Origin of the sequence: Streptomyces sp. NPDC059371 (genome assembly GCF_042751995.1) — a bacterium.
Taxonomy (GTDB): Bacteria; Actinomycetota; Actinomycetes; order Streptomycetales; family Streptomycetaceae; genus Streptomyces.
In genome coordinates, this window is record NZ_JBHYXD010000026.1 from 15,075 (window position 1) to 72,745 (window position 57,671).

The 57,671-nt window shown below is 71.5% G+C and carries 42 protein-coding genes and 1 pseudogene (1 of these 43 only partly in view); 30 read left to right on the top strand and 13 right to left on the bottom strand.

What is annotated here, in order from left to right; translation table 11 throughout:
* Positions 1 to 184 precede the first annotated feature (184 nt).
* Positions 185 to 676, top strand: a complete 492-nt coding sequence (locus tag ACFXGX_RS17265; RefSeq protein ID WP_384791391.1) for an RNA polymerase sigma factor — start codon at positions 185 to 187, stop codon at positions 674 to 676.
* Positions 677 to 760: 84 nt separating this feature from the next.
* Here the strand turns inward: ACFXGX_RS17265 and ACFXGX_RS17270 are convergent, their stop codons facing one another.
* Positions 761 to 1,258, bottom strand: a complete 498-nt coding sequence (locus tag ACFXGX_RS17270; protein WP_384791220.1) for a hypothetical protein — start codon at positions 1,256 to 1,258, stop codon at positions 761 to 763.
* A 132-nt stretch (positions 1,259 to 1,390) separates the two neighbouring features.
* Here ACFXGX_RS17270 and ACFXGX_RS17275 point away from each other — a divergent pair, with 132 nt between their 5' ends.
* The gene (locus tag ACFXGX_RS17275) at positions 1,391 to 2,755 is read left to right on the top strand and encodes an FAD-dependent oxidoreductase (RefSeq protein WP_384791224.1); all 1,365 of its coding nucleotides are present in this window, start codon (positions 1,391 to 1,393) and stop codon (positions 2,753 to 2,755) included.
* Between the two features lie 63 nt (positions 2,756 to 2,818).
* Positions 2,819 to 3,358: a hypothetical protein gene (locus ACFXGX_RS17280; RefSeq protein ID WP_384791227.1), complete on the top strand. Its 540-nt coding sequence runs from the start codon at positions 2,819 to 2,821 to the stop codon at positions 3,356 to 3,358.
* Positions 3,359 to 3,366: 8 nt separating this feature from the next.
* On the opposite strand, the gene ACFXGX_RS17285 is transcribed toward ACFXGX_RS17280, so the two are convergent.
* Together ACFXGX_RS17285 and ACFXGX_RS17290 are read right to left on the bottom strand one after the other, a co-directional pair.
* A complete protein-coding gene (locus ACFXGX_RS17285; protein ID WP_384791230.1) occupies positions 3,367 to 4,050 on the bottom strand; it encodes a glycerophosphodiester phosphodiesterase in 684 nt (227 codons plus the stop codon).
* Between the two features lie 18 nt (positions 4,051 to 4,068).
* A pseudogene (locus ACFXGX_RS17290) lies at positions 4,069 to 5,223 on the bottom strand (adenosine deaminase).
* Positions 5,224 to 5,717: 494 nt separating this feature from the next.
* Here ACFXGX_RS17290 and ACFXGX_RS17295 point away from each other — a divergent pair.
* Entirely contained in the window at positions 5,718 to 6,551 is an 834-nt protein-coding gene (locus ACFXGX_RS17295; protein WP_384791233.1) for a DUF4190 domain-containing protein, read from the top strand.
* A 46-nt stretch (positions 6,552 to 6,597) separates the two neighbouring features.
* Here ACFXGX_RS17295 and ACFXGX_RS17300 read toward each other — a convergent pair whose 3' ends face one another.
* Together ACFXGX_RS17300 and ACFXGX_RS17305 are read right to left on the bottom strand one after the other, a co-directional pair.
* Positions 6,598 to 8,235, bottom strand: coding sequence for an MFS transporter (locus tag ACFXGX_RS17300; RefSeq protein ID WP_384791394.1), 1,638 nt, complete (start codon positions 8,233 to 8,235; stop codon positions 6,598 to 6,600).
* Positions 8,236 to 8,360: 125 nt separating this feature from the next.
* Positions 8,361 to 8,942 carry an NADAR family protein gene (locus tag ACFXGX_RS17305; protein WP_384791236.1) on the bottom strand — a complete coding sequence of 194 codons (582 nt, stop codon included), beginning with the start codon at positions 8,940 to 8,942 and terminating at the stop codon, positions 8,361 to 8,363.
* Between the two features lie 208 nt (positions 8,943 to 9,150).
* On the opposite strand from ACFXGX_RS17305, the gene ACFXGX_RS17310 reads away from it, so the two are divergent.
* The 8 genes from ACFXGX_RS17310 (at position 9,151) to ACFXGX_RS17345 (ending at position 19,022) form a co-directional block, all read left to right on the top strand.
* Positions 9,151 to 10,677 carry a gamma-aminobutyraldehyde dehydrogenase gene (locus tag ACFXGX_RS17310; protein ID WP_384791239.1) on the top strand — a complete coding sequence of 509 codons (1,527 nt, stop codon included), beginning with the start codon at positions 9,151 to 9,153 and terminating at the stop codon, positions 10,675 to 10,677.
* Positions 10,678 to 10,753: 76 nt separating this feature from the next.
* Positions 10,754 to 12,001, top strand: a complete 1,248-nt coding sequence (locus ACFXGX_RS17315) for a spermidine/putrescine ABC transporter substrate-binding protein (protein WP_384791242.1) — start codon at positions 10,754 to 10,756, stop codon at positions 11,999 to 12,001.
* 5 nt (positions 12,002 to 12,006) lie between these two features.
* Positions 12,007 to 13,161, top strand: coding sequence for an ABC transporter ATP-binding protein (locus tag ACFXGX_RS17320; protein WP_384791245.1), 1,155 nt, complete (start codon positions 12,007 to 12,009; stop codon positions 13,159 to 13,161).
* A complete protein-coding gene (locus ACFXGX_RS17325; protein WP_384791248.1) occupies positions 13,161 to 14,090 on the top strand; it encodes an ABC transporter permease in 930 nt (309 codons plus the stop codon). The genes ACFXGX_RS17320 and ACFXGX_RS17325 overlap by 1 nt, the downstream gene beginning before the upstream one ends.
* Complete coding sequence (locus ACFXGX_RS17330) at positions 14,091 to 14,891, top strand: ABC transporter permease (protein WP_384791251.1); 801 nt, start codon at positions 14,091 to 14,093, stop codon at positions 14,889 to 14,891.
* A gap of 30 nt (positions 14,892 to 14,921) precedes the next feature.
* Positions 14,922 to 16,349, top strand: a complete 1,428-nt coding sequence (locus tag ACFXGX_RS17335; RefSeq protein WP_384791253.1) for an NAD(P)/FAD-dependent oxidoreductase — start codon at positions 14,922 to 14,924, stop codon at positions 16,347 to 16,349.
* Between the two features lie 161 nt (positions 16,350 to 16,510).
* On the top strand, positions 16,511 to 16,969 hold the full coding sequence (locus ACFXGX_RS17340; protein WP_355762678.1) for a hypothetical protein: 459 nt from the start codon (positions 16,511 to 16,513) through the stop codon (positions 16,967 to 16,969).
* Positions 16,970 to 17,186: 217 nt separating this feature from the next.
* On the top strand, positions 17,187 to 19,022 hold the full coding sequence (locus tag ACFXGX_RS17345) for a chitinase (RefSeq protein ID WP_384791256.1): 1,836 nt from the start codon (positions 17,187 to 17,189) through the stop codon (positions 19,020 to 19,022).
* Here ACFXGX_RS17345 and ACFXGX_RS17350 read toward each other — a convergent pair.
* A complete protein-coding gene (locus ACFXGX_RS17350) occupies positions 18,961 to 19,611 on the bottom strand; it encodes a phosphatase PAP2 family protein (RefSeq protein WP_384791259.1) in 651 nt (216 codons plus the stop codon). The two genes, ACFXGX_RS17345 and ACFXGX_RS17350, sit on opposite strands and share 62 nt — an antisense overlap.
* Before the next feature lie 532 nt (positions 19,612 to 20,143).
* Positions 20,144 to 21,478 carry a 4-aminobutyrate--2-oxoglutarate transaminase gene (gene gabT / locus ACFXGX_RS17355; RefSeq protein ID WP_384791262.1) on the bottom strand — a complete coding sequence of 445 codons (1,335 nt, stop codon included), beginning with the start codon at positions 21,476 to 21,478 and terminating at the stop codon, positions 20,144 to 20,146.
* Between the two features lie 302 nt (positions 21,479 to 21,780).
* Between gabT and ACFXGX_RS17360 the strand changes: the two genes are divergently transcribed.
* The 3 genes from ACFXGX_RS17360 (at position 21,781) to ACFXGX_RS17370 (ending at position 27,891) form a co-directional block, all read left to right on the top strand.
* On the top strand, positions 21,781 to 24,201 hold the full coding sequence (locus tag ACFXGX_RS17360; RefSeq protein WP_384791265.1) for an ATP/GTP-binding protein: 2,421 nt from the start codon (positions 21,781 to 21,783) through the stop codon (positions 24,199 to 24,201).
* A gap of 216 nt (positions 24,202 to 24,417) precedes the next feature.
* Entirely contained in the window at positions 24,418 to 26,085 is a 1,668-nt protein-coding gene (locus ACFXGX_RS17365; RefSeq protein ID WP_384791268.1) for a PucR family transcriptional regulator, read from the top strand.
* A gap of 360 nt (positions 26,086 to 26,445) precedes the next feature.
* Complete coding sequence (locus tag ACFXGX_RS17370; RefSeq protein ID WP_384791271.1) at positions 26,446 to 27,891, top strand: aldehyde dehydrogenase family protein; 1,446 nt, start codon at positions 26,446 to 26,448, stop codon at positions 27,889 to 27,891.
* Positions 27,892 to 28,181: 290 nt separating this feature from the next.
* Here the strand turns inward: ACFXGX_RS17370 and ACFXGX_RS17375 are convergent, their stop codons facing one another.
* Complete coding sequence (locus ACFXGX_RS17375; RefSeq protein ID WP_384791274.1) at positions 28,182 to 31,148, bottom strand: glycoside hydrolase family 3 C-terminal domain-containing protein; 2,967 nt, start codon at positions 31,146 to 31,148, stop codon at positions 28,182 to 28,184.
* Positions 31,149 to 31,511: 363 nt separating this feature from the next.
* On the opposite strand from ACFXGX_RS17375, the gene ACFXGX_RS17380 reads away from it, so the two are divergent.
* The 6 genes from ACFXGX_RS17380 to ACFXGX_RS17405 all read left to right on the top strand — a co-directional run bounded on the left by ACFXGX_RS17380 (position 31,512) and on the right by ACFXGX_RS17405 (position 40,399).
* Positions 31,512 to 33,191 (top strand): Tat pathway signal sequence domain protein, encoded by a 1,680-nt coding sequence (locus tag ACFXGX_RS17380; protein ID WP_384791277.1) that lies wholly within the window; start codon positions 31,512 to 31,514, stop codon positions 33,189 to 33,191.
* Positions 33,192 to 33,223: 32 nt separating this feature from the next.
* On the top strand, positions 33,224 to 34,276 hold the full coding sequence (locus tag ACFXGX_RS17385; protein ID WP_384791280.1) for an ABC transporter permease: 1,053 nt from the start codon (positions 33,224 to 33,226) through the stop codon (positions 34,274 to 34,276).
* Positions 34,273 to 35,208 (top strand): carbohydrate ABC transporter permease, encoded by a 936-nt coding sequence (locus ACFXGX_RS17390; RefSeq protein WP_384791283.1) that lies wholly within the window; start codon positions 34,273 to 34,275, stop codon positions 35,206 to 35,208. Before ACFXGX_RS17385 ends, ACFXGX_RS17390 begins: the two co-directional genes overlap by 4 nt.
* A 132-nt stretch (positions 35,209 to 35,340) precedes the next feature.
* Complete coding sequence (locus ACFXGX_RS17395; RefSeq protein WP_384791287.1) at positions 35,341 to 37,347, top strand: beta-galactosidase; 2,007 nt, start codon at positions 35,341 to 35,343, stop codon at positions 37,345 to 37,347.
* Entirely contained in the window at positions 37,344 to 39,644 is a 2,301-nt protein-coding gene (locus tag ACFXGX_RS17400) for a glycoside hydrolase N-terminal domain-containing protein (protein ID WP_384791290.1), read from the top strand. The genes ACFXGX_RS17395 and ACFXGX_RS17400 overlap by 4 nt, the downstream gene beginning before the upstream one ends.
* A 38-nt stretch (positions 39,645 to 39,682) precedes the next feature.
* On the top strand, positions 39,683 to 40,399 hold the full coding sequence (locus tag ACFXGX_RS17405) for a hypothetical protein (protein ID WP_384791293.1): 717 nt from the start codon (positions 39,683 to 39,685) through the stop codon (positions 40,397 to 40,399).
* Positions 40,400 to 40,458: 59 nt separating this feature from the next.
* Here the strand turns inward: ACFXGX_RS17405 and ACFXGX_RS17410 are convergent, their stop codons facing one another.
* Positions 40,459 to 42,501, bottom strand: coding sequence for a TIM-barrel domain-containing protein (locus tag ACFXGX_RS17410; protein ID WP_384791296.1), 2,043 nt, complete (start codon positions 42,499 to 42,501; stop codon positions 40,459 to 40,461).
* Between the two features lie 172 nt (positions 42,502 to 42,673).
* Positions 42,674 to 43,687: a LacI family DNA-binding transcriptional regulator gene (locus ACFXGX_RS17415; RefSeq protein ID WP_384791299.1), complete on the bottom strand. Its 1,014-nt coding sequence runs from the start codon at positions 43,685 to 43,687 to the stop codon at positions 42,674 to 42,676.
* Positions 43,688 to 44,176: 489 nt separating this feature from the next.
* Between ACFXGX_RS17415 and ACFXGX_RS17420 the strand changes: the two genes are divergently transcribed.
* The 8 genes from ACFXGX_RS17420 to ACFXGX_RS17455 all read left to right on the top strand — a co-directional run bounded on the left by ACFXGX_RS17420 (position 44,177) and on the right by ACFXGX_RS17455 (position 54,840).
* Positions 44,177 to 46,108: an acyl-CoA dehydrogenase family protein gene (locus tag ACFXGX_RS17420; protein ID WP_384791302.1), complete on the top strand. Its 1,932-nt coding sequence runs from the start codon at positions 44,177 to 44,179 to the stop codon at positions 46,106 to 46,108.
* 336 nt (positions 46,109 to 46,444) lie between these two features.
* Entirely contained in the window at positions 46,445 to 47,701 is a 1,257-nt protein-coding gene (gene dxr / locus ACFXGX_RS17425) for a 1-deoxy-D-xylulose-5-phosphate reductoisomerase (protein ID WP_384791306.1), read from the top strand.
* On the top strand, positions 47,698 to 49,002 hold the full coding sequence (locus ACFXGX_RS17430) for a M50 family metallopeptidase (protein WP_384791309.1): 1,305 nt from the start codon (positions 47,698 to 47,700) through the stop codon (positions 49,000 to 49,002). The genes dxr and ACFXGX_RS17430 overlap by 4 nt, the downstream gene beginning before the upstream one ends.
* 168 nt (positions 49,003 to 49,170) lie before the next feature.
* The gene (ispG, locus tag ACFXGX_RS17435) at positions 49,171 to 50,328 is read left to right on the top strand and encodes a flavodoxin-dependent (E)-4-hydroxy-3-methylbut-2-enyl-diphosphate synthase (protein ID WP_384791312.1); all 1,158 of its coding nucleotides are present in this window, start codon (positions 49,171 to 49,173) and stop codon (positions 50,326 to 50,328) included.
* Between the two features lie 385 nt (positions 50,329 to 50,713).
* A complete protein-coding gene (locus ACFXGX_RS17440) occupies positions 50,714 to 51,475 on the top strand; it encodes an SDR family oxidoreductase (protein ID WP_384791315.1) in 762 nt (253 codons plus the stop codon).
* Positions 51,476 to 51,600: 125 nt separating this feature from the next.
* Positions 51,601 to 52,449, top strand: coding sequence for a GNAT family N-acetyltransferase (locus tag ACFXGX_RS17445; RefSeq protein ID WP_384791318.1), 849 nt, complete (start codon positions 51,601 to 51,603; stop codon positions 52,447 to 52,449).
* Positions 52,450 to 52,510: 61 nt separating this feature from the next.
* Positions 52,511 to 53,077, top strand: a complete 567-nt coding sequence (locus tag ACFXGX_RS17450) for a GNAT family N-acetyltransferase (RefSeq protein ID WP_384791321.1) — start codon at positions 52,511 to 52,513, stop codon at positions 53,075 to 53,077.
* A gap of 71 nt (positions 53,078 to 53,148) precedes the next feature.
* On the top strand, positions 53,149 to 54,840 hold the full coding sequence (locus ACFXGX_RS17455; RefSeq protein WP_384791324.1) for a proline--tRNA ligase: 1,692 nt from the start codon (positions 53,149 to 53,151) through the stop codon (positions 54,838 to 54,840).
* A gap of 445 nt (positions 54,841 to 55,285) precedes the next feature.
* Here ACFXGX_RS17455 and ACFXGX_RS17460 read toward each other — a convergent pair whose 3' ends face one another.
* The 3 genes from ACFXGX_RS17460 to ACFXGX_RS17470 are packed head-to-tail and all read right to left on the bottom strand — an operon-like array spanning position 55,286 to position 57,383.
* Positions 55,286 to 56,242 (bottom strand): aminoglycoside phosphotransferase family protein, encoded by a 957-nt coding sequence (locus ACFXGX_RS17460; RefSeq protein ID WP_384791397.1) that lies wholly within the window; start codon positions 56,240 to 56,242, stop codon positions 55,286 to 55,288.
* Between the two features lie 38 nt (positions 56,243 to 56,280).
* Positions 56,281 to 56,754 (bottom strand): ferritin-like domain-containing protein, encoded by a 474-nt coding sequence (locus tag ACFXGX_RS17465; RefSeq protein WP_384791327.1) that lies wholly within the window; start codon positions 56,752 to 56,754, stop codon positions 56,281 to 56,283.
* Complete coding sequence (locus ACFXGX_RS17470) at positions 56,751 to 57,383, bottom strand: hypothetical protein (protein ID WP_384791330.1); 633 nt, start codon at positions 57,381 to 57,383, stop codon at positions 56,751 to 56,753. Before ACFXGX_RS17470 ends, ACFXGX_RS17465 begins: the two co-directional genes overlap by 4 nt.
* A gap of 251 nt (positions 57,384 to 57,634) precedes the next feature.
* On the opposite strand from ACFXGX_RS17470, the gene rimP reads away from it, so the two are divergent.
* On the top strand, positions 57,635 to 57,671 hold the 5' end (the start) of the coding sequence (gene rimP, locus ACFXGX_RS17475; RefSeq protein WP_384791333.1) for a ribosome maturation factor RimP. It continues 461 nt past the right edge of the window; the window shows 37 of its 498 coding nt (coding positions 1-37); the start codon lies at positions 57,635 to 57,637; its stop codon lies off the right edge, out of view.

Here is a 57,671-nt window from a genome sequence, read left to right on the forward strand (position 1 = left end):
TGCCAGAGCGTTTCCGGCTTTGCCAAGAATCTCTGTTTTCGCAGCTCAGAGCCGCGTTTTTTTTTGAAAACGGCGCCGGGGGGCCCCCCCCCCCGGGCGGGGGGGCGGGGCCCCGGGCCCGCGGGACCGTACCCCCGCGGCCCGGGATCGTCCGCTGCCGGCACCGTCACGACCATGGAGAATGTTGAAAGGGTCCCGCGAGAAGGCGGCGTCCGAGCTGTTCGCCGCCCTCTACCCGCGCCTCGCCGGCTGGTGCCGCCGTCTCGTCGACGACGACGGGACGGCCCACGAGATCGCCTCGGAGGCGTTCACCCGGCTCTGGTCCCGCTGGACCTCCGTGGCCGAGCCGCGGGGATTCCTCTACGTCACGGCGGCCAACCTCGTCCGGGACCACTGGCGCAAGCTGGAGCGCGAACGCAGGGCCGTGCACCGGGCCACCGCCGAGCTCGCCGTCGGCCCGCCGAACGAGCAGGCCGATCCGTCCGTACGCCTGCTCGTGCAGTCGCTGCCCGAACGGCTGCGCGTCCCGATCCTGCTGCACTACTACGCTGACATGCCGATCCGGGAGGTGGCCGCGCTGACCGGGCGCAAGGAAGGAACGATCAAGGCCGATCTCCACGCGGCCCGCGAAACGCTCCGCGCCCACCTGAGGAGAAGTCTTGATCACACACTCTGACGACGGTCCGGACTTCGGCCCCGACGACCCGCTCGCCGTCATCATGCGGGCCCCTTCCGAGTACCTCTCGCCACCGCCCGGCCGTTACGAGGCGATCCGCCGGGGCGCGGCCCGTCGCCGGCTGCTGCGCGCCGCGGCCGGGGCCGCCGTGGCGTGCGCCCTCGGCGCTCTCGTCGTGCTGCCGCTCCGGTCGGCCGCGCCCGAGGCGCCCGTGTCCCCGGTGGTCCCGCTGGCCCCGCCGCCCGCGAGCAGCCCGTCGGCCGAGCCCACTCCGTCGGTCTCGCCCGGGCCGGTCAGCCCCCGTCCCGGCGCGAGCGGCCCTTCGCGCCGGACACCGGCGCCCAGTACCGTGCCCACGGCCCGGACGACCGCCGTCCCCACGCTCACCCGCACTCCGTCGGCCACGCGGGCGTCCACGCAGGCGTCCTCGCCCGCGACCGCCCGGCCGTCCGCCGCCCGGACCGGGGCCGTTCCCACCCCGTTCAGCGGGGACCAGCGGTAACCGTCCAGGGGCCAGTGGTAGCCGTCCAGGGGGACCAGCGGTAACCGTCCCGGCGGCCGGCGGCAGGGGGATGCCGCCACCCATAAAGCAGTCCTTCAGCGGCCATAAGTCAGCCTTATGAGGTCATAGCCCGGACCCGCCTACTGACTTAGGTTTGCCTCAGTTTAGGCTTCCCGTCGAGTCCCCTGCCCCTGCTCGAAGGGAATCTGATCATGCCTCGCCCTCTGCGGGTAGCCATTGTCGGAGCCGGCCCCGCCGGAATCTACGCCGCCGACGCGCTGCTGAAATCCGCAGTGGCCGCCGAGCCCGGTGTCTCCATCGACCTGTTCGAGCGGATGCCGGCCCCGTTCGGTCTCATCCGTTACGGCGTCGCCCCCGATCACCCCCGGATCAAGGGCATCATCACCGCCCTGCACCAGGTGCTCGACAAGCCGCAGATCCGCCTCTTCGGCAACGTCGACTACCCGCGCGACATCAACCTCGACGATCTGCGCGCCTTCTACGACGCGGTGATCTTCTCCACCGGCGCGACGGCCGACCGTGCCCTCGACATTCCCGGCGTCGACCTCGACGGCTCGTACGGCGCGGCGGACTTCGTCTCCTGGTACGACGGTCACCCGGACGTCCCGCGCACCTGGCCGCTGGAGGCCGAGAAGGTCGCCGTCCTCGGCGTCGGCAACGTCGCGCTGGACGTGGCCCGCGTCCTGGCCAAGACCGCGGACGAACTGCTGCCCACCGAGATCCCGCCGAACGTGTACGACGGGCTCAAGGCCAACAAGGCCCTCGAGGTCCACGTCTTCGGCCGCCGCGGCCCGGCGCAGGCGAAGTTCAGCCCGATGGAGCTGCGCGAGCTGGACCACTCGCCGAACATCGAGGTCGTCGTCGACCCCGAGGACATCGACTACGACGAGGGCTCGATCGCCACCCGGCGCGGCAACAAGCAGGCCGACATGGTCGCCAAGACCCTGGAGAACTGGGCGATCCGCGACACCGGCGACCGCCCGCACAAGCTGTTCCTGCACTTCTTCGAGTCGCCGACCGAGATCCTCGGCGAGAACGGCGAGGTCGTGGGCCTGCGCACCGAGCGCACCGCCCTCGACGGCACCGGGAACGTCAAGGGCACCGGCGAGTTCAAGGACTGGGACGTCAGCGCGGTCTACCGTGCCGTGGGCTACCTCTCCGACAGCCTGCCCAAGCTGCCCTGGGACGTCGAGTCGGGCACGGTGCCGGACGCGGCCGGCCGCGTGCTGGAGGACTCGGGCGAGCACCTGGGGTCCACGTACGTCACCGGCTGGATCCGGCGCGGTCCCATCGGTCTCATCGGTCACACGAAGGGCGACGCCAACGAGACGGTCGCGAGCCTGCTCGACGACCACGCGAACGGCCGTCTGCTCACGCCCGCTTCGCCCGAGCCGGAGGCCGTCGACGCCTTCCTCGGTGAGCGGGACGTCCGTTTCACCACGTGGGAGGGCTGGTACCGGCTCGACGCCGCCGAGAAGGCGCTGGGCGAGCCGCAGGGCCGCGAGCGCGTGAAGCTCGTCGAGCGCGAGGACATGCTGCGGGAGAGCGGCGCCTGAGCCGCCGGTGCTCCGGACGGGGGCAGTTTTGAACACGTTCAAGTCGGGGCGTACGCTCCCGGTATGAGCGACAGAGCCGCCCTGCTCCGGGGCATTCGCGTTTGGCTTGCCTTTTTCGTCGTCAGTCTGGTGCTCAGCGGCGCCACGGCCTTCCCGCTGGTGCACGAACTGCACTGGACCGAGGACCTGTTCCGGGCCCTGTCCGTGCCGGAACACCTGCCCGTCCTGATGGACTGGATCGAACGCGTGAGCCGCGGCCTCGACACCGCCGACGCCCAATACCCCTTCCTGCTCTACGGAACGGACTGGCTGGCGTTCGCGCATCTCGTCATCGCGGTCGCGTTCTACGGTCCGTACCGCGATCCGGTCCGCAACATCTGGGTCGTCGAGTTCGGGATGATCGCCTGCGCCGGCATCGTCCCGCTGGCCCTGATCTGCGGACCGATCCGTGGAATTCCCTTCTGGTGGACGGTCGTCGACATGTCCTTCGGGATCTTCGGGGTGATCCCGCTGTACCTCGTACGGAAGAAGATCAAGCGCCTGGAAGCGCTCGGCGCCGGACCGAAAGCCGGACCGGTTGCCGTGCCGGCGCCCGCCGGCTGACCGTCGGCTCAGTCCCTGCGCAGGGCGGTCAGCGCGTCGATCCGGTTGGTCGTGATCGAGTCGACCCCCGCGTCGAGCAGGCGGCGCATGGAGCGGCGGGTGTCCGGCGTCCATACGGACAGCAGGTGCCCGTCGCGGTGGACACGCGCCGCGAGATCGCGACTCACCAGCGGGAAGCGGTAGTTGAGCCAGCGCGGGCGTACGACGTCGAGCAGGCCCGGGCGCGGCGGGGCCAGGGTCGTCCAGGTCAGCGCGATCTCCGCGGACGCGTCGGCCGCCCGCACCGCGAGCATGGCGGGGGCCGAGGCGCAGTAGTACACCCGCTCCCCGGCCCCGCACGCCCGCACCACGTCCACGATCTCGCGCGCGACCCGCACGTCCACCGCTCCCGGCAGATCGACCATGACCCTGCTGTCGCCGGTCGCCCCGAGGGCCTCCGCCAGCGTCGGCACACCGCCCGCCGTGAGTCCGCGTACCTCGTCGCCGGAGAGCGAGCCCAGCGGCCGGTCGTGTCCCCACAGCCGCTTGAGCGTCGCGTCGTGCAGCAGGACGGGTACACGGTCGCGCGTCAGGCGTACGTCGATCTCGACGGCGTCCGCGCCCTGGTGGAGCGCGGAACGCAGTGAGTCGATCGTGTTCTCACGGACGCGGTAGGGGTCGCCGCGGTGGGCGACTGCGGTCACGGTGCGCATGGGGTCATTGTGACCGGGTCAGAGCGCGAGCCAGGTCGCGGCGTACGTGTCGATCTCCGCGGCGAGTCCGGCCTTCTCCGTCGCGCCGAGGAACGACGCGTGCACCGCGTTCTTGGCGAGCTCCGCGATGCCCGGCTCGTCGAGACCGAGGAGGCGGGCGGTGACCGCGTACTCGGTGTTGAGGTCGGTGCCGAACATCGGCGGGTCGTCGGAGTTGACGGTGACCGTCACCCCGGCCGCCACGAACTCCTTGACGGGGTGTTCGTCGAGGGTACGGACGGCACGGGTGGCGATGTTCGAGGTCGGGCAGACCTCCAGCGCGATGCCGTGCTCGGCGAGATGGGCGAGCAGCCGCGGGTCCCGGGCGGAACTCGTGCCGTGGCCGATGCGCTCGGCGCCGAGGACGTTCAGCGCGTCCCAGACCGTCTCCGGGCCCGTCGTCTCACCGGCGTGCGGCACCGACCGCAGTCCGGCCGCGCGGGCACGGTCGAAGTAGGGCTTGAACTGGGGCCTGGGCACGCCGATCTCGGGGCCGCCGAGCCCGAAGGAGACGAGCCCCTCCGGCCGCAGCCGGTCGTCGGTCGCGAGCCGTACGGTCTCCTCGGCGGCCTCCAGACCGGCCTCGCCCGGGATGTCGAAGCACCAGCGCAGCACGACACCGAGATCGGCCTCGGCGGCCTTGCGGGCGTCCTCGATCGCGTCCATGAAGGCGCGTTCGTCGATTCCGCGCCGGGTGGACGACCACGGAGTGATCGTCAGTTCGGCGTAGCGCACCTGCTGACGGGCCATGTCGCGGGCGACCTCGTACGTCAGCAGCCGCACGTCCTCGGGGGTGCGGATGAGGTCGACGACGGACAGGTACACCTCGATGAAGTGCGCGAAGTCCGTGAACGTGAAGTAGTCCGCCAGCGCTTCGGGGTCGGTGGGCACCCGGGAGTCGGGGTGGCGGGCGGCGAGCTCGGACACGATGCGCGGGGAGGCGGAGCCGACGTGGTGGACGTGCAGTTCGGCCTTGGGCAGCCCGGCGATGAAGGTGCGCAGGTCGCGGGCGTCGTCGCGTGCGGTGATGTGCTCGGTCAACGGGTTCCTCCCCGGAACGGCGTCCCTGGGCCGTTTCGGTCCGGACGCGGGTGATCGGCTGATCGACGGTTCGGGATCATCGTAGGCGGCCACCGCCGTCCGGGCCCGGTGCACCCCGCGCGGGGCGAGCGGGCCGTCGTACGACGGGGATCCGCCGCCCGTGGCCCGGGCCGTAGCATGACGGAACGTACGAGAGAGGGGACTCGCCCATGTCCGACGACGCCCAGAGGCCGACAGCGCCACGCGACGCGGGTGCGTGGGCTCCACCGGGCGGGGCGGCCCCGGTGCCCGCGCGGGACGGGTCCCCCGAGGGGCGTGGACCGTCCGGTGCGGGAACCGTGCCGGGTTCGGGTCCCGCCGAGGACGCGGCACCCGAGGCGGATCGCGCGTCGGCCGGTCCGGATCGCGCGATACCCACGGCCGGTCGGGACCACGCGGTGTCCGCGGCCGGCCCCGATCCCATGACACCCGGCCCCGGTCGAGCGGCACCTCCGGCGGACGGCGGCAGGGACGGCGGACCGGACAGCGGTCCGGGCGGTGGCTCGGGCGGCGGACCTGTCTTCGGGGCCGAGGAGGCCACGACGTGGGTGGACAGGGCGTTCGACGACGGAGCGGGGCACGCGGCACCCTCGTGGGGCGGGGCCTTCGGCTCGGCGCCCGCGGGCTCGGTGCCCGCGCAGGGCACCGGCCCCTTCGCCGCCCCCGGACCCGACGCCCGGGTCTCCCTCGGGAAGCCCGGCCCCGCGCCGCGATCCGAGCTCGACCCCTGGGCCCCGCCCGAGGAGATCTCCTCGCCCGGCAGAACCGTACGGGGGAGCAGCGCGCCCCCTCCGGCGTACGGGCTTCCGACGATCACCTCGCTGCCCGGGGCTCCGGCCCCGCCCGGACCCGGGCACCCCGGCGGTCCCTGGGACAACCCCTTCGCGCCGCCGGCGGCCCGCACCCCCTACCCGCAGCCCTTTCCCGGCGAGCCCGTCCCGCCGCCGCCGATCGCCCCCGGCGGTCCCGGTCTCCCGTACGGCTACGGCTACCCGCAGTACCCCGGCTTTCCCGCGGGTGCCGCCCACCCGGGCGCGCCCGGATACGGCTGGCCCCTGAGCCGGCCCATGCCGAGCAACGGGCTCGGAACCGCCGGGCTCGTGCTGGGCATCATCGCGGCGGTCCTCTTCATCGTGTGGCCGCTGGCGATCGTGCTGGGCGTCCTCGCCGTGATCTTCGGACTGGTCGGCGGGGCCAAGGCACGTCGCGGCGAGGCCACGAACGCCGGGCAGGCGCTGGCCGGGGTCATCTGCGGAGCCGTCGGGCTGGTCCTCGCCGTCGCCGTGTTCGTCCTCGTCATCGTCTACGCCCCGGACGACGGCGGCGGTGACACGGGCGGCGACGGCTTCTCCACCTCCCTGGTGACGCAACAGGGGCGGTGACCCGGGTCCGCGGCCACCGCCCCCGTGGACCGCTGCGGCGGCGGTGTCAGCCGGCAGTCGGGGGCTTCTCCTGCTCGGTCCTGCCCTCGGGGCCCTCCGTCCTCCCCTCGGGGCCCTCCGCCGTGCCTCCCCGGCCTCCGGGGTGGCGCAGGGCGCAGAAGAAGCCGACGGCGAGCGCGATGGCCATGCCGTAGAAGACGTACTGATTGGCCTCGGCGAAGTCCATCCGCACGTCCGACATCACCTCGCGCATGGTCGAAGCGGCCACGCCCGTGCCCGTCGGCCGGCGTGCGTCGGCGTTGCCCGTGACGGCCTGGGCGATGTCGTCGGCGACGTCGTGGGCCCTGGCCGACGACAGGCCGTGGGACGTGAGCGTCGAGACGACGTTGTCCGTCATCCTGTGCGTCAGGACGGTCCCGAAGACGGCCAGCCCGACACTGGCCGCGTAGTTGCGGACGGTCTGGGTGATGCCGGTGACCTCGCCGTAGGAGGCTCCGATGGACCGGTTCACGGCGTCGGTGGACGCGGGCGCCAGGATGAAGCCGATCCCGGCTCCCGCGAGGGCGACGTACGGCCACTGGTCGTGCATGGACAGGTCGGTCAGCTTGCCGGCCCAGAGGTAGAACCCGACCGCGCCCACGACGGTGCCGATCTTCAGGGCCGGCCGGGCGCCCTGCCGGTCGAGCATGCGGCCGCCCCACTGGGAGGCGATCGCGAAGCCCACGAAGAAGTACAGGAGATAGAGCGCCGCCTGGTTGGGGGAGGCGCTGAGCGAGACCTGCGCGTACACCGAGGCGAAGAAGAAGACCGGGACGAAGGCCAGCATGGCGAAGAAGAGCACCAGGGAGTCCACGGTGAACGCCTTGTCCCGGAAGACCGCCAGGTTGACCAGCGGATGGCGCCGGTCGCGTTCGTAGCGGCAGAAGAAGACCAGGACGAGGAGGCCGCCCGCGATGCAGGCCCAGGTCGCCACGCTGCCCCAGCCCCAGTACGCGGCCTGCTGGAAGCCGAGCACGCTCACTCCCATGCCCGCCGCGATGAGCACGGCCCCGACGACGTCCAGCGACTCGTCGCGCCGCCGGTCGGGGATGTGCGCCAGCACGGTCAGGACGAGGGCCACCACGGCGACGGGCACGTTGACCCAGAAGATCGCCCGCCAGGTCCATGCCGTGAGCCAGCCGCCGAGCAGCGGGCCGATGGCCGTCAGCGCTCCCGACAGTCCGAAGAACAGCGCCAGCGCCCGGCCGCGCCGCTCCACCGGGAACACGGCCACGACCACGGCGAGTGCCGCGGGGAACAGGAGAGCGGCTCCCAGGCCCTGGGTCGCCCTGAAGATGATCAGCCAGGTCTGGGCGAAGTCTCCCTTGGGCACACAGCCGCACAGCACCGAGGAGACGACGAACACGAGGGTGCCGACGACCACGACCCGGCGGGGCCCGAGCAGGTCGGCCAGCCGTCCGCCGAGGGCGAAGAAGGCGGCCAGCGACAGCAGGTAGGCGTTCACCACCCACTGCATGCCGGACGTCGAGAGCCCCAGCTCGCGGACGATGTCCGGCGCGGCGATGGAGACGATCGTCTGGTCGATGAACGTCATCGCCACCGCGAAGAGCATCGCCGCCAGCGCCAGAGACTGGCGGGGCGCGCGGGGCGCGGTGGAGGGGGTGTGGTTCTGCTCTGCGTACATGCCCGTCACACGGACAGTTTTGGCCGGTCGGGACGTTGCCGCATCCGGGGACCGCCCCCTCCGGGGCCTCGCCCCGGCATCCGCGGACCGCCCCCGCTCCTGGGGGCTCGCCCCCGGCGCGGTTTCTAGGAGCTCGCCTCCGTGGGCGCGTCCGCCGCGCGCAGTCGCTCGCGTGCCTCCATCAGGGCGAAGCCCAGCAGGTTCTCGCCCTGCCAGCGGCGGGGGTCGAAGGCGCCGTCGTCGTTCGCGGCGAGCCCGATGCCCCAGACCCGGTCCATGGGGCTCGCCTCGACCAGCACCCTCCCGCCCGTGCCCAGCAGGAACGCCCGCAGACCGGGGTCGGCGGAGAACTTGTGGACGCTGCCCTCGACGACGATCCGGAACCGCTCGCGCCGCCAGACGGCCTCGTCGAAGCCGCGCACCAGCCGCCCGGCCTTCTTGGCCAGCGCGGGGTTCGCGGCGCCGACCGCCTGCCGCTCGGCCTCGGCGTCGCGGAAGAGGCGCGCCTTGGACGCCATCATCCAGTGCTCGGCCGTCGCGTATTCGACCCCTTCGGCCACGAAGGGTGACGGCCACCACTGGCTGAGACAGCTCGGTCCCACCCGGCCGTCCGGCCCCGGGCGGTGCCCCCAGAAGTGCAGGTACTTCACCGGCGTCCCCGACGCGACGGCACTGATCAGTGCGTCCCGTGTATCGATCTTCCCCATGCATGCCACTTTGGCACGCACCACTGACACACCGTCCCGCCTTTTCCGGGAGGACTCGACACCTGGTCAAAGGATTCCGTCGCGTAACCAAAAGGCAACAACGGAATCACTTGTTGGAGTCCCTTTGCTCTGCCAGGATCGGCACTCAAATCGAGCTGGAGCTACGCCGACCCCCGTTTCGACGGGGAGGACGGCGGAGGAGAGCGACATGCACAATCCGGGCCATCGCTTCCAGGCGCAGGACCGCCTCGCGGACGGCGCGCAGTACATCGGAGGCCGTCTCACCCAGGGCACCTCCGGTCGCATGCACGCGGTCGTGGACCCCGCCACCGGCGAGGAGGTGTACACGTACGAGCTGGCGAGCACCGCCGACGTGGACGCGGCGGTGGCGGCCGCCCGCGCGGCCTTCCCCGGCTGGGCGGCCACCACCCCCGGGGAGCGGTCCGACGCGCTGCACCGGTTCGCCGCCGTGCTCGCCGAGCGGGCGGAGGAGTTCGCCCAGGCCGAGTCGCTGCAGTGCGGAAAGCCCCTCAAGCTGACCCGCGAGTTCGACGTCCCGGGAACCATCGACAACACCGCGTTCTTCGCGGGCGCGGCCCGGCATCTGCAGGGCCAGTCGGCCGGTGAGTACTCCGGCGACCACACCTCGTACGTACGCCGCGAGCCCATCGGGGTCGTCGGTTCCATCGCGCCCTGGAACTACCCGCTCCAGATGGCCGCCTGGAAGATCCTCCCGGCGATCGCGGCCGGCAACACGATCGTGCTGAAGCCCGCCGAGCTGACCCCGCTGACCTCCCTGCTCTTCGCCGAGGCGGCCACCCACGCGGGCATCCCGGACGGTGTCGTCAACGTCGTCACGGGTCTGGGCAAGGAGGCCGGTGAACACCTCGTCGGCCACCCCGACGTCGTCATGACGTCCTTCACCGGGTCGACCGCCGTCGGCAAGCGCGTCGCCGAGATCGCCACCGCGACCGTCAAACGCCTCCACCTGGAACTCGGCGGCAAGGCCCCCTTCCTCGTCTTCGACGACGCGGATCTGGAGGCCGCCGTGCACGGCGCGGTCGCCGGGTCGCTCATCAACACCGGCCAGGACTGCACGGCCGCCACGCGCGCGTACGTGCAACGGCCGCTCTACGACGCGTTCGTCGAGCGCACCGCCGCCCTGATGGCGACCGTCCGCGTGGGCGACCCGTTCGCGCCCGGCACCGACCTCGGCCCGCTGATCTCGCACACCCAGCGCGACCGCGTCGCCGGATTCGTCGACCGGGCCCGCGGCTACGCGCGCGTGGTCACCGGCGGCGAGGCTCCCCAGGGAGAACTCAAGAGCGGCGCCTACTACGCGCCCACGCTCGTCGCCGACGCCGCGCAGGACAGTGAGATCGTCCAGGCCGAGATCTTCGGCCCGGTGCTCGTGGTGCTGCCCTTCGACACCGACGACGAGGGCATCGCGCTGGCCAACGACACCCCGTACGGACTGGCCGCCTCCGCCTGGAGCCGTGACGTCTACCGGGCCAACCGCGCGACCCGCGAGATCAAGGCCGGCTGCGTGTGGGTCAACGACCACATCCCGATCATCAGCGAGATGCCGCACGGCGGTTACAAGGCATCCGGCTTCGGCAAGGACATGTCCGCCTACTCCTTCGAGGAGTACACACAGGTCAAGCACGTCATGTTCGACAACACCGCGGTCGCCAGGAAGGACTGGCACCGCACGGTCTTCGGGGACCGGCCGTAGCCCGTTCACCGGCTACGGCCCTGTGGCAGACCAGGCCGCGACCACGGCCGCGACCCTTTCGAAAGGGCATCAGAGCATGGAGCAGTACGAGCCCGAACGCCTGTCCCCGGTGCAACTGGCCGCCATGCGGCGCAGCTTCCGGAACGGCAGGGCGTCCCTCACCCGTCGTTCACTGCTGCGCGCCTCGGCGGGCGGCGCGCTGGCCGTCGGCGGACTCGGGGCGCTGAGCGCCTGCGGGATCCCCGCGGCGGGCAGGACCCAGGGCGGCACGTCCGCCCAGGACCACTCGGCCACGGAGAAGACCCTCAACTTCTCCAACTGGACCGAGTACATCGACCTCGACGACAGCGGCAAGCACCACCCGACGCTGGAGGCCTTCCACAAGCGGACGGGTATCTCGGTGAAGTACACCGAGGACATCAACGACAACAACGAGTTCTTCGCCAAGATCAAGCCGCAGCTCGCCGCCGGCCAGCCCACCGGCCGTGACCTGATCGTCCTCACCGACTGGCTGGCCGCGCGCGTGATCCGCCTGGGCTGGGTGCAGAAACTCGACCCGTCCAACCTGCCGCACGCCTACACCAACCTGTCGCCGCAGTTCCGCAACCCGGACTGGGACCCGGGACGCGCCTACTCGTACCCGTGGCAGGGCATCCCCACCATCGTCGCCTTCAACAAGAAGGCGCTCGACGGGATCGAGGTGAAGTCGGTCTCCGACCTCCTCGACAACCCGAAGCTCAAGGGCCGCGTCTCGTTCCTGTCCGAGATGCGCGACACCATGGGCATGACCCTGCTCGACATGGGCAAGGACCCGTCGAAATTCACCGACGACGACTTCGACGCGGCGATCGCCCGGCTCCAGAAGGCCGTCGACAAGGGCCAGATCCGCCGCTTCACGGGCAACGACTACACGTCCGACCTGACCAAGGGCGACATCGCGGCCTGTGTCGCCTGGGCCGGCGACATCGTCCAGCTCAAGAACGACAGCCCGGACGTCGACTTCGTCATCCCCGACAGCGGCTACATGACGTCGACCGACAACCTGCTGGTTCCCAACAAGGCGCGTCACAAGACGAACGCCGAGCGGCTGATCGACTTCTACTACGAGCCTCAGCAGGCCGCCGAGCTCGCCGCGTACATCAACTACGCGACGCCGGTCGAAAGCGTGAAGCCCTACCTTGCCAAGATCGACCAGGACGCGGCGAACAACCCGCTGATCGTCCCCGACAAGGCCATGCAGGCCAGGTCACACTCCTTCCGCGCGCTGAGCCAGAAGGAAGAGACCGCCTACGAAGAGAAGTTCGCGAAGCTCACAGGGGCGTGACGATCATGACGACACAGAACAGCGGCGACGTCCGCCTCACCGGGATCAGCAAGACCTACGACAACGGCTTCACCGCCGTGCAACCGCTCGACCTGACCGTGCCACAGGGTTCCTTCTTCGCCCTGCTCGGCGCCTCGGGCTGCGGCAAGACCACCACCCTGCGCATGATCGCCGGTCTGGAGGAACCTTCCTCCGGCACCGTGCACCTTGGCGACCAGGAGGTGACGAACCTGCCGCCGTACAAGCGGCCGGTGAACACCGTCTTCCAGTCGTACGCGCTCTTCCCGCACCTGGACATCTTCGAGAACGTCGCCTTCGGCCTGCGCCGGCGCGGGATCAGGAGCGTCAAGAAGCAGGTCGAGGAGATGCTCGACCTCGTCCAGCTCGGCGAGCAGGCGCGCAAGAAACCCCACCAGCTCTCCGGTGGCCAGCAGCAGCGTGTCGCGGTCGCCCGCGCACTGATCAACCACCCCAAGGTGCTGCTCCTGGACGAGCCGCTCGGCGCCCTCGACCTCAAGCTGCGCCGCCAGATGCAGCTCGAACTCAAGCGGATCCAGACCGAGGTCGGCATCACCTTCGTCCACGTCACGCACGACCAGGAGGAGGCCATGACCATGGCCGACACGGTCGCCGTGATGAACGCGGGCCGTGTCGAACAGCTCGGCTCGCCCGCCGACCTGTACGAGAACCCGCGGACCACGTTCGTCGCCAACTTCCTCGGCACCTCGAACCTCATCGAGGCCGAGGTCGACTCCCGGAGCGGCGGCGACATCGTGCTCAAGGCGGGCGGCGGCAAGCTGGTGCTCCCCGAGGCGCGATGTTCGGCCCCCGCCACGACCGGCGGCAAGGTCCTGGTCGGCGTCCGCCCGGAGAAGATCTCCCTCACGCACGCCGACGACGCCGGCGAGATACCCGTCGGCCGCAACCGGATCACCGGCAAGATCGCCGACTCCAGCTTCATCGGCGTCTCCACGCAGTACGTCATCGACAGCGCCGTGTGCCCCGAGTTCGAGGTCTACGCCCAGAACATCGACCGGGACCCCCGGCTGGTCCCCGGCGCGGACGTCGTCCTGCACTGGAGCCCGGCGCACACCTTCGGCCTCGACAGCGCGCAAGACATCGACGCGGGTGTCGACACGGCCGAGGAGGAGGCCGCCTGATGGCCACCGTCACCGAGGCCGAAGCGCCACCCCTCGTGCCGCGGCCCGAGCCGAAGCCGCCGAAGAAGCGGGGCCGCCTCGTCCCGTACTGGCTGCTGCTGCCCGGACTCCTGTGGCTCGTCGTCTTCTTCGCGCTGCCGATGATCTACCAGGCCTCCACGTCCGTGCAGACGGGCTCCCTGGAGGAGGGCTACAAGGTCACCTGGCACTTCGCGACCTACTGGGACTCGCTCGCCGAGTACTGGCCGCAGTTCCTGCGCTCGGTCTCCTACGCGGCCGCCGCCACCGTCCTGTGCCTGCTGCTCGGCTACCCGCTGGCGTACCTGATCGCCTTCCGCGCGGGCCGCTGGCGCAACCTGATCATGATCCTGGTGATCGCGCCCTTCTTCACCAGCTTCCTGATCCGCACCCTGGCCTGGAAGACGATCCTCGCCGACAGCGGCCCGGTCGTCGGCGCGCTCAACACCCTGCACGTACTCGACGTCACCGACTGGCTCGGCTGGACCGCGGGCGACCGCGTCCTCGCGACACCACTGGCCGTGGTCTGCGGTCTGACGTACAACTTCCTGCCGTTCATGATCCTGCCGCTCTACACCTCGCTGGAGCGCATCGACGGCCGGCTGCACGAGGCCGCGGGCGACCTGTACGCCAGGCCCTGGACGACCTTCCGCAAGGTCACCTTCCCGCTGTCGATGCCGGGCGTGGTCTCCGGAACACTGCTCACCTTCATCCCGGCGGCCGGCGACTACGTCAACGCCGAACTCCTCGGCTCGACCGACACCCGCATGATCGGCAACGTCATCCAGACCCAGTTCCTGAGGATCCTGGACTATCCGACGGCCGCCGCGCTCTCCTTCATTCTCATGGCCGCGATTCTCCTCATGGTCACGGTCTACATCCGCCGGTCGGGGACGGAGGACCTGGTCTAAATGCCCTTCGTCAACTGGTTCAAGCGCCATCTCGTCGTCATCGGGGGACTGCTCACGCTGTCCTATCTACTGCTGCCCAACGTCGTCGTCACCGTGTTCTCCTTCAACAAACCGAAGGGGCGCTTCAATTACGAGTGGCAGCAGTTCTCCACGGACGCCTGGAAGGACCCGTGCGGCGTCGCCGACATGTGCGGCTCGCTCGGACTCAGCCTCCAGATCGCCGTCTGGGCGACGATCGGGGCCACCGTCCTCGGCACGATGATCGCCTTCGCGCTCGTCCGCTACCGCTTCCGCGCACGCGGCGCCGTGAACTCGCTGATCTTCCTGCCGATGGCGATGCCCGAGGTCGTCATGGCCGCCTCGCTGCTCACCCTGTTCCTCAACATGGGCGCCCAGCTCGGCTTCTGGACGATCCTGATCGCCCACATCATGTTCTGCCTCAGCTTCGTCGTGACAGCCGTCAAGGCCCGTGTCATGTCGATGGACCCGAGGCTGGAACAGGCCGCCCAGGACCTCTACGCCGGCCCGGCGCAGACGTTCCTGCGGGTCACCCTGCCCATCGCGGCCCCCGGAATCGCCGCGGGCGCGCTGCTCGCCTTCGCGCTCTCCTTCGACGATTTCATCATCACCAATTTCAACGCGGGCTCGACCGTCACGTTCCCCATGTTCGTCTGGGGTTCGGCACAGCGCGGAACACCCGTTCAGATCAATGTCATCGGCACGGCCATGTTCCTCGTCGCCGTACTGTTCGTCCTGTCCGGAATGATCATCGGAAATCGCCGGAACAGGCAGAAGGCATAACGCCTGTCACCTTTGTAGGGAGTTGAAATCATGGCCCCGAGCGCCATGACCCGTGGTAATCAGTGGACGAAATCCCTTTCCGACGTCCAGCCGGTCTCGTACTGGCTGGACGACCCCGGCAAACCCCACCCCGAGCCCGCGCTCACCGGCGCCGAGACCTGCGACCTGCTCGTCGTCGGCGGCGGCTACAGCGGACTGTGGACCGCGCTGATCGCCAAGGAGCGCGACCCCGGGCGGGATGTCGTCCTGGTGGAGGGGCGCGAGGTGGGCTGGGCCGCCTCGGGCCGCAACGGCGGCTTCTGCGCCGCCTCCCTCACCCACGGTCTGTCCAACGGGCTCACCCGCTGGCCGGACGAGATCGGGAAGCTGGAGGAGCTGGGCGCCCGCAACCTCGACGAGATCGAGGCGGCCGTCGCCCGCTACTCCCTCGACTGCGACTTCGAGCGCAGCGGCGAGATCGACGTCGCCACCGAGCCGCACCAGGCGGCCGAACTGCGAGAATGGCACCAGGAGCTGGAGCGGCGGGGTCTGGCCGACGGCGTCGAGTTCCTCGACACGGCGGCGGTACGGGAACAGGTCGACTCCCCGACCTTCCTGGCCGGACTGCACGACCGCCGCGGGGTCGCCATGCTCCACCCGGCCAAGCTGGCCTGGGGCCTCAAGCGCGCGTGCGTGGAGCTCGGCGTGCGGGTGTACGAGCACACGCCCGCCGTCGCCCTGAAGCCGTCCGGCGCCGGCATGGCCGTCCGCACGCCGTACGGCTCCGTCCGCGCCCGCCGGGTGGCCCTCGGGACCAACATCTTCCCGAACCTGGTCAAGCGCGTCCGCCCGTACACCGTCCCGGTCTACGACTACGCGCTGATGACCGAACCGCTCACGGCCGACCAGCTCACCTCCATCGGCTGGAAGAACCGCCAGGGGCTCGGCGACTCGGCCAACCAGTTCCACTACTTCCGGCTCTCGGCCGACAACCGCATCCTGTGGGGCGGGTACGACGCGATCTACCCGTACGGCGGCCGGGTGCGCGCCGAGTACGACGACCGTCCCGAGACGTACGCCAAGCTCGCCGAGCACTTCTTCACCTGCTTCCCGCAGTTGGAGGGCGTCCGCTTCTCCCACGCCTGGGGCGGCGCGATCGACACCTGCTCCCGGTTCTCGGCGTTCTTCGGCAGCGCGCACCAGGGCAGGGTCGCCTACGCGGCCGGCTACACGGGCCTCGGGGTGGGCGCCACCCGGTTCGGCGCCGACGTGATGCTCGACCTGCTGGCCGGCGAGCGCACCGAACGCACCGAGCTGGAGATGGTCCGCAGGAAGCCGCTGCCGTTCCCGCCCGAGCCGTTCGCCTGGACCGGCATCGCGCTCACCAAATGGTCGCTGGCCCGCGCGGACACGCACGGCGGCCGGCGCAACCTGTGGCTGAAGACGATGGACAGACTGGGCCTCGGCTTCGACAGCTAGGCCGGACACGCCCTGGGGGCACGCGCACCCGGACGTGATCCGGCGTCGGCGCGGTGAACTGAATTCTTTTCAATTCGTCGCCCGAACCCGCGTAATGAACCGCCCGGACCTCCCTCTCCTCTGTGACGCGACCCGCGTCGACACGAGAGGGAGGTTCCGTCATGACAGGGCCCAAGGCGGCGGTCGAGTGGCTGGCATCCGTGGCACCGGACCCCGAGGCCTGCCGCTGGGAATGGGAGCGCAGCCCCCGCGGGGTCGCGCTGCTGCCGGCGGGAAAGGCCTGGGACGTCCTGATCCTGCCGGCCGAGCTCGGCTATCCGACCCTCGACGTCCTGACCCGGGTGCTCGACCAGCCCGGACCGGTGCTCGTCGACTTCGGCGACGCCCGGATGGGCTTCTTCGTGCCCGCGGGCACCGCCGCCAGGTGGCTGGGCACGGGCGTGCGCACGGCGGGCCCCGGTACCTGGATCGTGGTGCCCTACCCGGGACGGTCGACGGCCGGGGTCCGCTGGCTGGTCGCGCCGGACGGCTCGGGCACGCTCACGGATCCGGCGCTGCTCGAACTGGCCATGCACGAGGCCGCGGCGGGCCTCGCCGGGGACGGGGACCGGCGCCGGTGAGGGCGAACGGCGACTGTGCCGGGGAGTGGCGCCGGTGGGGGAGACCGGCGACGGTGGCGGGGAGCGGCGGTGGGTGAGGGGAGCCTGCGCCGGTGAGGGGGAGTCCGGGGCGGCCGTGCGAACTCCGTTGCCTGTCAGGGGTCTTGACAACCGAATTGGTCTGGACCAAGTTGGGCGCGCGCTCCATCCTCCAACTCCCCCATGCCCGGAGGCACTCATGGCCCCCACCAGACACGACAGACCCCTCGCACACCGTCGCCGAAGGCTGCTCGCCGCCTGCGCGGCCACCGTCCTGGCCGTGCCCGGCCTGGTGGCGCTCTCCACCGCCGCCCGGGCGGCCGACGTCAATGTGGCCAAGAACGGCGGCTTCGAGTCGGGCCTGGGCAACTGGACCTGCACGGCGTCCACGATCGTCAGCTCGCCCGTGCACAGCGGCAGTTCGGCGATGACGGCGACCCCGGCCGGCAGTGACTACGCGCAGTGCTCGCAGACCGTGACCGTGAAGCCCGACGCGCAGTACACCCTCTCCGGCTACGTCCGTGGCAGCTACGTCTACCTCGGCGCGACCGGCACCGGCACCACCGACGTCAGCACCTGGACCCCGTCCGCCGCCGACTGGCAGCAGCTCGGCACCACCTTCCGCACCGGCGCGTCCACCACACACGTCACGATCTACACGCACGGCTGGTACGGCACCGGCTCCTACTGGGCCGACGACCTCTCGCTGACCGGCCCCGGCGTCGACGCGGGACAGCCGCCGGCCGCGCCGACCGGGCTGACGGCCGGTCCGGTCACGTCCTCGTCGGTCGGCCTGTCCTGGACGGCGGTGTCCGGCGCGACCGGCTACTCCGTCTACCGCGACGGGGCGAAGGTCCAGAGCGTCACGGGGACCTCGGCCACGGTGAGCGGGCTCACGGCCTCCACCGCGTACTCCTTCCAGGTCGCCGCGACCAATGACGCGGGCGAGTCCGCGAAGTCGGCGACCGTCACCGCGACCACCTCCGCGGGCTCGGGCGGAGGCGGCGGAGGCTCCTCCGACCTGCCCGCGCACGCGCTCGTCGGCTACCTCCACGCGAGCTTCGCCAACGGCGCCGGCTACACGCGCATGGCCGACGTGCCCGCGAGCTGGGACGTGATCGACCTGGCCTTCGGCGAGCCGACCTCGGTCACCTCGGGCGACATCCGCTTCAACCGCTGCCCGGTCAGCGAGTGCCCCACCGTCGAGAGCGACGCGGACTTCAAGGCCGCGATCAAGGCCAAGCAGGCGGCCGGCAAGAAGGTGCTGATCTCGATCGGCGGCCAGAACGGACAGGTCCAGCTCACCACCGCGGCCGCCCGCGACACCTTCGTCTCCTCGGTCTCGAAGATCATCGACACCTATGGCCTGGACGGCCTGGACATCGACTTCGAGGGCCACTCGCTCTCCCTCGACGCGAGCGACACGAACTTCAGGAGCCCGACCACCCCGGTGATCGTCAACCTCATCTCGGCCCTGAAGACCCTGAAGGCCAAGTACGGTTCGAAGTTCGTCCTGAGCATGGCCCCGGAGACCTTCTTCGTCCAGCTCGGCTACCAGTACTACGGCACCGGCAAGTGGGGCGGCCAGGACCCGCGCGCCGGAGCGTACCTCCCGGTGATCCACGCCCTGCGCGACGACCTGACCCTGCTGCACGTCCAGGACTACAACTCCGGGTCGATCATGGGCCTCGACAACCAGTACCACTCCATGGGCGGCGCCGACTTCCACATCGCGATGACCGACATGCTGCTGACCGGCTTCCCGGTGGCGGGCGACGCGAACAACGTCTTCCCGCCCCTGCGCCCCGACCAGATCGCGATCGGCATGCCCGCCACCACCAACGCGGGCAACGGCTACGTCGCCCCGGCCGAGGTCACCAAGACCCTGAACTGCCTGACGAAGAAGACCGACTGCGGCTCGTACGCGACCCACGGAACCTGGCCGGGCCTGCGCGGTCTGATGACGTGGTCGGTCAACTGGGACCGGTACGGAGGCTGGGAGTTCTCACGGAACTTCGACGCGTACTTCGGCTGACGAAGAGCCACAGGGACGACAGCAGCACCGCGCAGAGGCACCAACTGGCCACCACGTCCAGTGGCCAGTGGTAGCCGCGCCGGACCAGGCCGAAGGCCACGCCCGCGTTCAGGGCCACGCACACGCACAGCAGCGCACCGCGGGCGCCCGCGGTGCGGAGCAGGGGAAGGAGGAGCAGGGTCGCCGCGCCGTACGCGACGGCGGCGGTGGCGGTGTGCCCCGAGGGGTAGAAGCCGGTGCCGGGTCCCATGACCGGGGGGCCCGGCCGGGAGACGAGTTCCTTCAGGGGCACGATCACCGCGGGGACGAGAAGCATCAGGACCGCGGCGGCGGCCGGGGGCCGCCACCATCGGTCCAGACCGGTGGCACGGTTCCGCAGGGCGACGAGAACCAGCGCCAGCGCGAGGACCGGGACCGCCACCTGGACGCTGCCCAGGTCGGCGAGCAGTTCGGAGAACCGGTCCGGGTGCACGAGGCCGCCGCTCAGCCGCTCGTCCAGGCTCACGAGCGGACCGCCCGCCGCGACCTGCCAGGTGATGAGCAGGAAGCACAGGCCGGGCAGGCCGAACAGAAGAGGCGTGCGGGACATGGGGGACAGCCTGCCATTGTCCGGAGCCGCCACGGCACGGGCCCGCTCGCCACCGACGGCGGAAGGACCGGAAACGAGCGGAAGGAAGAGGCCCGCGGACGAGCGGGGCCGGGAACCGGCGGACCGAGGGGCCGGGCCGGAGAAGGAGTCGGCCGCCCCGGAACAGGGGGGGTGGTTCCGAGGCGGCCGCCCGGACCGGATGTCGCGCGCCCCGGGGGGTTTGGGGCGGGCGACCGTCCGATCGGTGAGGAGAACCGGAGCCGCAAGCTCCGGGTGTGTGCGCGAGGGCACGACCAGGGCGAAGCCGGGGAGGCCTCGGCCCGGTGCAGCCCACAGTCCCCTGCGGGCGGGTGTATCCCTGATCTGGTTAGAACCTACGGCAGGGGGTGCGCCTCCGACAGACGGATTCGCGTCCCGCCATCCACCTCGCACACCTTCTTCACACGCCCCGACGGGAACGCCGCAGCACCGCGCCCCGGCGGAATCCGCCCATGGGCGGATTCGGGGTCGCGGTGCTGCGGTGCCGTCCGCGTCAGATGCGGGCGAAGGCCTGCTCGATGATGTCGAGACCCTCGTTCAGGAGGTCCTCGCCGATGACCAGCGGGGGCAGGAAGCGGAGGACGTTGCCGTAGGTGCCACAGGTCAGGACCAGCAGGCCCTCCTGGTGGCAGGCCTTGGCGAGCGCGCCGGCCGCCTCCGGGTTCGGCTCCTTGGTGGCCGGGTCCTTGACCAGCTCGATGGCGATCATGGCGCCGCGGCCGCGGACCTCGCCGATGATGTCGAACTTCTCCGCCATGGCGCCGAGGCGGGTCTTCATGACCGACTCGATGTGCTTCGCCTTGGCGTTGAGGTCGAGTTCCTTCATCGTCTCGATCGCGCCGAGCGCGCCGGCGCAGGCCACCGGGTTGCCGCCGTAGGTGCCGCCCAGGCCGCCCGAGTGGGCGGCGTCCATGATCTCGGCGCGGCCCGTCACGGCGGCGAGCGGCAGACCGCCCGCGATGCCCTTGGCGGTCGTGATCAGGTCCGGGACGATGCCCTCGTCCTCACAGGCGAACCACTGGCCGGTGCGGCAGAAGCCGGACTGGATCTCGTCCGCGACGAAGACGATGCCGTTGTCCTTGGCGAACTGGCTGATGGCCGGCAGGAAGCCCTTCGCGGGCTCGATGAAGCCGCCCTCGCCGAGCAGCGGCTCGATGATGATCGCGGCGACGTTGTCGGCGCCGATCTGCTTGTTGATCATATCGATGGCCTGGGCGGACGCCTCGGCGCCGGCGTTCTGCGGGCCCGTCAGCCAGCGGTAGCCGTAGGCGACCGGCACGCGGTAGACCTCGGGCGCGAACGGACCGAAGCCGTTCTTGTACGGCATGTTCTTGGCGGTCAGCGCCATCGTCAGGTTCGTCCGGCCGTGGTAGCCGTGATCGAAGACGACGACGGCCTGGCGCTTGGTGTACGCGCGGGCGATCTTGACGGCGTTCTCGACGGCCTCGGCGCCCGAGTTGAACAGGGCGGACTTCTTGGCGTGGTCGCCCGGGGTCAGCTCGGCGAGCGCCTCGGCGACGGCGACGTACCCCTCGTACGGCGTGACCATGAAGCAGGTGTGGGTGAAGTCCTGGAGCTGGGCGGAGGCCCGGCGCACGACGGCCTCGGCGCTCGCGCCGACCGACGTCACGGCGATGCCGGAGCCGAAGTCGATGAGGCGGTTGCCGTCGACGTCCTCGATGATCCCGCCGCCGGCGCGCGTGGTGAAGACGGGGAGCACCGACCCCACACCGGCCGCGACCACGGCGGTGCGGCGGGCCTGCAGCTCCTGCGACTTCGGGCCGGGGATGGCGGTGACGACGCGGCGCTCCTGCGGAAGTGCGGTCATGAGGGGCTCCCTGATGATCTTGCGAACCGGACGGTCCCCGGCGGATGCGGGGCGGTCCGGGCGGGGGGTTTTCGGACGCTTGCCTTGTTTCTTCGCAGGCTAGAGCCGAGGAGGGGGGCTCGGCATGCGCCATGTGGGCGTTGTCGGAGGAATCCGTTGTCCGCGATGGACATAGAGGAGCGGACGCGCGGTCCTCCCGTCCCACCGCGGGCCCGGCCGCGTAAACGGTGAACTCGCCCCGCGGGACCACTAGATTGGCCTGAGAGCGACAGGCGGACTGGCTGGTCAGGGGGGCGCACACGATGGACTTCGACGGTACGCGCGACGCACGTGGCACGCATGCCGATCCCGTGCCTCGTCCGGCCGCACCCCCCGGGGCCGTCCCCGGGAGCGCTCCGCCCAGGCCCGCGGGCCCGCCGCCCCCGCCGCCCGGCCCGCCGGCGGCCCGCCCCGCCGTGCGCGACTGGCTCAACGCGCCCCGCCCCGACGCCGCCCTCGGGATCTGGCGGTACGGATACGTCGCCCCCCGCGAGTCCAGGGAGCGCCGGCGCCTGCCCTCCGTGACGGTCGTCGGCCTGGTGATCCCCCTGGTGCTCGGGCTCGTCGTCTGGTCCCTGTGGCGCCGGGGGAACGTCCCCTACCAACTGGTCGTGCTGAAACTGTTCACGCCGGACGACTGGTGGTGGGGCGGGACGACCGCCCCGAAGTCCTGGCAGGGCGTGGACGCGATCGTCGTCTACGACGGCCTCTTCTTCGCCGCGCTGATCTACGCGATGGGACGCCTCGGAAGCTGGCGCGAGATCGCCCATCACTTCGTCGTCCAGCGCGCGCAGCCCGGCCGGGCTCTCCTCGCGGCCCTGGCGGCCCTGCTGACCCTGACGTTCGTCTGGCCGGACGCCTTCCCGGGCGTCGGGTGGGAGCCCCTGCCGATCGTCAATCCGGTGCTGTCCCTGGTGGCGCTGATCGCCGGCGGTGACGACGTGTTCGAGTCGCCGGCGATCAGCTACGGCGTGTACACCCTGATCACCGTGCTCGTCGTGCTGCCCTTCGCCAAGCTGGGCGGATGGTGGCCGCTCGCCAAGGAGCGGTTCGGTTCCCGGCCGGCCGCGGCCGGCACCGCGGCGGCGACGGCCCAGGCCGAGCCGGCGGAGCCGTCCGGGCCTCCGGCCGAATGGCCCGAGCTGAGGGCGACCGGACAGCACAAGGCGGCGGAACTGCTGTCCTCCGAAATACTGACCGAACGCATGAACGACGTCGACTGCGCGAGGATCCTGCGCGCCTGGACCACGGCCAAGCGCGACGGACAGCTCGGCGTCTTCAGCGACACCGTGCTGCGCCGCGGCGCCGCGGCCTGGACCCATCCCTCCGGAGCCCGCGACCTGCCCGTCCGCGCCGCCTCCCACGACCTGCTCGCGGGCCAGGTGCGGCTCGGCCGGTGGGTCGCCAGGGAACGCACCCCGCTCGCCTACTCCGGCGCGGGCACCGCCCTCGGCCCGGCGACCCTCGGCACCTCCCTCCTCGCCGTCGGACCGGCCGGTTCCGGGAAGACGCGCCACCTCGTCGGACCCGTCGCCGAATCCCTTGGACTGCAGGCACTCACCGCGCGCTGCGCCGTCGTCGTCGTGGCCGCCGCCGGGACGCCGGTGGGCCCCGAGGCGTCGTACGACGTCGTCGTGAAGCTCGGCGACCCCGAGTCGGTCCACGACCTGGACCTGTACGCCGACTGCGACGACGCCGACGAAGCCGCCGCGTTCCTGGCGGAAGGCCTGGTCGGCGGCGTCGACGGCGTCGACGTCCGGCGCGCCGCCACGGCCCTGGCCCAGTTGCTCGGTCCCTACCGTGCCGTGCACGGCACGTTCCCCACGATCCCCGTGCTGCGCGAACTGCTCGAAGGAGTGCCCGCGCTGCTGGAGCCCCTGCGGCAGGACCTGTCGGCAGGGGGCCACCCCGCGATGCTCCGCGAACTGGAGGCACGGCTGCGGCAGAGCGGCGGCCCGAACGACCCCGGCCCGGTACTGGCCGACCGGCTGGCGCTGCTGGACCGGCCCGTCTTCGCGGACTTCTTCGGCTCCGGCGCGAGCGCCCGGCCGTTCTCGCTCCGGGCGGTGGCCCATCATCCGCTCCGCGTCCGGGTCGACCTGCCGGAACGCGGCTACGAAGAGGCGTCGCAGCTCGTCACCCGGCTCCTGCTCGCCCAGTTCGCCGCCGTCGTCCGCGGTGGCGACCGGCGCGGGCACTTCGCCTGCCTGGTCCTCGACGACGCGACCGGCGCCCTGACCGCCGAGACCGTACGCCGCATCCAGGGCCTGCGGGCGCACAACGCCGGAGTGGTCCTCGCCCTGCGGACCATCGGCGACATCCCCGAGGCCCTGCACGGACCGTTGTACGGCGCGGTCGGCTGCCGCATGGCCTTCTCCGGCGTCACGACCTGGGACGGCGGCCGCTTCGCGGAGTCGTGGGGCACCGAGTGGGTGGAGGCACGCGACGTGGCCAAGCACACCGTCTTCGCCGACCAGCCCATGACCCGGGCCATCCACGCGCTGCGCAAGCTGGTGACCGGCAAGGCGGTGACCACGGACGCCGTGACCGTGCGTCAGGTCGAGCGGGAGCGCTGGTCCGCCTCCGAACTGGCCCACGCGGTCCCGCCCGGCCACGCCGTACTGTCGCTGACCAGCGTGAAGGGGGAGCACGCCCCGCCGCTGCTGGTGGACCTGCGGGGCTGAGGGCCGGCCGGACGCGGGGAGACGGGAACACAGGGGCACGGGAACACGGGGCCGAGGGTCGGCCGGGCGTACGGACAGAGGCGACCCGCTGACCAGGGCGTATGGGGATGAACGCACACGGCGACCGTACGGTGAGGCAGAATCGACACAGGCCGTTCATACGCCGCGGCCAAAAGATCACAGAGATCACCGAGCTCACACCGACCTGAAGGCCCCATGCCCCCCACGCTCGCCTCGCTCGTCCACCACTCCGCGCTCAAGCTCACGGTGCGTGCGGGCGAGGACCGCCTGGACGTGCCCGTCCGCTGGGCCCATGTCAGCGAGCTCGCCGACCCCGTGCCGTACATGGAGGGCGGGGAACTGCTGCTGATCACCGCGCTCAAGCTGGACGCGGACGATCCCGAGGTCATGCGGCGGTACGTGAAGCGGCTGGCCGGCGCCGGAGTCGTCGGGATCGGCTTCGCCGTCGGGGTCAACTACGACGAGATCCCGAAGGCCCTCGTCGACGCGGCCGAGGAGGAGGGCCTGCCGCTCCTCGAAGTGCCCCGCCGCACCCCGTTCCTCGCCATCAGCAAGGCCGTGTCCGCCGCCATCGCCGCGGACCAGTACCGGGCCGTCACCGCGGGGTTCGCCGCACAGCGCGAGCTCACCAAGCAGGCCCTGAACGACGGCCCCGAGGGACTGCTCGCCGCCCTCGCCGGACAGGTCGACGGATGGGCGGCGCTCTACGACGCGTCCGGCGCCGTCGTCGCCGCCGCACCCGACTGGGCGGGACGCCGCGCCGCCCGGCTCACCCCGGACGTGGAGCGGCTGCGGGAACGGCCCGCCCCCGCGAGCTCCGTGGTGGGCGGGGAGGACCGCGTCGAACTGCACTCCCTCGGAACGGGACGCAGACCGCGCGCCGCGCTCGCCGTCGGAACCGCCGGCGCCCTCGGAACCTCCGAGCGCTACGCCGTGCACTCGGCCATCGCCCTGCTGACCCTGACCACCGAACGCTCGCGGTCGCTGCACGCCGCCGAGCAGCGGATCGGCGCGGCCGTGCTCGGGATGCTGCTGGCCGGGGAACCCGACCACGCGCGGGCCGTCGCCGGAGACCTGTACGGCGAACTGCTCGACGCCCCCTTCCGGCTGATCATCGCCGAGTCGGTGTCCGGGTCGGCCGGCCGTGCGCACGCCGACGGGCACGCGCGCGTGGGTGCCGCCGCGCCCGCGAAGACCGCCGTCGCCGTGCCCGACGTCAACGGCGATCCGCTGGGCGGCCTCGCGGAGGTCGTCGAATCCGCCGCCGCGCGGTCGGGCGAGTCCGTGCTCGTCGTGCCCGACGGGGAACGGCTGGTCGTGCTCGCCGTGGACGGCGGTGCCGCCGTCGCGGCCTGCGGGGACTACGCCGTCGGACTGGAGTCCGCGCGGGCCGTCCCGCGCGAGAAGTCCGCCGGGACCGCGGGCGACGAGGACGAACTCGTCGTCGGGCTCTCGGCCCCCGCCGGACCGATCGCCGCCCGCGCCGCCTACAAACAGGCCGAACAGGCCCTGTCCGTCGCCCGGCGGCGGGGCAGGGTCCTCGTCGAGCACGAGGAACTGGCGGCCGGGTCCGTCCTGCCGCTGCTCGCGGACGACGCCGTGCGGGCGTTCGCCGACGGGCTCCTGCGGGCCCTCCACGATCACGACGCCACCGGCCGCGGGGACCTCGTCGCCTCGCTGCGGGCCTGGCTGTCCCGGCACGGGCAGTGGGACGCGGCGGCCGCCGACCTGGGTGTCCACCGGCACACGCTGCGCTACCGGATGCGCCGGGTCGAGGAGATCCTCGGCCGCTCCCTGGACGACCCCGACGTCCGGATGGAACTCTGGCTGGCCTTGAAGACCACGGCCGCACCCGGGGAGTGAACGCGCTCGGCCGCTGACGGCTGCCGCCGAGAGGATCACGCGAGGACCAGGGGGATCCGGCTCGGTGTTCCCTTGGGGACCAGGGGGATCCGGCTCGGCGTTCGCCTGGGGACCAGGGGGATCCGGCTCGGCGTTCGCCTGGGGACCAGAGGGATCCGGCTCGGCGTTCGCCTGGAGCGAGGCTCGATCTGACCCTGCCGATCAGTCCAAACCGGCGTATCCCGCCCCCCGACTGTTACGCGTCGGACAAACGACCCATGCTGGTCGCGGCCCTACCGTGGTCGGGAGAGCAGCACCAGCGGGAAATCAGCAGGAACACCCCCCATCGTCACCCCATACGGAAGGGCCGGGACTCGCAAAATGACTTCCACCCACGCCTTCTGGCTCGCCGGCCGCCAGGCCACCGGCGAGACCACCTTCGACGTCACCTCGCCGTGGGACGGCCGCCTCGTCGGTCAGGTCAGCGTGCCCACCGAGGCCCAGGTCGAGGAGGCCGTGGCCGCCGCGTACGCCGTGCGCGACGAGTTCGCCGCGACCCCGGCCCATGTACGCGCCGCCGCCCTCGACCACGTCTCGCGTCGGCTGGCCGAGCGCACCGAGGAGATCGCCCAGCTGATCTCCGCCGAGAACGGCAAGCCGATCAAGTGGGCCCGCGGCGAGGTCGGCCGCGCGGTGTCCGTGTTCCGGTTCGCCGCGGAGGAGGCCCGCCGTTTCAACGGCGGCGAGGCGCAGCGCCTCGACACCGACGCGGGCGGCCAGGGCCGACTGGCTCTCACGCGCCGCTTCCCCAAGGGTGTCGTCCTCGGTATCGCGCCCTTCAACTTCCCGCTGAACCTGTGCGCCCACAAGGTCGCCCCGGCCATCGCCGCGGGTGCCCCGATCATCCTCAAGCCGGCGCCCGCGACCCCGCTGTCCGGCCTGATCCTCGGTGACCTGCTGGCCGAGACCGCTCTGCCCGCCGGCTCCTGGAGCATCCTGCCGGTCGCCAACGACAAGATGCCCGCCCTGGTCCAGGACGAGCGCCTTCCCGTCATCTCCTTCACCGGTTCCGAGACCGTCGGTTACGCGATCATGGACTCGGTGCCGCGCAAGCACTGCACCCTGGAGCTGGGCGGCAACGGCGCGGCCGTCGTCCTCGCCGACTTCGCGAGCGACGCGGACCTGGACTGGGCCGCGACCCGGATCGCGACCTTCTCCAACTACCAGGGCGGCCAGTCCTGCATCTCGGTGCAGCGCGTGATCGCGGACGCCGCGGTGTACGAGCGCCTGCTGCCGCGCATCGTCGCCGCCGTCGAGGCCCAGGTCACCGGCGACCCGTCCGACGACACGACGGATGTCGGCCCGCTGGTCAGCGAGGCCGCCGCCGAGCGCGTCGAGTCCTGGGTGGACGAGGCCGTCGCGGCAGGCGCCATGCTGCTCACCGGCGGCAAGCGCGACGGCGCCTCCTACGCCCCGACCGTCCTCGCGGACGTTCCGGCCGACGTCACGATCTCCTGCGAGGAGGTCTTCGGACCGGTCCTGACCGTGCAGAAGGTGGACGGCGAGGCGGCTGCCTTCGAGGCCGCCAACAACTCCAAGTACGGCCTCCAGACCGGCGTGTTCACGCACGACCTGCAGACCGCGTTCCGCGCGCACCGCGCCCTGGAGGTGGGCGGCGTCGTGATCGGCGACGTTCCGTCCTACCGCGCCGACCAGATGCCGTACGGCGGTGCCAAGCAGTCCGGTGTCGGCCGTGAGGGCGTCACGTTCGCGATGGACGACTACACCTACGAGCGCGTGCTCGTGCTGACGGGTCTCGCACTCTGACGGAGACCCACCCGAGGCCGACGGCCCGAGCCCACACTGTGCGGGGGCTCGGGCCGTCTGCTTTTCCGCCCCGGGCAAGGGAGTTCAGGGCTGGACGGAGCCCGGCCGCGAGTGCCGCGGTGCCCGATGCCGGGGTTGCGTCGTGCGGCGGGAAACCTGAGTACGAGGTCGTCGGACGTGACCGAAAACGACATGTCTAGTGACAATCGTTTTCAGCTAACGTCGTCGGAGAGGGGGCCCGGCACCGATGCCTTCCGGTGTCGGGCCCCTGTGCCGGCTTCTCCGGACCCTCACCCGGAGAAGCCGACGTGCGCGAGCCGGAGCCGGCCGCGCAGTCTGAGGCGGACGTCGCGTACACCATCGGCGGTGAACGCGGCGGTGAGGACGCGGTAGTCGTAAGGCCCGCCCGTCCCGCTCGCCGGCACTTCGGCGACCGGCCCGGAGTCCGGTGGCACGTGCGCGGCCGGAGCGCTGCCCGGCGGCTCTCCGGCGGCCGGGGTGAAGCCCTGCCCGGTGACCTGGGCGGAGCCCCGCGGCAGCGCCCGCACCGACGGTCCGCCGACCAGCGTGACGTCCACGACGCCCTCGCCCGCGACCGCCACGGAGACACGGCTGACACCCGCTCCGAAGTCGCACCCCAGGTAGAGGAGTTCGCCGGATCCGCCGTCCATCGTAGTCACCGCGTCGCCCGCCGACTTCGTACGGTCGACGATCGCGATGCCGACCTGCTCGTCGAAGTCGGCCGCGTCCAGGCCGTGTTCGCGCACCGGGCGGAACGCGCCGGGTTCGCCGTCGAGTTCGACGGTCTCGACCAGCCGGATGTCCTCGCTGGACGCCCCGACCAGCAGGTCGTACGCGCCCGGCTCAAGGCGTCGGCGCCCGCATGCCACGTCCCAGAACTCCAGTACGGAGAGCGGGAGTTCGAAGGTGACGCCGGTCGAGGCACCCGGAGCGAGCCGGATCCGGCGGTGCGCCGCCAGCGCGCGGCGCGGGCGGGGCACGGACGGCGCGACCGCCCGGGTGTAGAGCTGGACGACCTCGTCGGCGGTCACGGACCCGGTGTTCGTCACGGCGCAGGAGACGGTCAACGCGTCGGCCTCCCGGAGGACCCGCAGGTCCGCGTAGGCGAACGAGGCGTAGGACAGCCCGTGCCCGAAGGGGAAGAGCGGAGTCCCCTCGAAGTAGAGGTAGGTCTGCCGTCCGCCGATCACGTCGTAGTCGAGCAGACCGGGCAGGTCGCCGTCCCCGGCGTACCAGGTCTGCGGAAGCCGTCCCGCGGGGGAGACGTCCCCGGCGAGCACACGGGCCAGCGCGGTGCCCGCCGCCTGGCCGCCGTGCGCGGTCCACAGCACGGCGGGCAGGCCGGTGCGGTCGACCGCGTACGGGTAGGCGGAGACCAGCGCCAGCACGGTGTCCGGGTTCGCCGCGCGGGCCGCGTCCAGCAGACGCTCCTGGTGGGCGGGCAGCCGCAGCGTCGTACGGTCCTCGGTCTCGCGGCCGTTGATGTGCGGGTCGTTGCCCGCGACGACGAGGACCACGTCGGCCGCGGCGGCGGCGCGGGCCACGGCGTCCTCACCGCGTTCGGTGAACTCCGCCTCGAAGATCTCGGCCTCCCGGGCGTCCCGCCCGGCAACCTTCACGCCGTCGGCGGCGACACAGACGTATCCGCCCGTCCCGAGGTGCTTCAGGAGGTGGCCGCTTCGATGGGAGGCGGAGGGTTCCAGCCGGAAGGTCTCCTGGACGACCCAGCCGCCCGGCTGGTCGGCGGAGGCGCGGAGGAATCCGTCGTCGGCGACCGACAGATAGCGGCCGTCGGGGGCGCGCAGCGTGAGGACGCCCTCGCCCCAGTCGATCAGCGCCAGTTCGGTGCCGACGGCGTCGGCGGTCAGCGGGGGCAGATCGGTGCGGCCCGCGAGCAGCGCCGGATCGAGGGCACCCTCGGCACCCCGGGTCTCCTCCGGCGCGTCCTCCGCCGCGGGCACCGCGAGATACCGGCCGGACGCCGTCCGCAGACGTACGCGGTCCACGCCCTCGGCGAAGTCCACCCGCTCGGCGCCGAAACGCTCGTACAGGCCCTCCAGCGGTGTCGACCGGTGGATGAGCGTGCCGCTGTACCAGTCGAGCTTGCACTCGTCGGCGAGCAGTCCGACGACCGCGAGGCGGACGCCGGGGCGCAGGGGCAGCAGACCGTCGTTCTCGAGCAGGACGACCGCCTGCTCCGCGGCTTCGAGGGCGAGCGCGCGGTGGGCGGGCGTGTCGAACTCCCCGGTGTCCGCGTACGGGTCGAGGTCCGGGTCGAACTCGCCCAGCCGGAAGCGCACGGCGAGCTGGCGGCGGACCGCGGTGTCGATGTCGGCCTCGGTCAGCAGGCCTCGCTCCAGGGCGCCCCGGACGCGTGCGGTGATCCGCGAGCCGTCCGTGCCGTGGTCGGTGAAGCTGTCGACGCCGGCGAGGAGGGCGGCGGCGGTCGCCTCCTCGTGGGAGTCGAAGTAGCGCTCGGAGTCGGCCAGGTTGGAGGGCGCGCCCGCGTCCGAACAGACCAGCAGCTCCTGGTCGGTCCAGGCCCGCAGATGCTCGCGCAGGTACGGCGAGACGTGGTTGGGGCGGCCGTTGACCAGGTTGTACGCGGGCATCACCCCGGCGACGGCGCCCGCCAGCACGGTGTCGCGGAAGGCGTACAGGTCGTACTCGTGCAGCACGCGCGGCCGGACGGAGGAGGACGAAGTGTCCCTGGCTGTCTCGTTGTTGTGCGCGAGCCAGTGCTTGAGGACCGGCGCCGTACGCCAGTAGACCGGGTGGTCGCCGCGCAGCCCACGGGTGTACGCGGTGGCGATGGCGGAGGTGAGCGCCGGGTCCTCCGAGTAGCCCTCCTCGTTGCGGCCCCACAGCGGGTGGCGCAGCAGATTGACCGTGGGGGACCAGACGTTGAGCCCCACGCGGTCGTCGCGGGCGCGCATCGCGCGTGCCTCCGAGGAGACCGCCTCCCCGATCCGGCGCACGAGCTCCGTGTTCCAGGTCGCGCCGAGCCCGACGGCCTGTGGGAACACCGTCGCCGGGCCCATCCAGGCGACCCCGTGCAGCGCCTCCTGGCCGGTGCGGAACGCGGGTGTCCCGAGCCGCTCGACGGCGGGCGCGTACTGGTGCAGGAACGCGATGCGTTCGTCCAGCGTGAGCCGCGTCAGCAGGTCGTCGATGCGCTTCGCGAACGACAGGCTCGGGTCGCGGAAGGGCGGCATGGGTGGCGTCTCTGCGGGCACGTGGTGATCCCTTCGCGGTGGGGCATCGAAGGTCTTTCGAAGCGCTTCGATGCTCGATCGACCGCAGGGTGGGTGTCAAGACGTGTGACCGGGCCACCTCTGTTTCCCGCCAGTGAGGTCAAGTGCCGCACGGACACGCTCTGTTGCCCGGCGCCTCCGAGGAATCTTGGGATCGACCCTTGTGCACCCCCAGGCGTTCACTTAACCTCGCAGCAACATCGAAGCGCTTCGATTGTCGGGCTTCCCTCTTCCCGGGGCACAGTCCTCCGAGGACCGCTTCGGCTCAGGCAGCTCCACTCAAGACACCGCAGCCGACGGCTCCACCGCCGGGTGTCCTGCTGTGCGCCATGAAGGGTTGACGCAATGACGCCGAACTCCGCCACATCCGCCCCCAGCCGGAGAAGCTTCCTCGCCTCCACGGCGGTCGCAGCGGCCGCCGTGGCGGGCGGAACGCCCCTGCTCGCCGCCTGTGGCGGAGGACAGGACGGCAGCAAGGACGGCACCACCTCGGGGAAGGACGCCCAGAAGATCCTTCCGGCGTTCGTGGCGTCGAGCGTCGTCACGCCCGACCTCCCGTCGAAGAACGGATCGGCGGCCGGGTTCACCCGGGCGATCGACCTGGACGCGCTGAAGACGTCCGTCCCGAAGAAGCTGGGCGCAGGCGGCGACCTGAAGATCATGTCGCCGTTCTGGGGCACCCCGCCGACGGGCGACAACGCCTACTACACGGCCATGAACGAGGCCATCGGCATCAAGGCGACCTGGCAGAACCAGGACGGCAACACCTACGACGAGAAACTGGGCGCGGTCCTCGCCTCCAGCGACATCCCGGACGTGGTGGTCGTCCCGGGCTGGAACCTGAACGGCAAGATACCGAGCGCGATCAACGCCAAGTTCGCCGACCTCGGCCCGTATCTGTCGGGCGACAAGGTCAAGGACTACCCGAACCTCGCGGCCGTACCCACCGACGCCTGGCAGCGCTCCATCTTCGGCGGCCGGCTGCGCGCGATCCCGATGCCGGCCTCGTACGTCACCAACATCGCGTCCTTCTACCGCAAGGACGTCTTCGCCGCGAAGGGCTACACACTCCCCACGTCGCCCGACGAGTTCCTGGCCTGGGCGAAGGAGGCCACCGACGCCAAGGCGAAGGTGTGGGCCTGCGACGACCTCAAGTGGACGGCCTTCAACATCTACGGCGTCCTTAACGGCAGCGACAAGGCCCTGTGGTGGGATCTGCGGGACGGCAAGCTCGTCAACCGGATCGAGACCGCCGAGTACCTCGAAGCCCTGGAGTGGACGCGCAAGCTGTACGCGGCGGGTGTCGTCCACCCCGACGCCAAGGCAGTCAAGGGCGACGCGTCCAACCGGTTCACCGCGGGCCAGTCCCTCGTCTTCAACGGCGACCTGTCCTACTGGTACGGCTCGACGGCCGAACAGCGCACCCAGAAGACCGACTTCGAGATGGGCGCCTTCGACGTCTTCGGCCCCGACGGCGGCGACCCCACGCTCTGGGCGACCCAGCCCGCCGGCATCTTCACCTTCGTCAGCAAGACGGCGTCCAAGCGGCAGATCAAGGACTTCCTCGCGCTCGCCGACTTCTGCGCGGCCCCGTACGGCACCAAGGAGTACATGCTGACGGTGTACGGCGTCGAGGGCACCGACTACACCGTCAAGAACGGCCTGCCCACCAAGACCACCAAGGGCACCAACGAGGTCAACGGCGCCTACGACTACACCGGCGACCCGGCCGCCTACCTCGCCCACCCCGACCTGCCGGAGATCGCCAGACTCCAGGTCGAGTGGCAGCAGCGCATGGGCGCCTTCACCAGGAAGTCCTCCTTCTACGGCCTGACCATCACCGAGCCCAGCCGGTGGACCAACCTCGCCAACGACTTCGAACAGCTGGAGGACGACATCGTCCGCGGCCGCAAGAAGATCGCCGACATGCAGCAGGCCGTCGCGGACTGGAAGCAGAAGGGCGGCGACGACCTGCGCGCCTGGTACAAGAAGCTGCTCGACGCCAACGGCTCCGCGGCCAAGTGACCCAGGATCAGGACTGAGGCGAGGAGAAGACCGTGTCCCACAGCACGGTGCCTCGGAGCAGGGCCGGGGCCAGGGCGGGCAAGAGGGCGCCGGACGGGAACCCGCCGGACGGCGCGACCGGACGGCGGGCCGCCGGGGGCGCCCGGCAGGGCGCGGGAAAGCCGGCCTTCCGGCTGCGCTTCGGACGCGACCGCACCCTGATCCTGATGACGCTGCCCGCGGTCGCGCTGCTGCTCGTCTTCACCTACATACCGGTACTGGGCAACGTCGTCGCCTTCCAGGACTACGACCCGTATCTGAGCGACAACGGCTTCGTCGCGATCTTCGAGAGCCCCTGGACCGGACTGGAGAACTTCCAGCGGATCTTCGCGGACTCGCAGTTCTGGCACGCCGTGCAGAACACGTTCGTCCTGTTCCTCCTCCAGCTCGTGCTCTACTTCCCGATCCCGGTCGCCCTCGCCCTCCTCATCAACAGCGTGGTCAGGCCCCGGGTCCGGGCCGTCGCCCAGGCGGTCATGTACCTCCCGCACTTCTTCTCCTGGGTCCTCGTCGTCACCGTCTTCCAGCAGATCTTCGGCGGGGCGGGCATCATCGCCCAGACCCTGCGCCGCCACGGCCACCAGGGCATCGACCTGATGACCGACCCGGGGATCTTCAAGTTCCTGGTGACGGCCGAGGGCGTCTGGAAGGACGCGGGCTGGGGCATCATCGTCTTCCTCGCGGCCCTGTCGTCCGTTTCGCCCGACCTGTACGAGGCCGCCGCCATGGACGGGGCCGGACGCTGGCGCCGGATGTGGCACATCACCCTGCCCGCCCTGCGCCCGGTGATCGCCCTGCTCCTGGTGCTGCGCGTGGGCGACGCGCTCACCGTCGGCTTCGAGCAGCTCCTGCTCCAGCGTGACGCGGTGGGCCCCGGAGCCTCCGAGGTCCTCGACACCTACGTGTGGTGGAACGGCATCCGCAACCAGGACTTCGGCTACGCCGCGGCGGCCGGACTGATCAAGGGGGTGGTCGGCCTCGGGCTCGTCCTGACCGCGAACAAGGCCGCCCACCTCATGGGCGAGCAGGGGGTGTACGAGAAATGACCGCCGTGACGCGGGCACCGCGCGACAGGCCCGGCCGCTGGGCGGCGCCGCCCCGGCCGCCCTGGGAGGAGGAGCCGTCCAAGGCCGGCCTCGCGGGAAAGGGGATCGCCCTCACCCTGGCCGCCTTCGCGATCCTCTTCCCGCTCTGGATCGTCGTCGTCACCAGTCTCCAGTCGAAGAGGACCATCGACGCGGCCGGCGGCCTGGTCGTCGTCCCCAAGGGCGTCACCCTCGTCGCCTACCGGGAACTGCTCACCGGCGGGCAGGTGCAGCGCGCCGCGCTCGTCAGCGCCGGCGTGACCCTGACCGGGACCCTGTTCAGCATGGCCGTCTCGGTGCTGTGCGCGTACGGTCTCTCCCGGATCGGGTCGCTCGGCCACCGCTGGTTCCTGATGCTGCTGCTCGCCACGATGTTCTTCGGCGCCGGCCTCATCCCCACCTATCTGCTGGTGCAGGCGCTCGGGCTCACCGACACCTATCTCGCGCTGATCCTCCCCAGCGCGGTGAGCGTGTTCAACATCCTGGTGCTGCGGGCGTTCTTCATGGGCATCTCGCCCGAACTCGTCGACAGCGCCCGCATCGACGGTGCCGGCGACTGGCGCATCCTCTGGCAGATCGTGATGCCGCTCTCCCGGGCGGTCCTCGCGGTCATCTCGCTGTTCTACGCGGTCGGTTACTGGAGCGCCTGGTTCAACGCCTCCATCTACCTGACCGACCAGGACATGATGCCGCTGCAGAACGTCATGATCCAGCTGGTGCAGAAGCAGGAGCGGCCGGTCGGCCTCGCCACCCAGATCAACACCGGACAACTGTCCCCGCTCGCCATCCAGATGGCCGTCATGGTGATGGCGCTGCTGCCCGTCGCGGTCCTCTCGCCCTTCGTCCAGCGGCACTTCAAGAAGGGCATGCTCACCGGCGCCGTGAAGGGCTGACGCGGCCGGCCCCCCCGTGCCGGGGCATCGCCGTGCCCGCCCCGCGCCGCCTTTCCAGCTCGCCGCGGCCGACCTGCTCCTGACCGGCGGCCGGCCGCGGCGGACCACTCCCTCACCCGATCGAGGTGGCTCATGCGCACGCCCCGCGGAACCGGCCGAGAGACCGGCCGGCCGAGTCTGAGCACGGCCACCCGGGGCCGCATCCTGTTCGGCGGCGACTACAACCCCGAGCAGTGGCCCGAGGAGATCTGGCACGAGGACGTCCGTCTCATGAAGGAGGCCGGCGTCAACTCCGTCACCGTCGGGGTCTTCTCCTGGGCGAGACTCGAACCACGCCCGGGAGCACGCGAGTTCGGCTGGCTGGACCGCGTCATGGACCTGATGCACGAGCACGGCCTCGGCGTCGTGCTCGCCACCCCCACCTCCTCACCGCCACCCTGGATGGGCCGGCTGCACCCCGAGACCCTGCCCCGGGACGAGGACGGCCGCACCGAATGGTGGGGCTCACGGCAGCACTTCTCGCACTCCAGCGCCGTCTACCGCCGCTGTGCCGCCGCCATCACCGAGGACCTGGCCGCCCGCTACGCGGGCCACCCCGCCCTCACCATGTGGCACATCAACAACGAGTACTGCACCTTCGACTACGGCGACGAGGCGGCCGCCGCCTTCCGGCGCTGGCTCCGGAACAGATACGGCACCGTCGAGGCACTCAACACGGCCTGGGGCACGGCCTTCTGGGGCCAGGGCTACGACGGCTGGCACGAGGTGATCCCACCGCGTCACGCGCACTACATGAAGAACCCGACGCATGCCCTCGACTTCAAGCGGTTCACCTCCGACATGCTCCTGGAGTGTTTCGTCGCCGAGCGGGACATCGTGCGCCGCCACAGCACCGGCACCCCGGTGACCAGCAACTTCATGCCGATGTGGGTCGGCCAGGACGCCTGGCGGTGGGCCGGGGAGGAGGACGTCGTCTCGGTCGACCTCTACCCCGACCCGCGCGACCCCCTCGGAGCGCAGCACGGCGCGCTCATCCAGGACATGACGCGCTCGCAGGCGGCGGGCGGCTCCTGGATGCTCATGGAACAGGCCGCCGGAGCGGTCAACTGGCGCGGCGTGAACCACCCCAAGCCGCGCGGGCTGAACCGGCTGTGGTCCCTCCAGGCCGTGGCCCGCGGCGCCGACGCCGTCTGCTACTTCCAGTGGCGGCAGTCCCGGCAGGGGGCCGAGAAGTTCCACTCCGGGATGATCGGCCACGCGGGAGAGCGGGGCCGCACCTTCCAGGAGATCAAACAGATCGGGGCCGAACTGGCAGCCCTCGCACCCCATGTGACAGGCACTCAGGTCGGTGCGGACATCGCGGTCCTGCACGACTGGAATTCCTGGTGGGCGGGAGCGCACGACGGGCGGCTGTCCGCGGAGAACGACTGCGCCGAGGTCGTACGGGCCTGGCACCGCGCCCTGTGGGAAGCCCACCTCACCACCGCGTTCGCCCATCCCGAGCACGACCTCTCCGCGTACCGGATGGTCGTCGTGCCCCAGCTCTACCTGCTCACCGACACGGCCGTCGAGAACCTCCTCGCCTACGCGCGAGCGGGCGGCACGCTCGTCTGCGGCTTCTTCACCGGAGTCGCGGACGAGGACGACCGGGTGCGGCCGGGCGGTATGGACGAGCGGCTGCGCGAGCTGTTCGGCATCCGAGCGCTGCACGAATGGTGGCCGCTGGACGCGGGGGAGAAGGTGGCGTGCGACGGCTTCACGGGCACGCTCTGGTCCGAGGAGATCGAGGCCGAGGACGCCGCGGCCGTCGAGGCGCGGTACCGCGGCGGCGAACTGGACGGACGGCCCGCCGTGCTCCGCAGGGGCACCGCCCGCTACCTTTCCACGCTCCCCGAACCCGCCGCCCTGCGTGCGTTGCTGGCGAGGGTGGCCCGGGACGCGGGCGTCCGGCCGGTGCTCGACCAACTGCCCGAGGGTGTCGAGGCCGTCCGGCGCGGCGACCTGCTCTTCCTGCTCAACCACGGGCGCGCCCCGGTGACCGTCGAGGTGCCGGGCGGCCACCGCGACCTGCTCGGCGGCGCGCCCGTGCGGGACTCCGTACGACTGGAGCGGTACGGAGCGGCGGTGCTCGCCCCATGACCGGCGAGGCCCGCCCCGGCCCCCACGCGGGCCGCCCCGCGACGGACGGCGGCCCCGGCTCCGCCCCCGTCCACGGCACCTGGGAACCCCGGCCCGCCGCCCGCTGGGAGGACGCCTTCCTGAGCGGCAACGGCACACACGGCGCCATGGTGTTCGGCGATCCGAACGACGACCGGGTCATCGTCAACCATCACCGTCTGGTCCGCCCGAACGGCAGCTCGGAAGCCCGCCCGCCCGAGCTCGCCGACCGTCTCACCGACGTACAGGACCGGCTGCTCGCCGGAGACGTCGGAGCCGGCGAGGACTTCACCGACGGCCGGCCGCTGCTGTGGGTACAGCCCTTCCACCCGGCGTTCCAGGTGCGGCTGCGCCGCCCCGCCGAGGAACCGCGCGGCTACCGGCGCGAGAGCGACTTCACCACCGGGGTCGTCCGCGCCGTGAGCGGGGACCGGCGGGCCGAGGTGTTCGTCTCGCGCGCCGACGACGTGATCACGCAGCACGTGAGGGCCCCCGGCCCCGCGACCGAGGTGACGCTGGACCACCGGCTGCCGGGAGCGCCCGCGGACCTGGCCGTGGAGCACGGAGCCGTCCACATCCCCGAGGGCGCCCTGCTCACCCTGCGCGCCCGCTATCCGGGCAGCGACCTGGCGTACACCGGGGTCACTCTCCTCGTCACGGACGGCGCCACCTTCGTCACGGACGGCGCCACCCGTCCCGCCCTTCCCGGCGTACGGGTCGACGGCGCCCGCTCGATGCTGCTGCTCACCCGGGTGCGCCGGCACCGGGGCGACCCGGACGTCCTCGCGGAACTCCGCGCGCTGCGGGAACTGCTGCCCGAGACCGGTCAGCGCGGCCCCGAAGACATCGAGCGCGCGTACACCCACCTGCTCGCCCGGCACACCGCCCTCCACCGCGCCGCCTATCTGCGGGTCACCCTCGACCTGGGCGCCGATCCCGCAGAACGGGCGCTGCCGGGATCGGAGCTGGTCCTGCGCCCGAAGAGCCCCGCTCTCCTGGAACGGCTCTTCGCGGCCGGCCGGTACCACCTGCTGTCCGCGTCCGGCACGCTCCCGCCACGGCTGACGGGTCTGTGGACCGGCGACTGGGACACCGCATGGTCCGGGGCGTTCACCACGGACGCCAACCTCAATCTGCAGACGGCGTCGGCCGCCGCGGCCGCCCTTCCCGAGGTCACCGAGGCGCACGCGGCCCTGGTCCACGGCCAGTTGCCGCACTGGCGGGACAACGCCCGAGCCGTCTTCGGCGCCCGCGGTGTGGTCGCCCCCGCCCACACCGACGGCGAGTCGGGCCACCTCTACCACCTCAGCCGCGCCTACCCGCTGCACGTGTGGACCGCGGGTGCCGACTGGCTGCTCAAGCCCCTCGTGGACCACGACGAGACACACGGCGGCCGCGACCCGCGCCTCGCCGCCGCCCTCGCCGAGACCGCCCGCTTCTACGAGGACTTCCTCACCCGGACCGACGCGGCCGGCCACCTGGTCATCGTGCCGTCCTACTCCCCGGAGAACCGTCCCGCGAACGCGAGCTGGGTCACCGTCAACGCCGCCATGGACCTCTCGGCGGCCCGCCACGCCCTGCGCACGGCGGCCGCCTACCACCCGGGCCCCGACGCCGAACGCTGGCTCGCGCTCGCCGGCCGGCTGCCGCCCCACCGGGTCAACTCCCAGGCAGCGCTGGCCGAATGGGCCCGTCCCGGACTCGACGACACCTACGACCACCGGCACCTCAGCCACCTCTACGGCGTCTGGCCCCTCGACGAGATCAACCCCTACGACACCCCCGGCCTCGCCGCCGCGGCCCGTCGCGCCCTCGAACTGCGCGGCGCCGAGAACGACTCGGCACACGGCCACCTCCACCACGCCCTGGTCGCCGCCCGGCTGCGGGACGCCGGGCGGGTGGCGCGGGCCCTCGACAACGTCCTGGCCGGGGACTTCTTCCACGACTCCCTGATGAGCGGCCACTACCCGAACCGCCACGTCTACAACGCCGACGCCGCCCACACCCTGCCCGCCGTCGTCATCGAGGCACTTCTCCAGTCCACCCCACGGCGGCTCGTCCTCTTCCCGGCCCTCCCCGCGAGTCTGCCGAGCGGCGAACTCCGGGGTCTCCGCACGAGGTTCGGCGCGGAGGCCGACCTCACCTGGACGCCCGACGGCGCCACCGTCGTACTGCGGCCGGGCCGCACCTGCCGCATCGAACTCCGGACTTCCGCCGGCGCGCGACCGCTCTCCCTGAGCGCCGGAGAAGACCGCGTCCTCACCCTGGGGTCGCGGTAGCCCCCCCCGCACATCCCCCCACCCATGAAAGGGACCTCATGGCGCTTCGTACACGGAACAGGATCACCAAGGCCCTCATCGCCCCCGCGCTCGCGCTCGGAGCCACGATCGGTCTCGCCTCGGCCCCCGCCCAGGCCGCCGTCTGGTCCTCCTGCGACCAGTGGGGCAACACCACCCTGAACGGCTACACGCTCTACAACAACATCTGGGGCTCCGGAGCGGGCAGCCAGTGCGTCTGGGCCAACTCCGGCACCAACTGGGGAGTCTGGGCCAATCACCCCGACACCGGCGGCATCAAGTCCTACCCCGACTCCAAGAAGTACGTGGGCAGGACGATCGCCGGACTGTCCTCCCTCACCAGCAGCTACAACGTCACCGTCCCGTCGTCCGGCGCGTACAACACCTCGTACGACATCTGGGACACCGGCTACGCCCACGAGATCATGCTCTGGGTCAACTACAACGGAGCCGTCGGCGCGCTCGGCACCTCGCAGGGAACGCTCACGCTGGGCGGCAACACCTGGACCGTCTACAAGGGCAACAACGGCGCGAACGACGTCTTCTCGTTCCTGCGCAGCTCCGACTCCACCTCCGGGACCATGAACATCCTCCCCATCCTGAAGTGGATCGCGAACACCAAGGGCTGGATGTCGAGCGGCGCGACCATCGGGGACGTGCAGTTCGGCTTCGAGATCACCTCGTCGGCGGGCGGCCTCGACTTCGTCACCAACAACCTGACGGTCAGCAGCAGCTGATCCGAACGTGCGCGTGCGGCCGGTCCCCCGCGGGGGCCGGCCGCGCCATCGGGGGTGTCCTAGCCCGCCACGGGCAGCCGTGCGCCGTCCCGCAGGAACAGCGGGATCCGGTCCAGCGGCGCGTCCACCGTCACGGAAGTGCCCCCCTCGTACGACTCCCCGGTCCACGCGTCCGTCCAGCGCGCACCCGCCGGGAGATACGCCGTACGGGCCGTCGCGCCCGCGGTGAGAACCGGAGCGACCAGCAGGTCGGGGCCGAGGAGGTAGGCGTCGTCCACCGACCAGGCCGCCTGGTCGCCGGGGAACTCCAGGAGCAGCGGGCGCATCACCGGCAGCCCCTCCTCGTGGGCCTCCCGCATCACGTCCAGCAGATACGGCTTCAGGCGTTCCCGCAGACGCAGGTACTTCTCCAGGACGGCGCCGGCCTCCTCGCCGTACGACCAGACCTCGTTCGGGCCGCCGGTCATCCCGGGGCCGAGCGGCAGCCCCGGGTCGCGGAAGCCGTGCAGCCGCATCAGCGGCGACAGCGCGCCGAACTGGAACCAGCGCACCATGACCTCGCGGTACGCCGGGTCGTCCGGGTCGCCGCCGTGGAAGCCGCCGATGTCCGTGTTCCACCAGGGGATCCCGGACAGCGCGGTGTTGAGCCCCGCGGCGATCTGCCGCCGCAGGGTCGCGAAGTCGGTCCCGATGTCGCCCGACCACAGGGCCGCCCCGTAGCGCTGACTGCCCGCCCAGGCCGAGCGGTTGAGGGAGACGATCTCGGTCTCCCCGGCGGCGCGCAGGCCCTCGTAGAAGGTGCGGGCGTTCTCGCGCGGATAGAGGTTGCCCACTTCGAGCCCCGGGCCCGCGTGATAGCGGAGGTTCTCGGAGAAGCCCGGCTTCAGCTCCGGCTCGCAGGCGTCCAGCCAGAAGGCCGAGATGCCGTACGGGTCGAGATAGTTGTCCTTCACCCGCGACCACAGGAAGTCACGCGCCTCGGGGTTCGTGGCGTCGTAGAAGGCCACCTGGACCGTGGACGCGACCTGCTTGTCCGGCCAGTCGGCGTGCGCCATCGGCCCGTACTCGGTGCCGATGAACCAGCCCCGCTGCTCCATCAGCGCGTGGTTCTCCGAGAGCGGCGAGACCGACGGCCAGACGGACACGACCAGCTTGACGCCGAGACCGGCGAGTTCGGCCTGCAGGGCCGCGGGGTCGGGCCACTCGGCCGGGTCGAACTTCCAGTCGCCGAGGTGGGTCCAGTGGAAGAAGTCGCAGACGATGACCGACAGCGGCAGTCCCCGTCGCTTGTACTCCCTTGCCACGTCCAGGAGTTCGTCCTGGGTGCGGTAGCGCAGCTTGCACTGCCAGAACCCGGCCGCCCACTCGGGCAGCATCGGCGTCCGGCCGGTGACCGCGCTGTAGCGGCGCTGGGCGTCGGCCGGGGTGCCCGCGGTGATCCAGTAGTCGATCTGCCGGGCCGAGTCGGCGACCCAGCGGGTGCCGTTGCCCGCGAGCTCCACCCGGCCGATGGCCGGGTTGTTCCACAGGAGGGTGTAGCCGCGGCTGGAGGTGAGCACCGGCACGGTGACCTCGGCGTTGCGCTGGATCAGGTCGAGGACCGCGCCCTTCTGGTCGAACAGCCCGTGCTGGTGCTGCCCGAGGCCGTACAGCCGCTCCCCGTCGTACGCGGCGAAACGCTGCTCCAGCCGGTGGTGACCATTGCCGGTGGGGGTGTACAGCCGTGATCCGGGCCACCAGAAATGGGCGCGCTCCTCGGCGAGGAGTTCACCGCCGTCCGCGGTCCGGGTGAAGCGGATCAGGCCCTCGGCGCTCACCTCGACGGTCAGCGCACCCACCGTCAACCGGCCTTCGCCATCGATGAGTTCCAGCGTGCTCGCGGTGTCGTACGGCTCGTCGAGCAGCGCTCCGGGCAGCCCTTCGAGCAGGGGGCCGCCGAGCCGGGCGCGGACCCGCACGGCATCGGGACCCCACGGCTCGATCCGGACGGTCTCCGTGCGGCCGCACCACTCCAGCGCGCCGTCCCGTTCACGGAACGTGCCGACGGTGGGGGAGGACTGCGCGAGGCTGACCTGGGGCTGGACTGCGGCGGACTGATTCACGTGGATGCTCCTGAAGCGGGGTCCTGAAGCGGGGTCCTGAGGCGGGTCCTGAGGCGGGGTGCGGACAGAGCGGCACAGGGAGAGCACGCGGACAGCGGTGTCCGGCAGAGGAGGTTCGCGGGAGATTCGCGACGGGGGCGCCGAGCGGGCGGGCCCCCGACGGGAGAGCGGCTCAGGGAGCGGACGGCGCCAGCCCCGTGCTCGCCCGTACCGTCAACTCGGGCGCGAGCAGTACGAGTTCGTCCTTGCCGCGGCCTTCGAGCTTGGCGATCAGATGCTCGACGGCATGGCGGCCCATGTCCTGTGCGGGAATGGCGACCGACGTCAGCCGCACCGAGGCCTGGGTGGCGACCTGGTCCGGGCAGATCGCGATCACCGAGACGTCCTCGGGCACGGCACGGCCCTTTTGGCGCAGCAGCGCGAGCAGCGGTTCGACCGCCGACTCGTTCTGCACGACGAAGCCCGTGGTACCCGGGCGCTCGTCGAAGATGCGGGCGAGCGTGAGGGCCATCGCGTCGTAGCCGCCCTCGCAGGGCCGGTGCAGCACACGCAGCCCCAGTTCCCGGGCGCGGGCGCGGAGTCCGTCGAGCGTCCGCTCGGCGAAGCCGGTGTGCCGCTCGTAGACGGCGGGCGCCTCGCCGATGACAGCGATGTCACGGTGACCGAGCAGGGCCAGATGCTCGGCGCACAGCGCGCCCGTCGCCCCGAAGTCGAGGTCGACGCAGGTCAGGCCGGTGGTGTCGGCGGGGAGCCCGATGAGCACGGACGGCTGGTCCGTCGCGCGCAGCAACGGCAGCCGCTCGTCGTCGAGTTCGACGTCCATCAGGATCATCGCGTCGGCGAGCCCGCTGCCGGTGACCCGGCGCACCGCGTCGGGCCCCTCCTCGCCGGTGAGCAGCAGGACGTCGTAGCCGTGGGTCCGGGCGCTGGTGGCCACCGCGATGGCGATCTCCATCATCACGGGTACGTACATGTCGGTGCGCAGCGGGACCATCAGCGCGATGATGTTGGACCGGTTGCTCGCCAGGGCGCGGGCGCCCGCGTTCGGGTGGTAGCCGAGTTCCTGGATGCTCCGCTCGACCCGCTGCCGGGTGGTCGCGGAGATGGACCGCTTGCCGCTGAGGACATAGCTCACCGTGCTCGCCGAGACTCCGGCGTGCTGGGCGACCTCGGCGAGGGTGACCATCCGGCTCTCCCAGGTATGTGAAGCGCTTCGACAGTGCGCGCGGTACCGATCGGTGCGAATGAGGGTGGCTCGACATTAGCCCGGTGGAGGAATCGTGTCCATAGGCTGTCGAAGCGCTTCGACAGCCTCTTTACCGACCTCGGTGCGACGGTGATTTCCCGGCCGCGGCACGACAGCGATCCCTTCCGTGGCCCAGCGGCGATTCCGGCCGCGGCGCAGCGACGCTTCCGGCCGCGGCGCGACGGTGATCCCCGATCGTGGCGCGCACCTCCCTCCCGGCCGAGAGGCACCTCCCCCGTTCGGAGCATCCGGACCGTCTCCCGAAGCGGGCCTGCAGCGCAACGCCGGTGGCCGGTTCGCGGGGGAGTCCATCGGGCCGAACGCTGCGCGAGGACTGGTGGGGTCATCCGGAATCGGGTAAATACGATCGAGTAGAACCGGTCGGTAATGGACTGTCCCAAGATCCCTATTCGCGGCGAGGTGAGCCTCATGTCCGCCACACCCCACCAGCCCACAGTCACTGAACGCGAGGCCCGGCAGGTCGCCGAGGCGGCGCGCGAACAGGACTGGCGCAAGCCCAGTTTCGCGAAGGAACTCTTCCTCGGCCGCTTCCGGCTCGACCTCATCCACCCCCACCCGCTCCCCGCCGACGAGGACACCCTGCGCGGCGAGGAGTTCCTGGCCAAACTGCGGGACTTCTGCGAGACGAAGATCGACTCCGCCCGGATCGAGCGCGAGGCTCGGATCCCGGACGAGACGATCACCGGGCTCAAGGAAATCGGCGCCCTCGGCATGAAGATCGACACCAAGTACGGGGGGCTCGGCCTCACCCAGGTCTACTACAACAAGGCCCTCGCCCTGGTCGGCTCCGTGAACCCGGCGCTCGGCGCGCTGCTGTCCGCCCACCAGTCGATCGGTGTGCCCCAGCCGCTGAAGCTCTTCGGTACCCAGGAGCAGCGGGACATCTTCCTGCCGCGCTGCGCCCGTACCGACATCTCCGCCTTCCTGCTCACCGAACCGGATGTCGGCTCCGACCCGGCGCGGCTCGCCACGACCGCCGTGCCGGACGGCGACGACTACATCCTCGACGGGGTGAAGCTCTGGACGACCAACGGCGTCGTCGCGGACCTCCTCGTCGTCATGGCGCGCGTCCCGAAGTCCGAGGACCGCAAGGGCGGCATCACGGCCTTCGTGGTGGAGGCGGCCTCGGAGGGCGTCACCGTCGAGAACCGCAACGCGTTCATGGGCCTGCGCGGCCTGGAGAACGGCGTCACCCGCTTCCACCGGGTGCGGGTGCCCGCCGCCAACCGCATCGGACCCGAGGGGGCGGGGCTGAAGATCGCCCTCACCACCCTCAACACCGGCCGCCTCTCGCTGCCCGCGATGTGCGTGGGCGCCGGAAAGTGGTGCCTGAAGATCGCCCGTGAGTGGACGTCGGTGCGTGAGCAGTGGGGCAAGCCGGTCGCCTTCCACGAGGCCGTCGGCTCCAAGATCTCCTTCATCGCGGCCACCACCTTCGCGCTGGAGGCCGTACTCGACCTGTCGTCGCAGATGGCCGACGAGAACCGCAACGACATCCGCATCGAGGCCGCCCTCGCCAAGCTGTACGGCTCCGAGATGGCCTGTCTGATGGCCGACGAACTGGTCCAGATCCGCGGCGGCCGCGGCTTCGAGACGGCCGCGTCGCTGGCGGCCCGCGGCGAGCGCGCGGTCCCCGCCGAACAGGTCCTGCGCGACCTGCGCATCAACCGCATCTTCGAGGGCTCCACGGAGATCATGCACCTGCTGATCGCCCGGGAGGCGGTCGACGCCCACCTCTCGGTCGCCGGCGACCTCATCGACCCCGACAAGTCCCTCTCCGAGAAGGCGAAGGCGGGCGCGAACGCCGGTGTCTTCTACGCCAAGTGGCTGCCGAAACTGGTGGCGGGCGCGGGCCAGCTCCCGCGCTCGTACAGCGAGTTCGACCAGGACGTGGACCTCTCCACGCATCTGCGGTACGTGGAGCGCAACGCCCGCAAGCTCGCCCGGTCGACCTTCTACGCGATGTCGCGCTGGCAGGGCCGTATGGAGACCAAGCAGGGCTTCCTGGGCCGGATCGTCGACATCGGCGCCGAGCTCTTCGCGATGAGCGCGGCCTGCGTACGGGCGGAACACCTGCGCAAGAAGGGCGATCACGGGCGCGAGGCCTACCAGCTCGCCGACGCCTTCTGTCGCCAGTCCCGCATCCGTGTCGAGGAACTCTTCGGACGCCTGTGGACCAATACCGACGACCTCGACCGGAAGGTCGTCAAGGGGGTCCTGTCGGGCACCTACACCTGGCTGGAGGAAGGCGTCCTGGACCCCTCGGGCGAAGGCCCCTGGATCGCCGACGCCACCCCCGGCGCGAGCACCCGGGAGAACATGCACCGGCCCATTCGCTGACTCCCCTCCCGCGAAGGCGCACGGGCCCGCCGACGGGCGGCCCGTGCGCGGCCGTACCCGGCCGCCGGGGCACGCGCCCGTGCCCGTGGGCCGACGCCGACCTGCGGATCAGCGGGATCGGACGGTCTCACCGCCACCGCCACCGCCACCGCCACCACCGCCGCCGCCCGCCGCCCGCCGCCGGGCACCCGGGCACCCGGGCACCTGCGGCCCCCGCCGACGCCCGCTCCCTCCATCGCGTCCCGACGCGCCCGGACACCGCCGTTCACGGGGAGAGACGGTGGGAATGAGGGACGCCCTGTCCTCCGGCCGCCGCGTTGCGGCCACAATGGGGGGATGAGCGACAGTCCAGCCCCCCTCGCTGATCCGCATCTCGTCTTCGACCCCGTGAACGGAGTCCGGGATGTCGTGATCCTCGGATCCACCGGATCGATCGGCACCCAGGCCATCGACCTCGTGCTGCGCAACCCCGACCGGTTCCGGGTCACCGCGCTGTCCGCCGCCGGCGGCAGGGTCGCCCTGCTCGCCGAGCAGGCCCACCGGCTGCGGGTACGGACGGTCGCCGTGGCGCGCGAGGACGCCGTCCCGGCGCTCAGGGAGGCCCTCGCGGCCCGGTACGCACCCGGTGAGACCCTTCCCGAGATCCTCGCCGGACCGGACGCGGCCACCCAGGTCGCCGCGTCGCACTGTCACACCGTCCTGAACGGCATCACCGGTTCCATCGGCCTCGCGCCCACCCTCGCCGCGCTGGAGGCGGGCCGCACCCTCGCGCTCGCCAACAAGGAGTCGCTCATCGTCGGCGGCCCGCTGGTGAAGGCGCTGGCGAAGCCGGGCCAGATCATCCCGGTCGACTCCGAGCACGCGGCCCTCTTCCAGGCGCTGGCCTCCGGCACGCGCGCCGATGTGCGCAAGCTCGTGGTGACCGCCTCCGGGGGACCGTTCCGCGGCCGTACGAAGGCGGAACTGGCGAACGTGGCACCGGCCGACGCCCTCGCGCACCCCACCTGGGCCATGGGCCCGGTCATCACCGTCAACTCCGCGACCCTGGTCAACAAGGGACTGGAAGTCATCGAGGCGCACCTCCTCTACGACATTCCCTTCGACCGCATTGAGGTGGTCGTGCACCCGCAGTCGTATGTCCACTCGATGGTGGAATTCACGGACGGCTCGACGATCGCCCAGGCGACGCCCCCCGACATGCGGGGGCCCATCGCCATCGGCGTCGGCTGGCCCGAGCGCGTCCCGGACGCGGCGCCCGCCTTCGACTGGACGAAGGCGTCGACCTGGGAGTTCTTCCCGCTCGACAACGACGCCTTCCCGTCGGTGGGACTCGCCCGGCACGTGGGGCGGCTCGCGGGTACGGCCCCGGCGGTGTTCAATGCCGCCAACGAGGAGTGCGTGGACGCGTTCCTGAACGGCACACTGCCGTTCAACGGGATCATGGAGACTGTCACCCGGGTCGTCGAGGAACACGGCACACCGCGTACGGGAACTTCCCTGACCCTCGCGGACGTCCTCGAAGCGGAGACCTGGGCACGAGCCCGGGCCCGTGAACTGACGGCACAGACCACAACCGCGGAGGCTCGTGCATGACGACCCTGATGATGATCCTCGGCATAGTCGTCTTCGTGGTCGGCCTGCTGATCTCGATCGCGTGGCACGAGCTGGGACATCTGTCGACGGCCAAGCTCTTCGGCATCCGGGTGCCGCAGTACATGGTCGGCTTCGGCCCGACCATCTGGTCGCGCAAGAAGGGCGACACCGAGTACGGCATCAAGGCCGTTCCGCTCGGCGGCTACATCCGCATGATCGGGATGTTCCCGCCCGGCCCGGACGGCCGGATCGAGGCCCGCTCGACGTCCCCCTTCCGGGGCATGATCGAGGACGCCCGGTCGGCCGCCTTCGAGGAACTGCAGCCCGGGGACGAGACCCGCCTCTTTTACACGCGCAAGCCGTGGAAGCGCGTGATCGTGATGTTCGCCGGTCCCTTCATGAACCTCGTCCTCGCCGTCGCGATCTTCCTCGGCGTGATGATGACCTTCGGCGTCCAGGCCCAGACCACCACGGTCGGCAAGGTCTCGGACTGTGTCATCCAGCAGAGCGAGAACCGGTCGAAGTGCGCGAAGGGCGACGAGGCCGCGCCCGCCAAGGCCGCGGGACTCAAGGGCGGCGACAAGATCGTCGCGTTCGACGGCAAGGCGGTCGCCGACTGGGCCGCCCTCCAGGACGACATCCGGGCCAACCCCGGCAAGGACGTCACGATCACCGTCGAGCGCAAGGGTCAGCAGGTCGACCTGAAGGCCCACCTGATCAAGAACCAGGTGAGCAAGACCGACGGCAACGGCGGCTACGTCGAGGGCAAGTACGTGTACGCCGGCTTCCTCGGCTTCACACCCGCCACCGGCATCGTCGAGCAGTCCTTCGGCCAGTCCGTGAACCGCATGGGCGACATGATGCAGAACGGCGTCGAGTCCCTGGTGTCGCTGCCCGGCAAGGTGCCCGACCTGTGGGACGCGGCCTTCGGCGACGGCCCGCGCAAGGCCGACTCCCCGATGGGCGTGGTCGGCGCGGCCCGTATCGGCGGCGACGTCTTCACCCTGGACATCCCCGCGTCGCAGCAGGTCGCGATGATGCTCCTGCTCGTCGCCGGGTTCAACCTCTCCCTGTTCCTGTTCAACATGCTCCCGCTGCTCCCGCTCGACGGCGGGCACATCGCGGGTGCCCTGTGGGAGTCCCTGCGGCGGAACCTCGCCCGTGTCCTGCGCCGCCCGGACCCGGGCCCGTTCGACGTGGCGAAGCTGATGCCGGTGGCCTACGTGGTGGCCGGGATCTTCGTCTGCTTCACGGTCCTCGTCCTCATCGCTGACGTCGTAAATCCCGTGAAAATCTCTTAGTCATACTGCGTTGATGGCGGCCGGGCACCCTGGGTGTCCGGCCGCCTTCCATTGAGTGGGTTTGAGTGCCGGGGGCGTGATGTGCCCGTTGGCGCTCGTACCGTAATCTCGAAGCCCGGAGCCCACGATTTCCGGGACCTTGATCCACAACTTGGGGTTGCACAGCAGATGACTGCGATTTCTCTCGGCATGCCGTCCGTTCCGACCAAGCTGGCCGAGCGCCGGAAGACCCGGCAGATCCAGGTCGGGACCGTGGCCGTGGGTGGAGACGCACCCGTCTCGGTGCAGTCGATGACGACCACGCGCACGTCGGACATCGGCGCCACGCTCCAGCAGATCGCCGAGCTGACCGCGTCCGGCTGCCAGATCGTCCGGGTCGCCTGTCCGACCCAGGACGACGCCGACGCGCTCGCCACCATCGCCAAGAAGTCCCAGATCCCCGTCATCGCGGACATCCACTTCCAGCCGAAGTACGTCTTCGCCGCGATCGACGCCGGCTGCGCGGCCGTCCGCGTCAACCCCGGCAACATCAAGCAGTTCGACGACCAGGTCAAGGAGATCGCGCGGGCCGCGAAGGACACCGGCACCCCGATCCGGATCGGCGTCAACGCGGGCTCCCTCGACAAGCGGCTGCTCCAGAAGTACGGCAAGGCGACGCCCGAGGCGCTCGTCGAGTCCGCGCTGTGGGAGGCCTCCCTCTTCGAGGAACACGACTTCCACGACATCAAGATCTCGGTCAAGCACAACGACCCCGTCGTCATGGTCAACGCCTACCGCCAGCTCTCCGCCGCCTGTGACTACCCGCTGCACCTCGGCGTGACCGAGGCCGGTCCCGCCTTCCAGGGCACCATCAAGTCGGCCGTCGCGTTCGGCGCCCTGCTCTCCGAGGGCATCGGCGACACCATCCGCGTCTCCCTGTCCGCGCCGCCGGTCGAGGAGGTCAAGGTCGGCCTGCAGATCCTCCAGTCGCTGAACCTGCGCCAGCGCGGCCTGGAGATCGTCTCCTGCCCGTCCTGCGGCCGCGCCCAGGTCGACGTCTACAAGCTGGCCGAAGAAGTCACCGCCGGCCTCACCGGCATGGAGGTCCCGCTCCGCGTCGCCGTCATGGGCTGCGTCGTGAACGGCCCCGGCGAGGCCCGCGAGGCCGACCTCGGTGTCGCCTCCGGCAATGGCAAGGGCCAGATCTTCGTCAAGGGCGAGGTCATCAAGACCGTCCCCGAGTCGAAGATCGTCGAGACCCTGATCGAAGAGGCGATGAAGCTCGCCGAGCAGATGGAGGCCGACGGAATCGCCTCCGGCGAGCCGACGGTCTCCGTGGCGGGCTGACGCCCCCGGCAGTTCGGCGAAAGGCCCCCGGGCCCCACGCATCCCCGACCCCCGCGATCCGGCACCGGACCGGCGGGGTATCCGGGAGACCGCGGGGAACGGGGGCCTTTCGCCGTTCCGGGGCCCTTCCGGTGATCGAGCGCCCTTCCGGTGTTCCGGCGTTCACGTGTTCCTGTGCTCCAGTGCTCCGGCGTCCCCGGCGTCCCCGGCGCCGGGCGCGAGCTCGCCGACAGGCGCCCGCCGGGTCCGGGAGCGACGATGGGTCGGTGCGCCGGACGACACGGATCCGGCGCGGGGTTTCCGCAGGCACGTACGAAGGGCAGGGCGCGGCACCGTCCCTCTCACGCGACCGCACGGCCGGACCGCTCGGCCCAGGAGGCACACCATGACCGCTGATCGAGAAGTGCGGGCGACACCTCGCCCGCCGGACATCGCCGACCAGACGGTCGTGGTGATCGGAGCAAGCGCGGGCATCGGACGGGAGACGGCCCGGCAGGTGCGCGCGGGCGGCGGGCGCCTGGTACTGGTCGGCCGGAATCCCGACCGTCTGGAGGAAGCGGCACGCGAACTCCAGCCGGTCGCCACCGCGGCCTTCGACGCGAGCGACACCGGCCGCCTGGCGGAGTTCCTCGAGAACCTGTCCGGCCCGGTCGACCACATCCTGCTCACGGCGGGGAGTCCGGCCTACATGCCCCTGGACGGCATGGACCTGACCGAGGCGAGCCGGGCGTTCGCCCAGCGTCTGTCCATGACCCTCGGCGTCGCCCTCGGCAGCCGTGACAAGGTACGGGCCGGAGGCACCCTGATCTTCATCGGCGGGACCGGCGGCCGCCGGCCCGGTCCCGGCATGGCGATCGTGGGCGCCATGACCGCGGCCCTGCCCGCCCTCACCGCCAACCTGGCGCTCGAACTCGCGCCGATCCGGGCGAACCTCATCGCCCCCGGATTCGTGGACACGCCCCTGTCCGCCTCGCTCCTCGGCGACCGGCTCGAAGCGCGCCGGGAGGAGCTGCGCCGGACGCTTCCCATCCGGCGGGTCGTGGGCCCCGAGGACGTGGCCGCGCTCGCCGTCCACATCATGGTCAACGAAGCGCTCACCGGGGCGACCTTCGACGTGGACGGCGGCCAGCAGCTCGTGGCCCGCTGACGGCGCATGCGGGCAATGGGGAGCCGCCGGGGAGGGTTCGCTCCGCCCGTGCGAGGGGCGGCGGCGCACAACCTCGCCAGGTACAGTGCGGAGATCAGCAGATCCCAGGGTGAGGGCCCCCGCACGTGTTGACCCAGACCACCACCAGGGTCCTCGAACCGAGTGACCTGGACGCCGCGCTCGCCGTCCTCGGCCGCGAGCCGGTGACGAACGCCTTCGTCACCTCCCGAGTGCAGGTCGCCGGACTCGACCCATGGCGGCTCGGCGGCGAGATGTGGGGCTGGTACGAGGACGGCATGCTGCAGTCCCTCTGTTACGCGGGCGCCAACCTCGTCCCGATCTGCGCCACCCCCCGCGCCGTACGCGGCTTCGCCGACCGCGCCCGCAGAAGCGGCCGCCGCTGCTCCTCGATCGTCGGGCCCGCCGAATCCACCGCCCAGCTCTGGCGGCTGCTCGAACCGAGCTGGGGCCCCGCCCGTGAGATCCGGGCCCACCAGCCGCTGATGGTCACCGACCGGCTGCCCCCCGACATCACCCCGGATCCGTACGTCCGCCGCATCCGCAAGGACGAGATGGAGACGATCATGCCGGCGTGCGTCGCCATGTTCACCGAGGAGGTCGGCGTCTCCCCGATGGCCGGCGACGGTGGGCTGCTCTACCAGGCCCGCGTCGCCGAACTCGTCGGCTCCGGCCGGTCCTTCGCCCGCCTCGGCCGGGACGGCAACGTCGTCTTCAAGGCGGAGATCGGCGCCGCGACCGCCGAAGCCTGCCAGATCCAGGGCGTGTGGGTGGCCCCCGAGTACCGCGGCCGGGGACTCGCGGCCCCCGGAATGGCCGCCGTGCTGCGCTACGCCCTCGCCGATGTCGCCCCGGTCGTCAGCCTCTACGTCAACGACTTCAACACGGCGGCCCGGGCGGCGTACCGCCGCGTCGGGTTCCAGGAGGCCGGCGCGTTCATGAGTGTCCTGTTCTGACGCCCGGCACGGGCCCGTCGGCACCTCACGCGTCACACGGTCCGCCAGGTAGTCTCCCGGCATGTTGCGCTTCCCCGGTCACGGCCACCGCGACGCCGACGTGGTCATCGGCCCGCTCGATCTCGCCGCGCGTGTCGACGAGGCGCTCGCCGTGCAGGCGCTCGCCTTCGGGCTCGGCGCCGACGAGATCGCCGTACGCCGCCAGATCGTGCTGCGCCACCTCACGTACCCGGGAGCCCGCGCGCTCGGCGCCACCACCGTCGACGGACGGCTCGTGGGATTCGTCTACGGCATGCCCAACGACCGCGCGCACTGGTGGTCCACCGTCGTCGAACCGTATCTGCGCGGCCAGGGCCACGACGGCTGGCTCGACGACTCCTTCGTGATCACCGAACTGCATGTCCACCCCCGCTTCCAGAACCGGGGCTTCGGCCGCACGCTGATCACCTCCATCACGGACACGGCGGCCGAACCCCGCTCGATCCTGTCCGCGATCGACATCGACAGCCCGGCCCGCGGCCTGTACCGCTCCCTCGGCTACGAGGACCTCGCACGGCAGGTCCTGTTCCCCAGCGCACCCAAGCCGTACGCGGTGATGGGCGCCCCCCTCCCCCTGCGACATGCCTAATGGATTTCCGGGGACGGCCGCTGCCCGGATAACCTCCAGGCATCACCCTTACGCAGCAGGAGTCGAGAACCATGGCCCAGGTCCAGCGCATGTCCCGTTTGATGGTCAAGACATTGCGTGACGACCCGGCGGACGCCGAGACGCTCAACCACAAGCTGCTCGTCCGCGCCGGTTACGTGCGCCGCAACGCCGCGGGCATCTGGACCTGGCTGCCGCTCGGCAAGAAGGTCCTCGACAACATCTCCCGCGTGGTCCGCGAGGAGATGGACGCGATCGGCGCCCAGGAGGTCCTCCTCCCGGCCCTGCTGCCCAAGGAGCCCTACGAGGCCTCGGCCCGCTGGGAGGAGTACGGCGACCTGCTGTTCCGCCTCAAGGACCGCAAGGGCGCCGAGTACCTGCTCGGTCCGACGCACGAGGAGATCTTCACCCTGATCGTGAAGGATCAGGTGGCCTCGTACAAGGACCTGCCGGTCATGCTCTACCAGATCCAGACGAAGTACCGCGACGAGGCCCGTCCGCGCGCCGGTGTGCTGCGCGGCCGCGAGTTCCAGATGAAGGACTCGTACTCCTTCGACATCACGGACGAGGGCCTCGCCGAGTCCTACCGTCTGCACCGCGAGGCCTACCAGAAGATCTTCGCGCGTCTCGGCCTCGACTACCGCATCGTGTCCGCCGTCTCCGGTGCCATGGGCGGCTCGGCCTCCGAGGAGTTCCTCGCGCCCGCCCCCGCCGGTGAGGACACCTTCGTGGACTGCCCGGCCTGCGACTACGCCGCCAACACGGAGGCCGTGACCTTCAAGCTCACGCCCGCCTCCGAGGAGCACGGCGTGGTCGAGGAGCTGGACACCCCCGACACCCCGACCATCGAGACGCTCGCCGCGCACCTCGGTGTGCCCGCCTCCGCGACCCTGAAGAACCTGCTGGTCAAGATCGACGGCGAGATCGTGGCCGTGGGTGTCCCCGGCAACCGCGAGGTCGACCTCGGCAAGCTGGGCGAGCACCTCGCCCCGGCCGTCGTCGAACTCGTCACGGCTGAGGACTTCGAGGGCCGCGACGACCTCGTGCGCGGCTACGTGGGTCCGCAGGGCCTGGAGAAGGTCCGCTACATCGCCGACCCGCGCGTCGCCCCCGGCACGGCCTGGATCACCGGCGCCAACAAGATCAACACGCACGCGAAGAACGTCGTGGCCGGCCGCGACTTCGAGGTCGACGACTACCTCGACGTCGTCGTGGTGGAAGAGGGCGACCCCTGCCCGAAGTGCGGGGCCGGCCTCAAGCTGGACCGCGCCATCGAGATCGGCCACATCTTCCAGCTCGGCCGCAAGTACGCCGACACCTTCGGCCTCGACGTGCTCGGACAGCAGGGCAAGCCGGTCCGCGTGACCATGGGCTCGTACGGCATCGGCGTCTCCCGCGCCGTCGCCGCGCTGGCCGAGCAGTCCGCGGACGAGCAGGGCCTGTGCTGGCCCAAGGAGATCGCTCCGGCCGACGTGCACGTGGTCGCCGCGGGCAAGGCCCTCCAGACCGAGCTGGCGCTCGACGTGTCCGAGAAGCTCGGCGCCGCCGGCGTCCGCGTCCTGGTCGACGACCGGGCCGGTGTCTCCCCGGGCGTGAAGTTCACCGACGCGGAGCTCATCGGCGTCCCGACGATCCTGATCGCCGGCCGCCGCTCGGCCGAGGGCGTCGTGGAACTGAAGGACCGCCGCACCGGCGAGCGCGAGGAACTGACCGTCGAAGAGGCGATCGCCCGCCTGACGGCGTAGCAGCGACCTGAGCGGCGCCCCCCCCCCCCCGCGCGGCCCGGGGGGCCGGGGGGGGGGGGCGCGGGGGGGGACACCCCGCCGGGGGCCCCCCCGGCGCCGCCCCCCCCCCCACGCGGGGGGGGGGGGGGGGGGCGCGCCCCCCGCGCGCCCCCCCCCGAGGGGTCCTGATCTCATATTCCCGGCGGGGGCCCCCCCCCCTCGGGGGGGGGGGGGGCCCCCGTTCGCTGTTTCCCGGGATGTCGCACACGGCTCGGGGCGCCCGCGGGACGCGCCGGCTCCCTTCGAGGCGCGGCTCGGCCCGGTCGTCCGGGTCCCGCTCATGCCGTTCGTTCCCGGGGGAGTGGGTGCGGGCCGAGCCCGTCGTCGGGTCGGGGCGCGGGGTGCGCGCGGGGCGGACGCCTGTCGCCGGGGTGGCATCGCGTCCGTGCCCCGGGCCGGTCGGTGGTCAGAGCCAGCCGGCGAATTCCAGGAGCAGTTCGGCGTCCTGGGGGCGGCCGACGCGGGCCGCCCGGACGCCCGACTCGACGGCGCGGAACAGGGTCCAGCCGCGCAGCCTCGCCTGGTCCACTTCCAGGGACTCGGCGAGCCGCTTGATCCGCCGCCGGGTGATCGACGGCCCAGAAGGCGACGCGATCAGGTCCTCCACCCGGTCGCGGACCAGCCTGGCCAGGTCGAACGCGCACTCGCCGACCACCGGGTCCGGTCCCACCGCCAGCCAGGGCACCCGCTCCCCGGCGAGCACCTTGCTCTGCCGGAACGTGCCGTGCAGCAGCCGTTCCTCCGGCGGCCCGGCCAGCAGCTCCTCGCGGGCCGCGAGGGCCGCGTCGACCAGGGCCGCGGCCTCGGTTCCCGCTCCGGCTCCCGTTCCGGCCGCCACGGTGGCCCGCATGGCCTCGGCCTGCCGCCCGGTCCGCTCCGCGACGGTCTCGAAGACGGGGTCGGCGGGCGGCTCGACCCACAGCCGCCGCAGCGTCCCCGACGCCTCCAGCAGGGCCTTCGCCTCGGGCAGCGAGCGCACCGAGACGTCCGGGTGCAGCCGCTCGAGCAGCAGGACGCCATCGGTGCCGGGCGCGTCCCGCGCACCGTCGGTGTCGAGAAGGCGGACCGCGCCGCGGCCGTCCCAGTGGGCCAGTGCGACCCGCTCGGCCTCCGGACGCGCCCGCCCGGGCGCCAGCTTCAGCACGGCGGGCGTGCCGTCGGCCCGGCGCACCAGGACGACCAGACTGCTGCGCCCGCCCGGCGCCTGCACCCGCTCCACGGTCAACTCGCGCAGCGCGACGGCCCGTCGGGCCAGCTCGGGCAGGTGCTCCAGCCACGCGTCGGTCTCGTCGGCGCCCTCCGGCCCGCTCCGGCGGGTCTCGCCGAGCGCCCGGAGAAGGCGCTGCGGCGGTTCGAAGGCCATGCGCGAGTCCATGCGCGAGATGTTCCCTTCCAGTCGCGTTACGTCGGCGAGGGTGCCGTGGCGGACGGGGTGGCCGCCCGCTCGGCGAGCCCAGGGAAGGCTACGCTCTCGCCGCTCCAGCGCACCGCGCGGACCGCGGCCTCGCGCAGCGCCCCGGCCGCCATGCGCCGCCGGTCGTCCTCGGCGGCGCGTACGAGGTCGGAGTACACGTCGGCGACGCGTTCCTCCAGTTCGGCCGCGAACCGTATGGCAGCGGCGGTGTCCGTCACGGGGAACGGCAGCATGTACGCGGCCGACGCGGCCTCGGGCTCGGCGCCCATGTCCTTGACCGCGCGCGTCAGTTCGTCCCGCCGTGCCCGGTGGGCGTCGTAGGCCGACCGGGCGTCCGACTGCCGGGCCGTGCCGATCCGGGCGCCCACGACGCCGTAGCCGTAGACGGCCGCGTGCTCGGCGCCGAGCGCGGCCTGCAGGGCCTTGAGCTCGGCTTCCTCGGTCCTGCTCCGCTTGCTCACTTCGCCGCCTTCGTCAGCAGGAACGCGTGGGCCGCTCCGGCCGCCGCCACGGAGGCGAGCAGCCGGGCGAGTTCACCGGGGACGTCCACCAGGGCCTGTGTCCGCTCGTCGGCGAGCTTCAGTTCGGCGGAGGCGAGGTCGGCGAGCGCGTCCTTGGGCCGGGCCGCCACACCGGGGGAGACCCCGGCCGAAGCCGAACTCGAAGCCGAACTCGAAGCCGAACTCGTAGCGGACGCCGACTCCGAAGCCGAGGCCGACGAGGAAGCGGACGGGGACTCTGCCGAGGACGCCGACCCCGACGCGGCTCCCGATGCCGCCGCCGACGCCCCCGCGCTGCCGCCCCCGAACGCCGTCGCGTGCCGGACGACCTCCGCCCGCATCGGGCCGAGCCGCTCCGCAAGCCCGGGATGGGCGGCGATCACCGCGGTGTACCGGTCGGAGAGCGTCATGCTGTCCCGGGCCGCGCGGGCGCGGGCCCGGTCCGCGAGCGAGGGGCTCCCGCCCGTCGTGTCGCTCGACGACTCCGGAGCGGCGGAACAGCCCGCGAGCGCGAAGGCACCCGCGGCGGCCGCGAGCAGGGTCCTTCGGCGCGGACCCGACGGGGTGCGCGACGGCAGGGGGAACGACACGGCAGACGTCCTCGGAGGGCTCGTACGAATGTATGGGCGAACTGCCCGTGATCACGGTACCCGCGCATCGGCCGATCACGGCCCAGCGGCTCTCCTCCAACTGTTCACGGCGCTGTTCCGGGGAGGTCCACGGGCACCCGTCCGAGCGCGGGCACCAGCCCGGTGGACGGCAACACCCTCCGCGACCGGATACCCTTTGAGCTGACAAGCGACCAACCCACAACAGCACACGCGGCCGAGGAGTCACCCGGATGAGCACGACCCAGAGCGAGAGGCTTCGAGAACTCC

Excerpts from the sequence above, each read along its gene's own strand:
- ACFXGX_RS17430 (WP_384791309.1), top strand. The coding sequence starts at position 47,698 with ATGACGACCCTGATGATGATCCTCGGCATAGTCGTCTTCGTGGTCGGC.
- ACFXGX_RS17330 (WP_384791251.1), top strand. The coding sequence starts at position 14,091 with ATGCCCTTCGTCAACTGGTTCAAGCGCCATCTCGTCGTCATCGGGGGA.
- ispG (WP_384791312.1), top strand. The coding sequence starts at position 49,171 with ATGACTGCGATTTCTCTCGGCATGCCGTCCGTTCCGACCAAGCTGGCC.
- ACFXGX_RS17340 (WP_355762678.1), top strand. The coding sequence starts at position 16,511 with ATGACAGGGCCCAAGGCGGCGGTCGAGTGGCTGGCATCCGTGGCACCG.
- ACFXGX_RS17400 (WP_384791290.1), top strand. The coding sequence starts at position 37,344 with ATGACCGGCGAGGCCCGCCCCGGCCCCCACGCGGGCCGCCCCGCGACG.
- ACFXGX_RS17325 (WP_384791248.1), top strand. The coding sequence starts at position 13,161 with ATGGCCACCGTCACCGAGGCCGAAGCGCCACCCCTCGTGCCGCGGCCC.
- ACFXGX_RS17450 (WP_384791321.1), top strand. The coding sequence starts at position 52,511 with ATGTTGCGCTTCCCCGGTCACGGCCACCGCGACGCCGACGTGGTCATC.
- ACFXGX_RS17405 (WP_384791293.1), top strand. The coding sequence starts at position 39,683 with ATGGCGCTTCGTACACGGAACAGGATCACCAAGGCCCTCATCGCCCCC.
- ACFXGX_RS17350 (WP_384791259.1), bottom strand. The coding sequence starts at position 19,611 with ATGTCCCGCACGCCTCTTCTGTTCGGCCTGCCCGGCCTGTGCTTCCTG.
- ACFXGX_RS17345 (WP_384791256.1), top strand. The coding sequence starts at position 17,187 with ATGGCCCCCACCAGACACGACAGACCCCTCGCACACCGTCGCCGAAGG.
- ACFXGX_RS17360 (WP_384791265.1), top strand. The coding sequence starts at position 21,781 with ATGGACTTCGACGGTACGCGCGACGCACGTGGCACGCATGCCGATCCC.
- ACFXGX_RS17315 (WP_384791242.1), top strand. The coding sequence starts at position 10,754 with ATGGAGCAGTACGAGCCCGAACGCCTGTCCCCGGTGCAACTGGCCGCC.
- ACFXGX_RS17280 (WP_384791227.1), top strand. The coding sequence starts at position 2,819 with ATGAGCGACAGAGCCGCCCTGCTCCGGGGCATTCGCGTTTGGCTTGCC.
- ACFXGX_RS17395 (WP_384791287.1), top strand. The coding sequence starts at position 35,341 with ATGCGCACGCCCCGCGGAACCGGCCGAGAGACCGGCCGGCCGAGTCTG.
- ACFXGX_RS17460 (WP_384791397.1), bottom strand. The coding sequence starts at position 56,242 with ATGGCCTTCGAACCGCCGCAGCGCCTTCTCCGGGCGCTCGGCGAGACC.
- ACFXGX_RS17370 (WP_384791271.1), top strand. The coding sequence starts at position 26,446 with ATGACTTCCACCCACGCCTTCTGGCTCGCCGGCCGCCAGGCCACCGGC.
- gabT (WP_384791262.1), bottom strand. The coding sequence starts at position 21,478 with ATGACCGCACTTCCGCAGGAGCGCCGCGTCGTCACCGCCATCCCCGGC.
- ACFXGX_RS17300 (WP_384791394.1), bottom strand. The coding sequence starts at position 8,235 with ATGTACGCAGAGCAGAACCACACCCCCTCCACCGCGCCCCGCGCGCCC.
- ACFXGX_RS17275 (WP_384791224.1), top strand. The coding sequence starts at position 1,391 with ATGCCTCGCCCTCTGCGGGTAGCCATTGTCGGAGCCGGCCCCGCCGGA.
- ACFXGX_RS17320 (WP_384791245.1), top strand. The coding sequence starts at position 12,007 with ATGACGACACAGAACAGCGGCGACGTCCGCCTCACCGGGATCAGCAAG.
- ACFXGX_RS17305 (WP_384791236.1), bottom strand. The coding sequence starts at position 8,942 with ATGGGGAAGATCGATACACGGGACGCACTGATCAGTGCCGTCGCGTCG.
- ACFXGX_RS17420 (WP_384791302.1), top strand. The coding sequence starts at position 44,177 with ATGTCCGCCACACCCCACCAGCCCACAGTCACTGAACGCGAGGCCCGG.
- dxr (WP_384791306.1), top strand. The coding sequence starts at position 46,445 with ATGAGCGACAGTCCAGCCCCCCTCGCTGATCCGCATCTCGTCTTCGAC.
- ACFXGX_RS17365 (WP_384791268.1), top strand. The coding sequence starts at position 24,418 with ATGCCCCCCACGCTCGCCTCGCTCGTCCACCACTCCGCGCTCAAGCTC.
- ACFXGX_RS17285 (WP_384791230.1), bottom strand. The coding sequence starts at position 4,050 with ATGCGCACCGTGACCGCAGTCGCCCACCGCGGCGACCCCTACCGCGTC.
- ACFXGX_RS17415 (WP_384791299.1), bottom strand. The coding sequence starts at position 43,687 with ATGGTCACCCTCGCCGAGGTCGCCCAGCACGCCGGAGTCTCGGCGAGC.
- ACFXGX_RS17310 (WP_384791239.1), top strand. The coding sequence starts at position 9,151 with ATGCACAATCCGGGCCATCGCTTCCAGGCGCAGGACCGCCTCGCGGAC.
- ACFXGX_RS17440 (WP_384791315.1), top strand. The coding sequence starts at position 50,714 with ATGACCGCTGATCGAGAAGTGCGGGCGACACCTCGCCCGCCGGACATC.
- ACFXGX_RS17390 (WP_384791283.1), top strand. The coding sequence starts at position 34,273 with ATGACCGCCGTGACGCGGGCACCGCGCGACAGGCCCGGCCGCTGGGCG.
- ACFXGX_RS17335 (WP_384791253.1), top strand. The coding sequence starts at position 14,922 with ATGGCCCCGAGCGCCATGACCCGTGGTAATCAGTGGACGAAATCCCTT.
- ACFXGX_RS17455 (WP_384791324.1), top strand. The coding sequence starts at position 53,149 with ATGGCCCAGGTCCAGCGCATGTCCCGTTTGATGGTCAAGACATTGCGT.
- ACFXGX_RS17380 (WP_384791277.1), top strand. The coding sequence starts at position 31,512 with ATGACGCCGAACTCCGCCACATCCGCCCCCAGCCGGAGAAGCTTCCTC.